A 55,009-nucleotide genomic window follows, 5' to 3' on the forward strand; every position below is an offset into this window, starting at 1 on the left:
AGTCTAGGGTACTTCTCTTTGCTGCCTCCGCCTGCCTCGCCCCCCCCGCCGCCGACGCCGCAAGGCTGTTCGAGCCGTTCTTCACCACCCGCCGGGCGCAGGGCGGGACGGGGCTAGGCCTTTCCATCGCCCGCTCGCTGCTGGCCGCCAACGGCGGGACGATCGAGCTGGCGGAGAGCGACCACGGCGCCCGGTTCGTCGCGATCCTGCCGCCGGCGGCCTGAGCGTCTGCACAAAATCTCCACGACTTGCGCAGGCGCGGCTGCATCTGGCCCCGCGATGCTCGGCTCGCATCACGGAGGAGGATCGAGATGGTCGAGCACGGCTATGAGGTGGTGATCGAACAGGGGGGCGAACGCTGGAGCTGGAGCCTGCGCGCCGACGGGGTGGTGGCCGCCAGCGGCCCGGCGGAGAGCGAGCAGACGGCCGAACGCTCCGGTGCCTTCGCCGCGGCGGCGCTGTCGGCCCTGGCCCGCATCCGCCGCCGCGACCTGGCCCAGGCGGCTGCGCGATAGGCGGCAGGGCGCGCCGCAAAATAGCCTAGCTTGCGCTGGACGAGGTTCGCCGAACCGGAGATTCCAGCCATGAAGCTGCTGACCGCCTTGAGCCTGAGCGCCGCGCTGCTGGCGAGCGCCGCGTCCGCCCAGACGCCCATCGCGCCGCGCGCCAAGGTCGAGGCGCTGGCCGCGGCGATCGACGCGCAGTTCTACGATCCGGCCCGGGCGGGCAAGATCGCCGGCGAGCTGCGGGCCGAGGCCAAGAAGGGGACCTACGACAAGCTGACCGATCCGCGCGACTTCGCCGCGGCGATGACCGAGCGGCTGCGGCCGCAGGACGGCCACTTCGCCGTCAACTGGACGCCGCCGGCGCCGGAAGGCGCAGCCGCCGCGCGCGGCCCCAGCGGTCCGCCGCCGTTCCTGTCGCGGCGCGGCGGCTACGGCTTCGTGGCGGTCAGGGTGCTGCCGGGCAATCTCGGCTACATCGACCTGCGCGGCTTCGCCGATTTCACGCCCGATGGCGACCAGGCTGCGCGACAGGCGGCGGATGCGGCCCTGGCGCTGGTCGCCGGGACCGACGCGCTGATCTTCGACCTGCGCGACAACGGCGGCGGCTCGCCGGCCATGGTCGGCTACCTGATCGGCCATTTCGTCCCGGACGGGGCCAAAATTTACAACACCTTCAAGACCCGCGGCGAACCTGACAGCGACGAGGCGCCGAGCGTGCCGATCGCCGGCCAGCGCCGGCTGGACGTCCCGCTCTATGTGCTGACCAGCGGGCGCACGGCCTCCGCCGCCGAGAGCTTCGCCTACACCCTGCAGGCGGCAGGGCGGGCGACGGTGGTCGGCGAGGCCTCGGCCGGCGGGGCCAATCCCGGCGGCGGCGCGTCGCTGGGCGATGGGCTTTCGGTGTTCATCTCGTCGGGCACGCCGATCAATCCGATCACCGGCAAGAACTGGGAGGGGACCGGCGTGACGCCGGACGCGGCGGTTCCGGCGGCGCAGGCGCTTGATCGGGCTCAGCAATTGGCGCTGACCAAGCTGGCCGCCGCGCCGCTCGGCGAGCCGGTGCTGACCGAGAACCGCTGGGCCTTGGAAGCGCTGTCGCCGCCGCCGACCATCGCGGCGCAGACGCTGGCCCGCTACGAGGGCGCCTATGGTCCCTACCAGGCCAAGGTCGTGGGCGGGCGGCTGCAGCTGAGCGTCGGTCGGCGGCCGCCGAGCGTGCTGGTCCCGCTCGACGACAAGGGCCTGTTCCATGTCGAAGGCGCGCCTTCGCGGCGCATCCGGTTCGACGATGCGGCGCTGGTCTTCCTGTCCCCGGACGGGTCGCAGACGCGGCAACAGCGCCACGGCGCCGTAACGGGAGCAAGCTAGGACAGCGTTCGGCGGTTGTCAGGCCGCGCTGCGGCTCTATAGGTTGGCGCCCTTTCAGTCCAAGTGGGCCCTTAGGGGCCAAGAGGAAACGCCGCGCCTATGAGCGACGCCGAGAAACGCACCTTCACCGACGAGGAAGCGCTGAGCTTCCACAAGCACCCGACCCCCGGGAAGATCGCCATTGCGCCGACCAAGCCGATGGCCACCCAGCGGGACCTGTCGCTTGCCTATTCGCCGGGCGTGGCCGTACCGGTGCTCAAGATCGCGGAAGATCCCGAGACCGCCTACGACTACACCTCCAAGGGCAACCTGGTGGCGGTGATCTCGAACGGCACCGCGATCCTCGGGCTCGGCAATCTCGGCGCCCTGGCCTCGAAGCCGGTGATGGAGGGCAAGAGCGTTCTCTTCAAGCGCTTCGCCGACGTCGACTCCATCGACATCGAAGTCAGCGCCACCGATCCCGACGAGATCATCACGGTGGTCAAGAACATCGGCGTGACCTTCGGCGGCATCAATCTCGAGGACATCAAGGCCCCCGAGTGCTTCCGCATCGAGACCGAGCTGCAGGAACTGCTCGACATCCCGGTGTTCCACGACGACCAGCACGGCACCGCGATCATCTCGGCCGCCGGCCTGATCAACGCCTGCGCCATCACCGGCCGTGACATCTCGAAGATCAAGGTGGTGCTGAACGGCGCCGGCGCGGCCGGCATCGCCACCCTCGACCTCATCAAGGCCATGGGCGTGTCGCCGGAGAACGCGATCGCCTGCGACTCCAAGGGCGTGATCTACCGCGGCCGCCCGAACGACATGAACCAATGGAAGAGCGCCCACGCGACCGAGACCGACGCGCGCACGCTCTCCGAAGCGCTGGTCGGCGCCGACGTGTTCATCGGCCTGTCGGTCAAGGGCGCGCTGACCCAGGACATGATCAAGGCGATGGCCCCCAAGCCGATCATCTTCGCCATGGCCAACCCGGATCCGGAGATCACCCCAGAGGAAGTCTACGCCGTCCGTTCCGACGCCATCGTCGCCACCGGCCGCTCGGACTATCCCAACCAGGTCAACAACGTCCTGGGCTTCCCCTACATCTTCCGCGGCGCGATGGACGTGCGCGCCCGCCGCGTGAACATGGAGATGAAGATCGCCTGCGCCCGCGCCCTGGCCGAACTGGCCCGCGAGGACGTGCCCGACGAGGTGGCCGCCGCCTATCACGGCACTCAGCTGAAGTTCGGGCCGCAGTACATCATCCCGACCCCGTTCGATCCGCGGCTGCTGGCCTACATCCCGCCGTTCGTCGCCCAGGCGGCGATGGACACCGGCGTGGCGCGCAAGCCGATCGACGACATGGACGCCTATCGGGACTCGCTGGCCCAGCGCCTCGACCCGACCGCGGCCTTCCTGCAGAAGCTGCAGGGCGCGGTGTTGAAGGCCCCGAACAAGCGCATCGTCTTCGCCGAGGGCGAGGAGCCGACGGTGATCCGCGCGGCGCACGCGTTCGAGGCCGCGGGCCTGGGCCACGCGATCCTGGTCGGCCGCGACGAGCTGGTGAAGGAAAACATGATCGAGGTCGGGCTGGACCCGGCCGAGACCAAGCTCGAGATCATCAACGCCCGCGTCTCGCGGCATAATCCTGAGTTCGTGGACTTCCTCTACGAGCGGCTGTCGCGCCAGGGCTACCTGAAGCGCGACGTTCAGCGGCTGATCAACCAGGACCGCAACTCGTTCGCCGCCTCGATGGTGGCGCTGGGCTACGCCGACGGCATGGTCACTGGCGTGACCCGCTCCTACGACCAGGTGCTGGAAGAGGTGCTGCGGGTGATCGATCCGGCCCCGGACGGGCGGATCATGGGCATGAGCGTCGTGCTGGCCAAGGGCCACACCCTGTTCATCGCCGACACCAACGTCACCGAGATGCCGGAAGCCGAGGAGCTGGTGGAGATCGCCTGCGAGGCGGCCCGGACGGTGAAGAGCCTCGGCTATGTGCCGCGGGTGGCCTTCATGTCCTACTCGACCTTCGGCAATCCGATGGGCGTGCGCTCCGAGAAGGTCCGCGACGCGGTGTCGATCCTCGACATGATGGACGTCGACTTCGAATACGAAGGCGAAATGCCGCCGGAGCTGGCGCTCGACCCCAGCAAGCGGGTCAACTATCCGTTCATGCGCCTGACCGGCCCGGCCAACGTGCTGATCATGCCGGCCATCCACTCGGCGGCGATCTCGACCCAGCTGGTGCAGTCGCTCGGCGGCGCCACGGTGATCGGGCCGCTGCTGCTGGGCCTGTCGAAGTCGGTGCAGATCGCCCCGCTCTCGGCCTCGGTCTCCCGCGTTCTGCAGATGGCGACCCTGGCCGCCTACGAACAAGACGCCGTCGAGGCGCAAGCGTGAGCCTCGCGCTCAACACGTTGAACTAACCAGCCGTCCGCTCCTCGGGGTGCGGGCGGCTTGGCCGTCCCACCCCGAAGCAAAAGGAGCGCAGGCCCATGACCGGTCTCAGCATCGGCATCGATTTCGGCACGACCAACACGGTCGTCGCGCTCGCAGGGGCCGACGGGCCGGCGCATCTGGTCAAGTTTCTGGCCCCCGATTCTCTTGGCTTGTCCGGCGCGGGACGCGCCGGCGGGGAAGTCTTCGCCTTCCGCTCGGCGTTGTCGTTCTACGCGCCGCCGGACCTGCCCAACGACCGCGAGGTCGAGGCCGGGCCGTGGGCCATCGAGGCCTATGTGGAGGATCCGCTTGAGACGCGGTTCATCCAGTCGTTCAAGAGCTTCGCGGCCTCGGAGAGCTTCACCGAGACCCAGATCATCGGCCGCCGCTACCAGTTCGAGGACCTGCTCTCCGCCTTCCTGCTGAAGCTGCGCGAGCACGCCGGCGAGGACCTGGCGGCGTTGCCCAAGCGGGTGATCGTCGGACGGCCGGTCACCTTCGCCGGCGGCGCGCCGAACGAGGAGCTGGCGCTGACCCGCTACGAGACCGCGTTCCGGCGGCTGGGCTTCGAGGAGATCCTCTATTCGTACGAGCCGGTCGGGGCGGCGTTCTTCTTCGCGCGCGAACTGCAGCAGGACGCCACCGTGCTGGTCGGCGACTTCGGCGGCGGCACCAGCGACTTCTCGATCATCCGCTTCACCCGCGAGAACGGCGAGATCCGCTCGACGCCGATGGGCCGGGCCGGGGTCGGCGTGGCCGGCGACGCCTTCGACTACCGGATCATCGACAACCTGGTCTCGCCGGAGCTGGGCAAGGGTTCGAGCTACAAGTCGTTCGGCAAGATCCTGCCGGTGCCGAACCGTTACTATTCGACCTTCGCGCGCTGGGACCAGCTGGCGCTGATGCGCGCCAGCCGCGACATGCGCGAGATCCGCAAGCTGGTGCGCGAGGCGGTCGAGCCCGAGAAGATCGAGCGCCTGGTCGAGGTGCTGGACGAGAACTACGGCTACCGGCTCTACCGCTCGGTGTCGGCTTTGAAGGAGGCGCTGTCCTCGCAGGAGACAGCCCAGTTCCAGTTCGCGGCCGGCAGCATCGACATCGGCCGCCCGGTCGAGCGGGCCGAGTTCGAGGACTGGATCGCGCCGGAACTGCACCTGATCGAGGACGCGGTCGACCGGGCGATGAGCGACGCGGGCCTCAACGCCGGCGGCGTCGACCGGGTGTTCCTGACCGGCGGCTCGTCGCTGGTGCCGGCGGTGCGGGACATCTTCTATCGCCGCTTCGATGCGGCGAAGATCGAGAGCGGGTCGGAGCTGGAGTCGATCGCCTCCGGCTTGGCGCTGATGGGCCGCGAGCGCGACCTGACGAAGTGGGCGCGGGGGGCGTAATCCCAAATTCCCTCTCCCCCAAGGGGAGAGAAACCCGTGCCGGTTTCCCGCGCCTTACTTCCGCAGGTTCACCGCGTCGAGGTCGATGTCCTTGGCCGGGACGAGTTCGAGGTTCGGGCGGCGTTGCTTGAGGCCGGTCTCGAAGGCCTTGGCGTCGCCCGCGACAATGACGCTGACGGTGTCGGGCGCGAGGTTCTTGGCCGCGAAGTCCTGGACCTGTCCGGCGGTGACCGCCTCGACCTTGCCGGTGTAGGCGGCGACTTCGCTGAGCGGCAGATCGTAGAGGGCGAGGTTGCCGAGAATGCCGGCCAGGCCGTCGGTTGTGGCCAGCTCGCGGCCGAAGCCGCCGACCAGCACCGACTTGCGGGCTTTGAGTTCGTCGGCGCTCGTGGGCGCGTCGGCCAGGCGCTTGAGCTCGGCCAGCATCAGGTCGAGCACCTGCGGTGCGGACTCGTTCTTGGTCTGGGCGCTGGCGCGGAACAGGCCGGTGGTGCGCATCGCCGAGAGCCGCGAATTGGCGCCGTAGGAGAGGCCGCGCTTGATGCGGATCTCCTGGTTGAGGCGAGCGGAATAGCCGCCGCCGAGCACCGAGTTGGCGACCACGCCGGGATAGTAGGCCGGGTCGCCGCGCGAGATCGCCGCCTTGGCCACGGTGACCGCCGCCTGGCCGGTGCCGGGCAAGTCGATGGCGACCGCGCGGGGCGCGGCCTTGGCGGCGACGTCGGCGCGGGCGGGCGCGGCGCCGGCCGGCGCCTTCCAGTCGCCGAACGCGCCCTCGGCCAGCTTGAAGCCTTGCTCGGGGGTGATGTCGCCGGTCAGCACCAGGATGGCGTTGTCGGGCCGGAAGTACTGGCCGTGCAGTTTGGCGAGGTCCTCGGTCTTGAGCCGGGTCAGCGAGGCCGGGGTGCCGGAGGCGACGTGGCCGAAGCTGGTGCCCGAGAAGATCACCGGCGAGGCGGCGAAGCCGGCCAGCTGGCCCGGCGACTGGTAGGCGACCGACAGGCCGTCGAGCGCCTGGACGCGTTGGCGCTCGAGCTCCTCGGCCGCGAAGGCCGGGTTCTTCACGACGTCGGCCATGATCGCCATGGCGGCGGGCAGCTTCTCGGGCATCACGTTGAGGCTGACGGACGAGGACTCCTGACCGCCGCCGGACGACAGCACCGCGCCCAGCGCCTCTGTCTGGCTGGCGATCTCCTGGGCGCCCCGGGTCTTGGTGCCCTCGGTCAGCATGCCGGCGGTCATGCCCATGGCGCCGGCCAGTCCTTGCGGATCGGCCCAGGCGCCGGCCCGCACGGTCAGGTCGGCCGAGACCAGCGGCAGGTCGGAGGACTTGGCGACGATGACCCGCAGGCCGTTGGCCATGGTCTTCTCGGCCGGCTTGGGCAGCACCGGTTCGACCGCGGCGGCGACCGGCGGCGGGGCCTGGCGCTGGCCCTCCGGAGCGAGGGTGACGATCGGGCCCGTGTACTTGGCCGAGGCGACGACCGGCGGCTTGGGCGCGGCGTCCGTCTCGCCGGCGGGGCGAGCGCCTTCGGGCTGGTAGAGGATGGTCATGCGGCCGGCATCGGTCAGGTATTTTTGGGCCACGCGCTGCACGTCGGCGGCGGTGACGGCCTGGAGTTCGGCCAGCTCGCGGTTGGCCAGGGCGGCGTCGCCGGCGGTGCGCAGGGCGTAGCCGAGGGCGAAGGCGCGGCCGTCGATCGTCTCGCGCTCGCGCAGCTTGCCGGCGATCAGCTCGTTCTTGGCCTCGGCGAGTTCGGCGTCGGTGACGGGAGCGTCGCGCAGCTTGGCGACCTCGGCGAGCAGCGCCTTCTGGCCGTCGTCGATCGACTTGCCGCCCGAGAGGATGGCGCCCAGCATCACCAGGCCGGGCTGCTCGGGCAGCGAGGCGTCGGAGAACACCTCGGTGGCGACCTGCTCGTCGTAGACCAGGCTGTTGTAGAGCCGCGAGGACTTGCCGCTGGAGAGGATGGCGTCGAGCACGCTGAGCGCCGGGGCGTCGGGGCTGGCGGCGTCGGGGGCATGCCAGGTCATCAGGATCGCCGGCAGCGGCACGTTGGGGCCATAGCCCTTGAAGACGCCCGGCGCGGTGCGCGGCGGCTCGACGGCGGTGACCCGCTTGATCGGGGCGGCGGGGGTCTTCAGGGATCCGAAGTACTTGTCGACCCAGGCGTCGAGCTGCGCCTGATCGAAGTTGCCGACCACGATCAGGGCGGCGTTGTCCGGGCGGTAGTAGGCGGCGTGGAAGGCGCGCACGTCGTCGATGGTGGCGGCGTCCAACTCCTCGATCGAACCGATGCCGGGGCGCTTGTAGGGGTGCGTCTGGTAGCTGGCCTGCGGCACATAGAGATAGAACAGCCGGCCGTAGGGCTGGCTCAGCACCGACTGGCGCAGCTCCTCCTTCACGACGTCGCGCTCGGACTTGAAGGTCGCCTCGTCGACGACCAGCGAGCCGAGACGCTGGGCCTCGACCCACAAGAGCCGCTGCAGGTGATTGGCCGGGACGACCTCGTAGTAGTTGGTGAAGTCATCGTAGGTGGAGGCGTTGTTGAAGCCGCCGACGTCCTCGGTCATGCGGTCGATGGTTTCCGACGGCATGTCGCGCGTGGCCTTGAACATCATGTGTTCGAAGAGGTGCGCGAAGCCGGAGCGGCCGACCGGATCGTCCTTAGAGCCGACCCCGTACCAGACCTGGACCGTCACGTTGGGCGTGGTGCGGTCGACCGAGGAGAACACCTTCATGCCGTTGGGAAGCGTGCGCTCCTTGTAGGCGATCGGCGGGACGGTGTCGGCCGCCGCGGCGGGAAGGGCGAGGCCCAGGCAGAGGGTGAGCGCGAGGGCGGCGTGACGAAGCATACGGACTTCCCGATTGGCGAGCGCCGACCCTAGCACTCGCCCCGGACTTGGGAAGCTTACGGGATTGTCATCATCCACCGCTCACCCCGGCGAAAGCCGGGGCCCAAGCTGGATTTCAGCTTGTGAGACGGTGGGGCCGCTTGGGTCCCGGCTTTCGCCGGGATGACCGGGCTTTGAGCGGCGCCTACTCGGCCAGCTTGACCAGCATCTTGCCGGAGTTCTTGCCTTCCATCAGGCCGATGAGGGCGTTCGGGGCGTTGGCGATGCCGTCGAGGATGGTCTCCTGGTACTTGACCTTGCCCTCCTTCAGCCAGCCGGCCATGTCGCGCTGGAAGTCGCTGTAGAGGTGCATGAAATCGGTGCCGACGAAGCCGCGCAGCATCACCCGCGAGTAGATGATGTTCGACAGGTTCGAGACGCTGGAGTGGCCCGAATTGTAGCCCGAGATGAAGCCGCAGACCGGGATCCGGCCGAGCGTGTTGATCCGGCGCAGGGCGGCCTCGAGATGGTCGCCGCCGACATTGTCGAAATAGACGTCGATGCCCTTGGGCGTCGCCTCTTCGAGCGCCTTCTTGATCGGGGTTTCCTTGTAGTTGATCACCGCGTCGAGCCCGACTTCGTCCTTCAGCCAGGCGGCCTTGTCGGCCGCGCCGGTCGAGCCGACCACGTAGCAGCCCTTTATCTTGGCGATCTGGGCGGCGACCGAGCCGACCGCGCCGGCGGCGGTGGAGACGAACACCTGCTCGCCGTCCTTCAGGGCGCCGATGTGCAGCAGGCCGCCATAGGCGGTGAAGCCGGTCATGCCCAGCGCGTGCATGTGGACGGTGAGCGAGAGGTCGGGGTCGGCGGCCAGCTTGGTCAGGCCCTTGCCGTCCGAGGTGAAGAACTCGCGGAAGCCGTTGCGATTGGAGACCAGGTCGCCGACCGCGAAGTCAGGGTTCTTGGACTGCACGATGCGGCCCAGCGCGCCGCCCATCATGGCGACGTTCAGGTCCTGGCCGGCGGTCAGCCGCGGACGCATGGCCGGGTCGACCGACATGTAGAGGTTTTCGACCAGCACCTCGCCGTCGGCGGCGTCGGGAACCTGCGTCTCGATCAGGGCGAAGTCGCCCGGGGCGGGCATGCCGTTCGGACGGGCGACGAGGTGGATTTCACGGCTCTTGGGCATATGGCCTCCCTGTGTCTTGAAATGCGCCGGCCCTGAATGCGGATGGGCCGAGGGGAAGTTGTCGCCTGTCGAACGCCGTAAGGCCAGGGCCTTCAAACAAATGTTCGAGATCAGTCCGCGGGCAGCGCATCGCCCCAGTCGAGCCGGCGGGCGACCGAGAAGGCGACCTTGTCGCGCTTGGCCGCGAAGCGCAGCTCGGCGGTCCCTTGCGGCGTGCAGAGCTTGAGCTCGATGCCCGGCTTGCCGACGCGTGGCGGGGCCAGCACGCGGGGCGTCGGCGGTCTGGCGGCGACGCCGGGGCGGGCGGCCAGCAGGTAGATGAACTTCTCGTCCTCGAACGGGGTCTCGGCGCCCTTGGCCAGCCGGTGGTCGCGCGAGCGGGCCAGGCGCTGGCTGAAGTGGCACCAGTCGGGGGCGGTCAGGGGACAGGGCGCCTGATGCGGGCAGGGGGCGAGGATCGCCGCGCCGGCCTCGATCAGCGTCGCGCGGGCGGCGAGGATGCGCGCGTAGCCGGCCGGCGTGCCGGGCTCGACGATCGCCAGGACGCCCTGGGTCGAGGTCCAGAGCGCGGCGATGGTCGCGGCCTGCCTGGCCTCGGGGATCTCAGCCAGGGCGTAGCTGGCGACCACGAGATCGGCGCTGGGCCAGTCGCCCGGGGCGGTGAGGTCGGCGCGGATCCGCTCGGCGTCTTTCAGCGGCGCCGGCGCGTCGGCGGCGAGGGTGGCGGCGATGTCGAGGAAGGCGCGGTTGGAGTCGAGCAGGCTGGCGCGGGCGACCTGCGGCCAGGTCTCCAGCGCCGCCCAGCCGGCCCCGCCGGGACCGGCGCCGGCGTCGAGCAGGCTGGTCGGGGCGAAATCGGGCGCGCGCAGGGTCAGCTCTTCGAACACGCGGCCGCAAGCGGCGTAGGTGGCCGGCAGCCGGGTCAGCACATAGGCCGTGGCGTCGGCCTGGCTGGCGACCACCGCGGCCGACCCGCCGCCGGCGCGGTAGCGGGCCGAGATCGCGCCGGCCCGCTGCGCCATGTCCTTGCGCGAGACGCCCTCCATCAGGCGGTCGGCGGCGAGGCGGAGTTGGGGCGGCAGGTCGAAGGACATGGGAGGGGATTAGCCGCCTCCTTCACAGACTGTCATCCCGGAAAGCGCGCAGCGCTTGTCCGGGACCCATGAACACCAGATGGGGCAGGCGGTGGCGGGGCCGCGCCGAAGCTCGCCGACGCGGCGCGAACGGGTCCCGGTCTTGCTTCGCAAACCGGGATGACACTTGAAACGAGCTCCCGGGGAGAAGGAGTCTACTTCCCTCGCGCCATCACCTCGGCGCGGAGGGCGGCGAGGGCGTCGGGGATGTCGCGGCGCAGGGCCATGCGGGCGATGGGGGCGGGGATGGCGAACGGGGTCGAGGCGCGGCTCTCGTAGAGCACGCGGGTGCGCGCCCCGCCGTTCAGCGGCACCAGCCGCCACTCTCCGTTCAGCACCTGCAGCTGGCCGCCTTCGCGGTAGAAGCGGATGCGGTGCGGGGGGTCGTATTCGGAGCGGAACACGCTGCGCACCGGCGGCAGCAAGCCCGCGCGACTGACATGTTCGCGCACGTCCCAGCGCCCGGCCGGGTCGCGCTCGAGGATGCGGCAGCTCTTCAGCCGCTTGACCATGCGCGGGGCGAGGTCGCAGTCGACGACGACCTTCCAAACCGCCTCGGCCGGGGCGTCGATGTCGACGCTGCCGCGGATCAGCCCCGAGGCCCCGCCGGGATCGGCGAGCACCTCGACGCGGATGCCGTCGTGGCTCGGGCCGGCGTCAGCCCAAGCCGGCCCAGGTCCGACCAGGACCAAGGCGACGGCAAGGGCGGCAAGCGCCCGCATGGCGTTCCCTCACAGCGCAGCTTCTCCCCGTGAGGGGTTAACGCCTCAGGAGCCGTGACGGTTCTTGACCAGGTCGTCGACTACCGCCGGGTCGGCGAGCGTGGTGGTGTCGCCGAGGTTGGAGAGGTCGTTCTCGGCGATCTTGCGCAGGATGCGGCGCATGATCTTGCCCGAACGGGTCTTGGGCAGGCCCGGCGCGAACTGCACGACGTCCGGCGCGGCGAAGGGGCCGATTTCTCGGCGGACCCAGCCCTTGAGCTCGGCCTGCAGGATGTCGGTCGGCGCGACGTCGGCCTTCAAGGTCACGAAGCAGTAGACCCCCTGGCCCTTGACGTCGTGCGGATAGCCGACGACTGCGGCCTCGGCCACGTGCTCGTTGCCGACCAGGGCGCTCTCGATCTCGGCGGTGCCCAGGCGGTGGCCCGAGACGTTGATCACATCGTCGACCCGGCCGGTGATCCAGTAGTAGCCGTCCTCGTCGCGCCGGCAGCCGTCGCCGGTGAAGTACTTGCCGGCATAGGTCGAGAAGTAGGTGTCGAAGAAGCGCTGGTGGTCGCCATAGACCGTGCGCATCTGGCCGGGCCAGCTGTCGGTGATGCAGAGGTTGCCGGAGGTCGCGCCCTCGAGCACGCCGCCCTCGGCGTCGACCAGCTGGAACTTCACGCCCGGCAGCGGCTTGGCGCAGGAGCCCGGCTTGGCCGCATGGGCGCCGGGCAGCGGCGAGGCCAGGCAGGCGCCGGTCTCGGTCTGCCAGTAGGTGTCGACGATCGGGCAACGGCCCTCGCCGACCACGCGGTGGTACCAGAGCCAGGCTTCGGGATTGATCGGCTCGCCGACCGTGCCGAGCAGGCGCAGCGACTTGCGCGAGGTCTTGGTGACTGGTTCGTCGCCGTCGCGCATCAGGGCGCGGATGGCGGTGGGGGCGGTGTAGAAGATCTCGACCTTGTGCTTGTCGATCACCTCCCAGAAGCGGGAATTGGTCGGGTAGTTCGGCACGCCCTCGAACACCAGCGACGTCGCGCCGTTGGCCAGTGGGCCATAGACGACGTAGCTGTGGCCGGTGACCCAACCCACGTCGGCCGTGCACCAGAAGACCTCGCCGGGGCGATAGTCGAACACCAGATCGTGGGTGTGCGCCGCCCAGGTCAGATAGCCGCCGGTGGTGTGCAGCACGCCCTTGGGCTTACCTGTCGAGCCGGAGGTGTAGAGGATGAACAGCGGGTCTTCCGCGTTCATCGGCTCGGGCTCGCAGGTGTCGGCGACGTCCTTCTTGAGGTCGCCGAAATAGGCGTCGCGGCCGTCGGTCATTGGCACGTCGGCGCCCGTGCGGCGCACGACGATGACGTCCTTGACCTGCGGGCAGGAGGCCAGCGCCTCGTCGACGTTGCGCTTCAGCGGCACGGTCTTGCCGCCGCGCAGGCCCTCGTCCGCGGTGATGACGATGCGGCTGTCGCAGTCCTGGATGCGGCCGGCGATCGAGTCCGGCGAGAAGCCGCCGAAGATCACCGAATGCACCGCGCCGATGCGGGCGCAGGCCAACATGGCGACGGCGGCCTGCGGGATCATCGGCAGGTAGATGGTGACGCGGTCGCCCTTCTTGACGCCCTTGGCCTTGAGCACGTTGGCCATGCGGCAGGTTTCGGCCAGCAGCTCGCGATAGGTGAGGGTCGTGGTCTCGCCGCCGTCGCCTTCCCAGATGATCGCGACCTGATCGCCGCGCGCAGCGATGTGGCGGTCCAGGCAGTTGACCGAGACGTTCAGCTCGCCGTCGGCGTACCAGCGGATGCGGAAGTCGTCCTTGTTGAAGGAGACGTCCTTCACCTGGGTGAACGGCTTGCTCCAGTCCAGGCGTCCGGCGACCTTGGTCCAGTAGCCGATCGGATCGGCCTCGACCTGGGCCACGGCGGCCTCGTAGCCGGCTGCGTCCATGTGCGTCCGCTCGGCCCAGGCCTTCGGAACCGGAAAGACTTCGCCTTCACTCACGCCGCGCACTCCCTGTTTCACGCTTTGCCGGGGAGTTATGCGGAGTGAGGCCGCGGGCGCAACCGCCCAGGGGGTGAAGTTTCGAGTTTCGCGGCCCTGCGGCCGCGGCGCGGGTTGCCGCAGATGGGCGGATCGGCGAATGGTCGAGCCTTCCCCCCAACAACCGGAGCGGCCCAAGACCGATGCGCCTTCCCATTGCCCTTGTGATCGCCGCGCTCAGCGCCCTTCCCGCCGCGGCGGCCGACGCCGACGGCGCCCGCTGGTGGTCGCACGTCGAGACCCTGGCCGGGCCGCAGTTCGAGGGCCGGCTGACCGGGACGCCGGGTTATGACAAGGCGGCGGCCTATGCGGCTGGTCAGTTCAAGGCGTTCGGGCTGAAGCCGGCGGGGACCGACGGCTATCTGCAGTCGATGAAGTTCACTGTGCAGCGGGTGCTGACCGAGGGCTCCAGCGCCGCGCTGGTGGTCGATGGGCGAGAGCAGCCGCTGCGGGTCGGGCCCGACCTGCTGCTGGGCGCACGCATTCCCCAGCCCAAGGCGATCCAGGCCCCGCTGGTGTTCATCGGCTACGGCCTGCACCTGCCGGAGGTCGGCTATGACGACTTCGCCGGCCAGGACCTGAAGGGCAAGATCGCGGTCTATGTGAATGGCGGGCCCGGCGACATCTCGGCGGCGCTGAAGGCGCATTCGCGCGGCTCGGAGACCTGGCGCGCGGCCAAGGCGGCCGGCGCGGTGGGGCTGATCGCGCTGCCGACGCCGAAGTCGATGGACGTGCCGTGGACGCGACAGATGGCCAGCGCCGGCCAGCCGGGCATGTACCCGGCCGACGAGGACCTGCGCGACGTGACCGGCGAGGCGTTCTCTGCCAGCTTCAACCCCGCCGAGGCCGAGAAGCTGTTCGCCAAGTCCGGGCATACGTTCGCCGAGGTGCTGGCCCTGGCCGACGCGGCCAAGCCGATCAAGGGCTTTGCGCTGAACATGGACCTGAAGGCGCAGGTCGCCACCCAGGTCGGCCAGGTGTCGTCGGCCAACGTCGTCGCCAAGCTGCCGGGGTCCGATCCGAAGCTGAAGGCCGAGAACATCGTCGTCACCGCCCACCTGGACCATCTGGGCCCGAACACCAGCGGCGTCGGCGCGACGTACTACGCCGGGGCGCTGGACAACGCCGCCGGGGTCGCCTCGGTGCTGGAGATCGCCCGCGAAATGTCGGCGGCGAAGACGGCGCCGAAGCGCTCGGTGCTCTTCGTGCTGGTGACCGGCGAGGAGAAGGGGCTGCTGGGCTCGAAGTACTTCGCCGGCAAGCCGAGCGTGCCGCCGGCCTCGGTCGTCGCCAACCTCAACATGGACATGGCGCTGCCGCTCTGGAAATTCGACTCGGTGCTGATCTACGGCATCGACGAGAGCACGATGGGCGACACCGCCAAGGCGGCGGCCAGGGCCGCGAACCTGGAGGTGGTCGCCGACCCCTATCCGGACCGCAACTCGTTCATTCGCTCGGACCAGTACAGCTTCATCCGCGCGGGCATCCCGGCGCTGTCGTTCAAGTTCGGCTTCAAGGCGGACACCGACCGGGCGGCGATCGAGAAGACCTGGCGGGCGGAGCGCTACCACGCGCTGGCCGACGACCTCGCCCAGCCGGTCGAGAAGGCCGAGGCGGTGAAGTTCGACGCCTTCCTGGGTCAGCTGATCACCGACATCGCCAATGCGCCGGCGACGCCGAAGTGGAAGGACGACAGCTTCTTCAAGCGGTTCGCGAAGTAGGCTGACGAGAAGAAATGCTCCCCCGCTGGGGGAGCTGTCAGCGAAGCTGACTGAGGGGGACTTCGACACTTCTGCTTTGAGAGCAGTCCCCCTCCGTCTCGATGCTGCGCATCGATCCACCTCCCCCAGCGGGGGAGGATCTGGCTCTAGCGCCCCTCCATCTGCTCCAGCATGCGTTCCAGCGTCGCCAGTTCGTCGGCCTCGCCGGCCGGCTTGTCCCAGCGGATGCGGCTGATGCGCGGGAAGCGCATGGCGACGCCGGACTTGTGGCGGGTGGAGCGCTGCAGGCCTTCGAAGGCGACCTCGAACACCAGGCCATGGCGGACGTCGGCGCGGACGGCGCGGACCGGGCCGTAGCGGTCGACCGTGTGGTCGCGGACGTACTTGTCGATCTCCTTCAGCTCCTCGTCGGTGAAGCCGAAATAGGCCTTGCCGACCGGGGTCAGCACGCGCGAGCCGTCGACCGCCTGCGTCCAGACCCCGAAGGTGTAGTCGGAGTAGAAACTGGAGCGCTTGCCGTGACCGCGCTGGGCGTACATCAGCACCGCGTCGATCAGCAACGGGTCGCGCTTCCACTTGAACCACGGACCTTTCGGTCGGCCGGCTTCGTAGACGCTGTCCCAGCGCTTGAGCATCAGGCCCTCAGCCAGGGTCGGGTCGCCGGGCGGCGGCTGGCGACGCAGGGCCGCCAGCTCCTCCCAGGTCGCGAACGGCTGGATCGGCGAGAGGTCGATGCGGCGGGTGTTCAGGGCGCCGACGAAAGCCTCCAGGCGCGCGCGGCGCTGGGCGAACGGCAGGGGCCGGACATCCTCGCCGCCGTCGGCCAGCAGATCGTAGGCGCGGACCCCGGCCGGGAACTCGGCCAGCATCTTGTCGGTGACGCTCTTGCGGTTCAGCCGCTGCTGCAGGTCGGCGAAACTGGCCATGCCGCCTTCGCGCAGGACCAGCAGCTCGCCGTCCAGCGCGCCCTCGAAGTCCAGCGCCGCGATCACGTCCGGGAAGGTGCGCGAGATGTCGTCGCCGGTGCGGGTGTAGAGCCGGCGCACGCCGCCCTCGCTGACCGCCTGCACGCGGATGCCGTCCCACTTCCACTCGGCGGCGTAGTCGTCCGGGTCGAGCTTGCCGAAGTCGACCGCCTCGTCGATCGCCTGGGCCAGCATGACCGGCCGGAAGCGGCCCGGGGCGTCGGCGGTGGGGCGGTCCGAGCGGCCCTCCAGCCAGGCGAACAGGTCGTCGTAGGGCGGGGCGAGCGCGTGCCAGACCTCCTCGACCTCGGAGACCTCGACCGGGCCTAGGGCCGCGACCGCGGTCTTGGCAAGGCGGGCCGAAACGCCGATCCGCAGGCCGCCGGTCATCAGTTTGAGCAACGCCCAGCGGCCGGTGGCGTCGAGGGCGTCGAGCCAGCTCTCGATCAGCCTCTGGACCTCGGTGCGGCTGGCGCCGCGCAGGGCGTCGACCACCTCCGACAGCTCCGGCTCGCGATTGGCGCCGGGTCGGGCCGGCCAGACCAGGGCGACGGTCTCGGCCAGGTCGCCGACATAATCGTAGGACCAGCCGAACAGCACCGGGTCCATCCGCGCCTCGACCGCCTTGCGGATGAAGGTCGGCTTGGCGGCGTCGAAGGCGAGGTCGCCGGTCAGGGCGGCGAGCGCCCAACCCCGGTCGGGATCGGGCGCGTTGGCGAAGTGGTCGCGCAGCAGGACGAGCTTGGCGTTCCGCGAGGCGGTCAGCGACAGGCGGTCGAGGAGCTCGGCGAAAGCGCGCATGCGATCAGCTTAACGCGCGACGCCGAGCTTGGCCTCAGGCGGCGGTGGGCTTGCGGACGAGCCGCCGGACTTGCCGTCGCCGCCAGATCAGCGCGCCGCCGCCGACGATCAACGCCCAGGGGGCGATCCACGCCAGCACCGTGATCATGCCGGCCAGGGTGGCGACCAGGATGCCGAGCACGCCGGCCGCCGCCTCGGCCAACGGCGCGAACACGCCCTGCGGCGCCAGCACACCGGCCGACTGGTAGGTCAGCTTGAGCTCGGACATCGCCACCCGGCCGCGCATCACCGCCAGCTCCGAGCGGGTGGCGTCGAGCCGGCCCTGGACCTCGGCCAACTCACGCTCGAGGTCGAGCAGTTCGGAAAGCTTGCCCGGCCGCGTGGCCAGATGCTGCTGTAGCCGGTCGCGCAGGGTGGTCATGGCCCGGATCGAGGCCTCGGTGTCGACGATCTGCCGGGACAGGTCTTCGGAGGAGACGTTGGAGTCGGCGACGCGGCCGCCGGCCGCCTCGGCCTGGGCGGCCAGGCCGCCGCGGAACTTCGTCAGCCAGTCCGGCGCGGCGCGCAGGGTCAGCTGGCCGGCGATCTGGTCGTCGCCGGCCTCACGCACCGAGGAGCCCACGACCTGGCAGACAGCCGGCCCGGCGCGCTGGCAGTCGGCTTCGTGCTCGCCGACCATCTTGCGGATGGCGCGGGCTGGGGCGGCGATGGAATAGGCGTAGCTGTAGGCGACCTGGGGCAGGGTGACCGGCGCCCGGTCGGCTACGGCGTCGGACGCCTTGGCTTCGGCGGCGGGCGAGCTGGCGACCGCCTCAGCAGCGACGCTGTCGGAGGCGACCTCCTGCGGTCGTCCGCAGGCGGACAGCGCAAAGGCCAGGATAAGGCTGGAGGCAAGCAGACGACGCATCGGTTTCTCTCCCAAAGCGCCCCCGCCGAAGCCGACGGTAACAGGTTCGTGATCGCCGGCAATGGCGATTTTCAACTTTCCGTGATCAGTCCTCGGTCTCGTCCTCGTAGCCGACCAGCGCCAGGGCGCGGGCTTTGATGTCGTGCAACTCCGCCCAGCGCATCAGCGCTTCTTCGCGGCCGTGGGTGATCCAGAGTTCGCTGGGGCGCAGCTCGTCGATCGTGGCGGTCAGCTCGTCCCAGTCGGCGTGGTCGGAGATCACCAGCGGCAGCTCGACGCCGCGCTGGCGGGCGCGGGCGCGGACCTGCATCCAGCCTGACGCGAAGGCCGTCACGGGGTCGGGGAAGCGGCGCGACCAACGGTCGGCCAGGGCGCCGGGCGGGGCGATGATGATCTGGCCGGCGAAGTCCTGCTTGGCGGTCGAGGTGGCCGGGGCCAGCGGCCCAAGCGGAACGCCGTGCCGCTCATAGAGATGGTTCAGCCGGTCGAGCGCGCCGTGGACATAGATGGTCTGCTCCCAGCCGGCCTCGCGCAGCAGGCGGATGATCCGCTGGGCCTTGCCGAGGGCGTAGGCGCCGACCATGTGGGCGCGCTCGGGGAACTGCTCGACCGAGCGCAGCAGCTTGGCGATCTCGTGGCTGTCGTCGGGGTGGCGGAACACCGGCAGGCCGAAGGTGGCCTCGGAGATGAACACGTCGCAGGGGATCGGCTCGAAGGGCGGACAGGTCGGGTCGCGGCGGCGCTTGTAGTCGCCGGACACCACCATGGTCAGGCCCTTCCAGGCGACGACCGCCTGGGCCGAGCCGAGCACGTGGCCGGCCGGGACCAGGGTCACGTCGACCCCGTCGCGGCTGACGCTCTGCCCATAGGGGACCGGCTGGACCGAGCCGGCGAAGTCTTCGCCATAGCGCTCGGCCATGATCGCCAGGGTTTCGGGCGTCGCGATCACCGTCCCGTGGCCGGCGCGGGCGTGGTCGGCGTGGCCGTGGGTGATCACCGCGCGCGCCACCGGCGCCACCGGATCGACGAAGAAGTCGCCGGGCGCGCAGTAGAGCCCCTCGGGCTTGGGGCACAGCAGGCTTTCGGGACGGATCATGCCTGGGGATATGGGCAAGGCGATTGCAAGGTGTCATCCCGGTTTCGGCTGCAAGCCGAAGACCGGGACCCATGAACACCTGATCGTGCAGGATGTTGCGCAGCCCGCGCCACCAGCCCTGGGCGGTGGCAACGGGTCCCGGACAAGCGCTGCGCGCTTTCCGGGATGACACCCTGCTGGCTGTGGAACATTACACAGTATTAATATTGTGAAATCGGGGTCATGACCAAGACTTAACGAGTATTCGTCGAAGTCGTTTCGTATACCTCCCTCATCGGGACGCGGACATCGCGGACCACATCAGACCAGAGGGACAAGACCATGCGCAACACCTACGCTTTCAACGGCTTCGCCAACCTCGTTCTCGCCGCCACCCCGCTGATGGCCATCGCCGTCGCGATCATCACCAAGGCCGCTGGCGTCGCTTAAGACGGCGGTTGCGAAGTTGACCCGCCGTCACGTTGACCGATAGGCGGAGGCGCCTCAAAGAACGGGGATGACGATTACCCCGGAGGCCCTTCGCGATGCGGCCCGGCACATGGTTGAGACCGTGCCGCAGGCCTCCGCCCTCGGCTTCAAGCTGATTTCCGTAGAGCCCCAGCGAGGCTCCATCTTCACCCCCTGGCGCGAAGAGCTGGTCGGCGATCCCGACACCGGCGTCATCGCGGGCGGGGTGATCACCGCGCTTCTCGATCATGTCTGCGGCCTGGCCGTGACCTCGCGATCGCTGGAAGGCGGCTTCCTCTCCACGGCGACCCTGGACCTGCGCATCGACTATATGCGTCCGGCCGCGCCGCGCGCCGACATCACCGCCAGCGCCCACTGCTACAAGCTGACCCGCAACATCGCCTTCGTGCGCGCCCACGCTTACGACGCCGATCCGGAAGACCCGATCGCCACGGCCCAGGCCGCCTTCATCCTGAAGCGCGCCGCGCCATGACCCAAGCCGCAGCCCAGCGCCTCGAAGAGTTCCTCGGCCGGGTGCCCTATGTCCGGTTCCTCGGCATGCGCGCCGAACTGGCCGGCGACGAGATGACCGCCATCCTGCCGTTCGCGCCGCACCTGATCGGCAACATGGTGCTGCCGGCCCTGCACGGCGGCGTGATCGGGGCGTTCATGGAGATGACCGCCCTGGCCCAGCTGTCGGTGATCGCGCCCAGCGCCAAGGTCCACAAGACCATCGATATCACCATCGAGTACCTGCGGCCCGGCAAGGCGATGACCATGTACGCCCGCGCCGACGTGCGGAAGGTCGGCCGCCAGATCGCCAACGTCCATGTCGAGGCCTGGCAGGAAGCGCGCGATAAGCCAGCCGCCGCGCTGCGTGGTCATTTCCTGCTGAGCGGAACCTGACAGAGATGCTCCCCCGCTGGGGGAGCTGTCAGCCGAATGGCTGACTGAGGGGGACTTGGGACTCAGCAGGCCCCCTCCGTCTCGCAGCTGCGCTGCGATCCACCTCCCCCAGCGGGGGAGGATCTGAATTCAACTAGGTCGCCGCCTCGTGGTCGTCCCGCCGGTTGCGGGCGGTGTGGATGGCGATGGCGATATCGACGACGGCCACGGCGGCGACCGCGCCGAACGCGACATAGGCGATCTTGCGGCGGGGATTGTCGCGGCCGATGGCTCGGCCGAGCGCGGCCAGGTCCATGAGGTCGCCGCCGGCCCGCATCCAGAACCACGGTCCCGGCGGCACCGGCGAGAGCAGGCCGGCGCCCGAGGCGATCTCGCGGGCGCCGAAGGCGCTCATCGCCTGGTCGTCGAACTTGAGGCCGAGGAACCGCGTCACCTGGCGCGGCGCGGCCACCGCGGCTACGCCGACCGCAAGGGAGAACAGGCCCAAGGCCCGCTTTGCGACCACCAGATTCATATGCGCCTCCATACCAGCCTAGGTAGGGAGGACGCGAAAGCGGCGCTTCAGTTCCCGGCGTCGGCCGGCCGCAGCGCCTTCTTCTCGGCGGCGATCTTGTCGAGTTCGGCCTGGGCGGCGGCGGTCGCGGCCGCATCGCCCCTGCGCTTGGCGACGATCAACTGGCCGGCCGCCTCCATCTCGCGGACGGGCAGCAGGTGCGAATCGTCGGCGCGCTTGAACGGCTTGGTCTGGATGCGCTCGAGCACCTTGCGCTGGCGCTCGGCCTCCGGGCCCTCGCCGGTCCCATAGCTGAACATGAAGGCGTCGATCTTGGCCTTCAGCGCCGGGTCGAGGTCCTTGCGGCGAACCATCGGGTCTTCCGGGATGGTCGGCGAGGTCCAGATCACGTCGACGCTGGCCATGGTCTTCTTGGCCAGGTCCGTGCCCAGCATCTCCATGCGCTCCATTGAGGCGGTGTTGTTCGTCGCCGCGTCCAGCAAGCCCTGGGCGACCGAGAACAGGTTGGCCTCGTGGTTGGCCGAGCGGACGGTCTTGAAACAGGCGTTGGGATCGATCCCCTTGGGCGCGAACAGATACGTCATCGGCGCCAGCGTGCCGGAGGTCGACTTGGCGTCGCCCATGCCGAAGTTCAGGGTGTGGTCGCACTTCAGCAGGCGATCCAGGGTGATCCCCGAACCCTTCTTGACGACGATCACCGCCTGGTAGCCGTCGGGGCCGTTCGGCTTGACCGTGCGGGCGAAGACCTCGCCGTTCGCGCGGCGCACGGCCTCCAGGCCGGAGTGGTTGGTGAACCAGCCGACATCGGTCTGCTTGAAGCGCATCGCCTCGATCAGCGAGGTGTAGTTGGTGCCGAAGAACGGCTTCACCGGCACGCCGACCGACTTCTCCATGTCGGCCAGGAACGGGCCCCAGTCGTCCATCTGGGTCTGGCGGCCCTCGGTGGACATGATCGAGAAGTTGATCACGTGCGGAGGCGCCTTGGCCTCGTCCTTCGGACTGCAGCCGGCCAGCGTGAGCGCGGCGGCCAGGGCGAGCGCGAGGCGGCGCGTGAGCATGCAAACTTCCCCCGAATGAGCGACTGGCCGGGCTTTTGCGCCGGTTCCGTGACAGCTCCACGACGAAGATGAGCGCAAAAGTCTGCTTGAGGCGAGCGCCTACTGGGGTTAGGCCGCGCAGATGTCAGACACCTCGATCCAGAACCACTCCCTGCGCGGCCTCTCAGGTCAGGCGCGCGAAGCGAAAAGCTGGCCCTTCGAACAGGCCCGCATTCTGCTGGATCGGACGCTCAAACTTCGCCTGTCGGACGCCGAGCGTGATCTGGCCGCCAGTCTGATCGCGCAGGGAAAGGCCGACGAAGCGGTGAGCACCTTCCCGGTGCTGGCCCAGCCGGTGGTGTTCCAATGCGGATTCGGGGCCTCGGGCCTGCCGCACATGGGCACGTTCGGGGAGGCCGCGCGGCCGACCATGGTGCGCACGGCGTTCCGCGCCCTGACCGAGGACGCCATCCCGACCAAGCTGATCGTCTTCTCCGACGACATGGACGGCCTGCGGAAGATCCCGGACAACGTGCCCAACCGCGAGATACTGGAAGAGGACCGCGACAAGCCGGTCTCGGCCGTGCGCGACCCGTTCGGCGAGTACGAGAGCTTCGCAGCCCACAACAACGCCCGCCTGCGCGCCTTCCTCGACGGCTTCGGCTTCGACTACGAGTTCATGTCGTCGACCCAGACCTACAAGTCGGGCCGCTTCGACGAGGTGCTGCTGAAGATCCTGGCGCGGTTCGACGCCGTTCAGGGCGTCATGCTGCCGACGCTCGGCGAGGAGCGTCGCGCCACCTATTCGCCGTTCCTGCCGGTCAGCCCGAAGTCGGGCCGGGTGCTGCAGGCGCCGACCCTCGAGCGCAACGTCGAAAAGGGCACGATCACCTTCGCCGACGAGGACGGGACGCTGACCGAGGTCCCGGTCACCGGGGGCCATGTGAAGCTGCAGTGGCGCCCCGACTGGGCGGCGCGCTGGTACGCCCTTGGCGTCGACTTCGAAGCCTCGGGCAAGGACCTGGTCGACTCGGTGCGGGTCTCGAACAAGCTGGTGAAGGTGCTGGGCGGCACGCCGCCGGAGGCCTTCCACTTCGAGCTGTTCATGGACGAGAACAACCAGAAGATCTCCAAGTCCAAGGGCAACGGTCTGACCATGGAGGAGTGGCTGCGCTACGGCGCGCCCGAAAGCCTCGCCTACTACATGTACCAGTCGCCGAAGTCGGCCAAGCGGCTCTATTTCGACGTCATTCCGAAGGCGACCGACGAGTACCTCCAGCAGCTGGAGGCGTTCAACAAGGCGCGCGCGGCTTCGAACGCGACGGCGATCGACAATCCGGCCTGGCACGTCCATCGCGGGGCGCCGCCAGAGAAGGGCTCGCCGCTGTCGTTCTCGCTGCTGCTGAACCTGGTGTCGGCCGCCGACGCCTCGACCAAGGACATCCTCTGGGGCTTCGTCAGCCGCTACATGCCCGGCGCCTCGGCGCAGACCGAGCCGATGCTCGACCGGCTGATCGGCTACGCGATCAACTACTACGAGGACTTCGTGAAGCCCTCGAAGAAGTTCCGCGCCCCCGACGACAAGGAGCGGGCGGCGATGGAGGACCTGCTGGCCCGCTTCAGGGCGCTGCCGGCCGACGCCGACGCCGAGACCATCCAGAACGAGGTGTTCGAGGTCGGCAAGAACGCCGGGTTCGAACCGCTGCGCGCCTGGTTCCAGGCGCTGTACGAAGTGCTGCTGGGCCAGAGCCAGGGGCCGCGCTTCGGCTCGTTCGCGGCGATCTTCGGCCTGGAGCGGACGATCGCCCTGATCGAGCAGGCGCTGGCCGGGGAACTGGCGGCGGCTTAGTCTAAAAGCCAAGTGTCATCCCGGAAGCCGCGCAGCGGCTGTCCGGGATCCATTATCGCCGCGGTTCGCGTTCCTGACCGAGCCGCGCCAAATTCTGCCCCATCCGGTGTTCATGGGCCCGGTCTTCGGCCTGGCGGCCGAAACCGGGATGACACCCTGTTAGCGCCCGCCGAAATCCCCGTCGCCGATCGGCATGCCGGGCGGGGTCTGGGGCTTCAGCTTCGGCTCCGACAGTTCGGCCAGCAGGCTCGGGTCGCCGAGCAGCGCGATCAGGCGTTGGCGATGGGCGCGGTCGGCCGGGTCGGCGCCGCCCTTGAGCCGGGCCGGCAGGGTGGCCAGCCGCGCGCTGATCGCCGCGCCGACCGCCGGCGAGACCTTGGGGTCGCGGGCGGCGTTGGCGAGGTTCAGCACCAGCCGGGTCTGCACCCGCCGGGAGATCTCGCCCAGGCGGCCGGGCGCCGGCGCGAACACCGCGTCGATCAGCCGGTCGAGCATTTCGCCGACGCCGAGCTGGCCCGGATCGCGCCGTTGCTGGTCGACCAGCCGCGCCATGCGGTCGGGGGCCAGCAGGTTGTCGAGGGTCAGGCCGGCGGCGACTTCGGCGGCGACCAGCGGATCGAACACCGGGCCGCCGGCGGTGGCGAACACCTCGATCACGTACTGACGGTCGGGGTCGCCGGACTGGGCCGAGGACAGCATCGTCGTCAGGGTCTCGGGCGTGTCGAGGTCCTTCGGGTCGAGGGTGGCGAGCAGGGCCGACAGCGCCGCACGCTGCTGGGCGGCCGGGACTGGCGGCGAGGTCTCGCGGCCGTCGCCGATCACCGCATAGGCGAAGTCGACGCCGCCGACGAGCTTGCTGGCGGCTTCCACCTGGTAGCGGTGCAGCAGGTAGATCGGGACGTACTTGCGCTTGAGATTGGCGACCGGCTCGCCGGGCTTCAGCGCGCCGAGGCCGAACTGGCTGAGCGCGACGCGGCGCACCTCCATCATGCGGACGAGCTCGGCGGCCGGATCGGGGCCGTCGTCCCACAGGCTGCCCCACGGTTGGGCGGTCCCTATCGGACGGGCGTCGATGTCGGTGACGTAGCGCTGGTCCTGGTCGACCGAGGCCTTGACCTTGCGCAGCGCCGGATCGCCGTCCTCGCCGTAGAGCCAGTCGACGGTGAACTTGTCCCAATCGCCGATGTCCACGCCGTAGGCGTCGGAGAGGTCGATGCGGCCGTCCCTCAGCAGCACCCGCGGGGCCGGATAGTCCATGACGCTGGCGCGGTCCTGGGTCGAGGCCGCGAAGTTGTGCGCGAAGCCGATCGAGTGGCCGACCTCGTGGGCCGAGAGCTGGCGCAGGCGGGCGAGCGACACCTGGATCGGGTCGTTGGGGCCGCCGGTTCCGTTGTGGTGCGCGCCGACCAGACCCTCGAAGATCAGCATGTCCTGGCGCACGCGCAGCGCGCCCAGCAGCACCGAGCCCTTGACGATCTCGCCGGTGCGCGGATCGACCACAGCCTGGCCGTAGGACCAACCCCGGGTGGCGCGGTCGACCCAGTTGATGACGTTGTAGCGGACGTCGAGCGGGTCGGCGCCTTCGGGCAGCACCCGGACCTGGAAGGCGTCGATGAAGCCGGCGGCGTCGAACGCCTGGTTCCACCAGGCGGCGCCCTCGACCAGGGCGCTGCGGATCGGCTCGGGCGCGGCGCGGTCGACATAGAAGACGATCGGCTTCTTCACCGGCGAACGGGCTGCGGCCGGGTTCGTCTTCTCCAGCCGGAAGCGGTTGGCGTAGCGCTGGACGATCTCGTCGCCGAGCGGGGCGGCGTAGTCGAGCACCATGGTCGAGAAGCCGCCGGTGCGCGGGTCGAAGACCCGCGGCTGGTAGCCGGGCTCGGGCAGCTTCACCAGGCTGTGGCGGACCTCGAAGGTGATCAGCTTGGGGTCGGGGGCGATGTTGCGCACCTCCGGCCCGGGGGTGTCGGAAGCGTAGGTCTGGCGGGCCTCGAACTCGAGGTTCTCGGGGAACACCTTCACGGCGTTCGGGTCAGCGAGCGAGAGATCGGGGACCAGCTTGTAGCCGGCCTCGCCGGCCTGCTTCAGCGCGTCGGCGACGCCGATGCCGTCGCGGGTCAGGAAACTTGCGATGTCGACCAGGATGCGTCCGTCGGGCGCGGTCTCGATGACCTCGCCGGCCCAGACGGTCGAGACCGAGAACGCCTCGCGGGCCGCGGCCTGTTCGGCGTCGGGGGCGCCGGCGGCGCGGAAGCGATGGTTTTCGAACTCGGCCACCACCTTCCTGCCGATACGGCGGAAGGCCAGCACCTGGGTGTCGCCGATCCGGGCGCGGTCGAGACCGACCGGGGCCGAGCCGAGGCCGGTCTTGAGCGCGGCGACATAGAGGAAGCGGCCGCTGACCCCTTGCGCGTCCTGCGCGGGCAGCGACAGCAGGATGCGGCCGCGGGCCTTGTCGACATAGACCGGCAGCAGCCCGTCCTGGCGAACCGCGCCGGCGGTCGCCGCGGCCGGCTTGTCGGCCGGGGCGGCGAAGGCGGAGGCCGAGAGCGCCAGACAGGCCGCGGCCGCGACCGTCGCCAACAAACCAGATCGAACCATGAAAACGCCCCCTTTGCGCGACCAACCTAGGGTCGTTCGATCCGGCCGGTCCAGGGTGCGCCTCAGCCGCGGGTGATCGTTGATCACCTTGACGTAAACGGAAGCACCGTCTTACGGTGTCAATCAATAGAAACGACAGCGTCCAGGGAGGGCGCCGCATGGCCACTGACCTTCGTCGGCCCAATCGCACCTTCACGATCCGGCAGCTTTGCCTGGAATTCAAATGCACCCCGCGCGCCCTGCGGTTCTACGAGGACAAGGGGCTGATCTCGCCGGCGCGGGACGGCATGAACCGGGTCTATTCCTACAAGGACCGGGCCCGGCTGCAGCTGATCCTGCGGGGCAAGCGGGTGGGGCTGGCGCTCTCCGAGATCGGCGAGATCCTCGACCTCTACGAATTGAATGATGGCGGGGCGGCGCAGAACGCCAAGTCGCTGGTCAAGTTCCGCGAGCGCATCGTCGAGCTGGAAGCCCAGCGCAACGACATCGAGCAGGCGATCGACGAGCTGCGCAAGGGCTGCGACGCGCTGGAGGAGCACCTGAAGGCCACCCGGCCCGACCTGCTGCCGCGGGCGGCCGACTACGACCAGGTGCTGCGCGAGCGGCTGGGCGATCTGGAACACGCCAAGTAAGCGCCGATCACGGTTCGCCGTGATCATGCAACCACGATAAACCTTCGGGGCTTTCGACGCGGTCGGGAGCCCTTTTCGCCGTCACCGGCCCGTCATTGGAGCGGACATGCCCTATCAGCCCCCCGTACGCGACCACCTGTTCCTGCTGCGCGACGTGCTGGAGATCGAGAAGTACGCGAACCTGCCGGGCTTCGCCGACGCCTCGATGGACGTGGTCACGCAGATCATCGAGGAGGCCGGCCGCTTCACGGGCGAGGTGCTGGCCCCGCTGAACAGCGTCGGCGACAAGCAGGGCTGCGTCTGGAGCGCCGATCACACGGTCAAGACCCCGGCCGGCTTCAAGGAGGCCTACGCCCAGCTGGTCGAAGGCGGCTGGCCGGCGCTGGGCGCCGAGCCGGCCTATGGCGGCCAGGGGCTGCCGCACGTGGTCAACCTGTCGTTCTCGGAGATGAGCTCGTCGGCCAACATGGCCTTCTCGATGTATCCGGGCCTGACCCACGGGGCCTATTCGGCGATCCTGAACGGCGGCTCGGACGCGCAGAAGGACCTCTATCTGCCGAAGCTGGCGAGCGGCCAGTGGGGCGGGACCATGAACCTGACCGAGCCGCACTGCGGCACGGACCTGGGGCTGCTGCGCACCAAGGCGGTCCCGCAGGGCGACGGCTCCTACAAGATCACGGGCGGGAAGATCTGGATCTCCGGCGGTGAGCACGACATGGCCGAGAACATCGTCCACCTGGTGCTGGCCCGGATCGAGGGCGCGCCGGAAGGCACCCGCGGCATCAGCCTGTTCATCGTGCCGAAGTTCATCCCCGACGCCGACGGCAAACCGGGCGCGCGCAACAGCGTCTATTGCGACGGCCTCGAAGAGAAGATGGGCATCCACGGCAACGCCACCTGCGTGATCCGTCACGAGGAGTCGGTCGGCTGGCTGGTCGGCGAGGAGAACAAGGGCCTCTCGCTGATGTTCGTGATGATGAACGAGGCGCGGATCGGGGTCGGGCTGCAGGGCGTGGCCCAGGCCGAGGCGGCCTATCAGGCGGCCGCGACCTTCGCCAAGGAGCGCCTGCAGGGCCGCTCGCTGACCGGGCCGAAGAACCCGGACGGCCCGGCCGATCCGATCATCGTCCACCCGGACGTGCGGCGGATGCTGATGGACTCCAAGGCGCTGATCGAAGGCGGCCGCGCCTTCCTGTTCTGGACCGCGCTGCAGGGCGACCTGGCCCACGCCAGCCCCGACGAGGCGGTGCGCCAGAAGGCCGGCGACTACATGGCGCTGATGACCCCGGTGGTGAAGGGCTTCCTGACCGACAAGGGGCTGCAGATCTGCTCCAACGCGGTGCAGGTGCATGGCGGCTCGGGCTTCACCGAGCACTTCCCGGTCAGCCAGTACATGCGCGACGTACGCATCGCGCTGATCTACGAGGGCACCAACGGCGTGCAGGCGCTGGACCTGGTCGGCCGCAAGCTGGCGGCCCAGGGCGGCCGGGCGGTGATGAGTTTCTTCGCCGACATCGACGCTTTCGTGGAGGCGAACGGCGACGACAAGGACCTGAAGCCGTTCACCGAGGGCCTGGCCAAGGCCAAGGGCGAGCTGCAGGACGCCACCATGTGGCTGATGCAGAACGGGCTGATGAACCCGGACAACGCCGGCGCAGCCTCGACCGACTACATGCACCTCTTCGGGCTGACGGCGCTGGCCTACATGTGGGCGCAGATCGCCAAGACCGTGCAAGGCAAGATCGCGGCTGGTGAGAGCGACCCGTTCTACGCCAACAAGCTGGTGGTCGGCCGCTACTACGTCGAGCGCATCCTGCCTGAGACGGGCGCGCACCTGATCAAGCTGAAGACCGGCTCGGAGCTGATGATGGCGCTGCCGGCGGAGGCGTTCTGATGGCCGCCTACACGGCCGACGTCGCCTGGAGCCTGCGCGACGGCGAGGACTTCGCCAAAGGCCGCTACAGCCGCGGCCACGTGATCAGCTTCGACGGCGGGCTGATCGTGCCGGCCTCCGCCTCGCCGCATGTGGTCGGCAAGTGGGCGGTGGAAGAGGCGGTCGATCCCGAGGAGATGTTCGTCGCCGCGCTGTCGAACTGCCACATGCTGACCTTCCTGCATAAGGCGCGGCTGGCCGGGTTCGTGGTCACCTCCTATCGCGACCATGCGAGCGGGATCATGGAAGAGATCGCGCCCGGCAAGATGGCGGTGACCAAGGTGACCTTGTCGCCGCAGATCGAGTGGGAGGGGCCGGCGCCCGACGCCGAGCAGTTGGCCCACCTGCACCACGAGGCGCACGAGGAGTGCTTCATCGCCAATTCGGTGAAGACCGAGGTGACGGTGGCCTGACAACCGCTCATCCCGGCGAAGGCCGGGACCCAAGCGATGTCGCGGTCGAGCTAGTCCTGCAGGTCAGCTTGGGCCCCGGCCTTCGCCGGGGTGAGCGGATTTTGGACCAGCAACGCTTCCAACCGCGACGTCAGCGCCGCGGCGTCCTTCAGGTCGCACTCCCAGAGGGTTTCGACCCGCCAGCCGGCGGCGGTCAGTTCGGCGGCGGTGCGCTCATCGCGGGCGACGTTGCGGGCGACCTTGGCGGTCCAGTAGTCGCGGTTGGCCTTGGGCACTCGCGAGCCGCGCGGGCAGTCGTGGCCGTGCCAGAAGCAGCCGTGCACGAAGATCGCCAACCGACGGCCGGGCAGGACGATGTCCGGCGTGCCGGGCAGGTCCTTGCGGTTGAGGCGATAGCGCGCGCCCAGCGCGGTCAGCGCCTTGCGGACCTTGAGTTCGGGCGCGGTGTTCTTGCCCTTAACCCGGGCCATCACCGCCGAGCGCTTCTCGGGGGTGAAGACGTCGCTCATGGCCGCAAAGCCTTGGGCGTGCGGCCCAGGCGCAGCGTCCCGGTCAGCACCCTTGCCGCCATCTGGCGGCCGCCCGGCGCCTTGGACATCGGCGTGAAGAATACGTCGCGGACGAACGGGCCCAGCCAGCCGCCGGACTGGAACATCGGCGTCAGCCAGCGCGACATGAACTGGTAGAGCCCGGCGTGGCGGCGGCGCGAGGCCTGGAACCCGCGGACCGCGCGCGGGACCTCGTCGCCCAGCCGCTCGGCCAGCTCGACGGCGTCGATCAGGCCCATGTTGGCGCCCTGGCCGAGCTGTGGGCTGGTGCCGTGGGCGGCGTCGCCGATCAGCACGAAGGGGCCCTGCGACCAGCGGCCGACGCGCACGTCGCGATAGCTGGCGCGGGAGAACTGCGCCCGGTCCTGGAACTGCTCGATGATCGGGGCGGCCTGCGGCCACATCGTGATCGCCCGCTGGCGCCACACCTTCAGATCGCTGTTGAGAAATCCTTCCATCTGGGTCACCGGCAAGGACCAGAAGAAGCTGACCAGCTCGCCGCCGCCTTCCGGCCCGCGTCCGATCGGCAGCACGCCCATCATGGTCGAGGCGCGATCATAGCGCTGCGACAGCGATCCGGCGAAGGCGCCGGTCTCGTCGCGGGCGTTGGCCCAGACCGCGCCCCACGGATAGACCGGGGCCTTGGCGTTCGGCCGTAGTTGCGCGCGCAAGCGCGAGGCCGAGCCGTCGGCGACGACCACGAGGTCGAACGGGCCGTGGGTCTGGCCGGCGGTGTCGATCAGGGTCGCGGGGGAGCGGTGCTCGACGCGCGCCACGTCGACGCCGGTGCGCAGCTCGACCCCGGCGGCTTCCAGGCCGTCATGCAGGACGTCGAACAGCGTGGCGCGGTGCACGCCGACGCCGAACGCGTCCCGCCGCCAGTCGGCGTAGCGCATGTCCATGATCAGACGGCCGCGCAGGCTGCGGCCGTCCAGCCGCTCGACCCGCGCGCCGCGTTCGATCACCTGTTCGGCGAGGCCGAGTTGACGCAGCGCCGCCAAGCCCGAGGGCTGCAGCAGCAGCCCCGAGCCCAGCGGGCGCGGCTGCTGGAAGGCTTCCAGCAGCGCCACCGCATGACCCTTGCGCGCCAGGGCGCGGGGCGCCGCCCCGCCGGCGACGCCGCACCCGACAAACGCGAGCCCCCGGGGGTTCGAAACCTTCGAACAGCGCGGTGGAGAGGTAGCGCTCGGCGAAGCTGGGGATGATCGCCACGATCAGCTTGCCGGCGTACTCGTCGCGGGAGGCCAGGTCGAAGGCGGCGGTAAGCGCCGCGCCCGACGAGATCCCGACCGGCAGGCCCTCTTCCTTGGCCACGCGGCGGGCCATGGCGAAGCTGTCGTCGTTCGACACCTGGATGATCTCGTCGATCACGCCGCGGTCGAGGATCGCGGGCACGAAACCGGCGCCGATGCCCTGGATCTTGTGCGGGGCGGGCTGGCCGCCCGACAGCACGGGCGAGGCCTCGGGCTCCACCGCGACCATCTTCAGGCCGGGCTTGCGGGCCTTCAGCACCTGGCCGATGCCGGTGATGGTGCCGCCGGTGCCGACGCCGGAAATCACCGCATCGACCTTGCCGTCGGTGTCGTTCCAGATCTCCTCGGCGGTCGAGACCCGGTGGATCAGCGGATTGGCCTCGTTGTCGAACTGTTGGGGCATGACCGCCCCGGGGGTGGCCTCGACGATTTCCTTGGCGCGGGCGACGGCGCCGGCCATGCCGCGCTCGGCCGGGGTCAGTTCGAGCTTGGCGCCGAGGATCAGCAGCATCTTGCGACGCTCGATCGACATGCTCTCCGGCATGACCAGGGTGATCGGATAGCCCTTGGAGGCGGCGACGAAGGCCAGGGCGATGCCGGTGTTGCCGCTGGTCGGCTCGACGATCGAGCCGCCCGGCTTCAGTTTGCCGGTGGCTTCCAGCCACTCGATCATCGCCACGCCGATGCGGTCCTTGACCGAGGCCAGCGGGTTGAAGAATTCGAGCTTGGCGACGACTTCGCCCTTGGGCTTCAGCGCCTTGGTCAGGTTCGGCAGACGGACCAGCGGCGTGTCGCCGATCAGGTCGATGACGGAATCGAAGATCTTGCCGCGGCCGGAACGCTTGTAGCGGGCTGCGTCGTAGGTGGAGTCGGCCATAGCTCTCTCGTCGGTTTAGCTGTGCCGCCAACCTAAGCGCCCAGGGAAGATTTGGAAGCGCACTTCTTCTGTTTCGGCGCAGAGCCTGGCTATTCGGCGGCGACGGCCGCCCGCCGGTCGAGCAACGGTTCGAGGATCTGCTCGGCCAGCCAGCGGACGACCGGCGCCACGACGCCGTCGCCGACCACGTGCAGCGCGCCGGTCGCGGCCCGCGGCAAGGCGTAGCCGTCCGGCAGCCCCATCAGCCGGGCGCCTTCGCGCGGCGAGACCAGCCGGCTGCGGACCTGGCCGTCTTCGACGACCACCAGGGTCTGGCGCGAGGAGCCGCCGCGCGGAGTGCGCAGGCAGCCGGCCAGGCCGTCAAAGCGGACCTCGGCGCGCTGCACGCGTTGGCCGTGCTCGACCCGCATCCGCCGGAAGACGGCGCCGACCTGACGGGTTCCGGAGGCGCGCGCGGCCTCGATCTTGGCGCGGTGCTGCGGGGCCATCAGCGCGAGCAGCCGCTCGGTCTTGTCCGGGCCGTGCCAGGCGACGGCGTGGTCGGGCTCCAGCAGGGCGGCCAGATCGGTGTTGCGGGCGGCGGGCGCCGCGCCGCGCCACCAGATCCAGCGGCGGGCCAGATCCTCGGGCAGTCGGGCGTGGGCCTCGCGCACCGCGCGGGTGTGGAACGGGCTGTCGCCGACCAAGCCTGCCGCCGGGGGCTCGCGAGTGGCGATCACGAAGACCCGCGGACGCGACTGCGGCGTGAAGCGCGCGGCGTCGATCTCCAGCGCTCCGAAGGCGTAGCCTTGGCTCGCCAGCGCCCGGCAGAGGGCGGTGAAGTCGCCGCCGCCGTGCGAGGAGAGCAAGCCGCTGACGTTCTCGATGACCACGGCGCGGGGGGCGGCCTCACCCAGCGCCTCGATGAGCCGCCAGAAGCCGAAGAAGGCCGAGGAACGCCCGCCCGCCAGGCCCGCGCGGGCTCCGGCGAGGCTGAAGTCCTGGCAGGGCGAGGAGGCCCAGGCGAGATCGGCGTGCGGCGGCAGGGCGGCGGGATCGATCGCCCAGACGTCGCCCTCGTGCAGATGCTCGCCCGCGTCGGCGAAGTTGGCGCGGTAGGTTGCGGCCTTCAGCGGATCGAAGTCGTTGGCGAAGGCGCAGGCCCAATTCTGGCCCAGGCCGATGCGGGCCATGCCGCCGCCAGCGAAAAACTCGTAGAAGTGGAGAGGCCGACTCATCTGCAGGGAAGTCTAACCGCCATGCGCACGGACGCCATCATACGACGCGCCCTCATCGCCGCAGTCGCCGTCCTGGCGCTGAGCGGCTGCCAGCGGCAGGGCGGCGACGACGCGCGCATCGACGAGCCGCCGCCTGAGAACCCCTTCGCCGGGGATATCGACGCGACCGGCACGCGCCCGCCGTGGTCGCTGACGATCCGCGCCGACAAGCTGACCCTGAATGTGGACGGACGCGCGCCCGTGGTGGTCGGCAATCCCGGCGTGCTCGACGAGGACGTCCGCGCGGTCTGGTCGACGACCGTGGACGGCCAGGCGCTGATCGTCACTCTGCTGGACGAGGGGCGATGCCGGGACGGAACTTCCAACCTGCTTTATCCGTATGTGGCCATGGTCACGTACGGCGAAACGACTCTGCAGGGCTGCGCTTCGCGCCTGCGGGGCCGAGCGGCCGACCAATAGCGAAGAGGAGCTTCACCATGCGCGCCGTTCTCCTGGCCCTCGCCGCCGTCGCCCTGACCGCCTGCCAGCCACAGGCGCCCGACGGCTCCGTCGCCCAGCCGCCGGCCGATGCGCCGGCGCCGGTCGCTCCCGCCCCAGCTCCGGCTCCCGCCGCGACGCTGCCCGCCGCCTTCCAGGGCGATCTCGACGCGCACGGGACCGAGCCGTTCTGGGGCGTGAAAATCCGCGAGGGCCAGATCGAGTTCTCGACCCCCGACTCCAACATCGCGTTCCCGAACAAGGGCGCGGTGGCGGCGGACGGTGCGGTGGTCTGGGAGAACGCCGACGGCCCGCGGCCGATCAAGATCACGCTGCGCGAGCAGGCCGGCTGCTCGGACGGCATGTCGGACCTCAAGTACCCGCTGGCCGCCGAGGTCGCGCTGGGCGGCACGACCTACAAGGGCTGCGCCGCGAAGACCGCGGAAAGACCGCGCGAAGGTCAGTAGCAGGGACTCCGCAGCCCGGCCGAACCGGGCTGCGGCTCGCCGTCAGGCGGTCGGGAAGCCCTTGTCACGCAGGTACGCCTTCACGTCGACGTCGCGGCCCATCAGGGTGTGGTAGGCGATCGCCGGATCGATCGAGTTGCCGACGCTCATGACGTTGTCGTGCAGCTTCTTGGCCATGGCCTTGTCGTACATGCCGCCCGGCGAGCTCTTGAACGCGTCGACGACGTCGAGCGCCAGGGTCTCCGACCACAGGTAGCTGTAGTAGCCGGCCGAGTAGCCGTCCGAGGCGAAAACGTGCCCGAACTGCGGGGTGCGGTGGCGCATGACCACTTCGTGCGGCATGCCGAGCTTGGCCAGCTCGTCGCGCTCGAAGGCGTCGGGGTCGATGTCGGCGCCGCCGGCCAGGTGCAGCTTCATGTCGATCAGCGCCGAGGACAGGTACTCGGTGACGTCGAAGCCCTGGCGGAAGGTCTGGGCCTTCTCGCGCTTGTCGACCAGCGCCTGCGGGATCGGCGCGCCGGTCTTGTAGTGCAGCGCGAACTTGGACAGCACCTGCTTGGTCGGCAGCCAGTGCTCGTTGATCTGGCTGGGAAACTCGACGTAGTCGCGCGGCACCGCGGTGCCGGCCAGCGAGGGGTAGTTCACGTCGGAGTTCAGGCCGTGAATGGCGTGGCCGAACTCGTGGAACATGGTCTCGGCGTCGTCCCAGGAGATCAGCACGGGCTCGCCGGGCGCGCCCTTCACGAAGTTGGAGTTGTTCGAGACGATCGTGGTGATCGGCTTGTCGAACTTCTCCTGGCGGCGATAGGCGTTCATCCAGGCGCCCGAGCGCTTGCCGGTCCGCGCATAGGGGTCGAAGTACCAGAGGCCGATGTGCTGGCCGGCCTTCTTCACCTCCCAGACGCGGATGTCGGGGTGGGCGACGGGGACGTCGGTAATCTGCACGAACTCGAAGCCGTAGACCTCGCCGGCCGCCCAGAACATGCCCTCGCGCAGCTTCTCGAGCTGCATGTACGGCTTGAGCTCGTTCATATCGAGGTCGTAGCGGGCGGCGCGGACCTTCTCGGCGTAGAAGCGATAGTCCCAGGGCTCGATCTTGATCCCGGCCCGCTCCTTGTCGGCGATCGCCTGCATCTCGGCGACCTCTTCCTTGACCCGGGCGATGGCCGAGGGCCAGACGCGGGTCATCAGCTCCATGGCCGCTTCCGGAGTCTTGGCCATGGCGTTTTCCAGCCGCCAGTGGGCGTGCGTCGCATAGCCGAGCAGCTGGGCGCGCTCGAAGCGCAGCTTCAGGATCTTCTTGATGTTGGCGTTGTTGTCCTTGGCGTCGCCGTTGTCGCCGCGGCTGTAGTAGGTGCGCCAGACCTTCTCGCGCAGATCGCGGCGGTTGGAGTAGGTCAGGAACGGATCCATCGACGAGCGGGTGTTGAGGATCGCCCATTCGCCCTTCTTGCCGCGCTCCTCGGCGGCCGCGGCGGCGGCGGCGCGGACGTCGTCGGGCAGGCCGGCCAACTCGCTCTCGGTGCGCAGGTAGAGGACGTAGTCGGTCTCGTCGGCCAGCAGGTTCTGGCTGAAGCTGGTGAACAGGGCGGCCAGCTCCTGATTGATCTGGGCCACGCGCTTCTTGTCGGCGGGCGACAGCTTGGCCCCCGCGCGCACGAAGCGGTTCCAGTAGACCCAGGTCAGGCGCTGCTGCTCGGGGGTCAGCTTGGCGCGGTCGTTGTAGACGGCCTCGATGCGCGCGAAGAGCTTCTCGTTCTGCAGGGTCTCGTCGCTATGGGCGGCGAGCTTGGGGTTCAGCACCTTTTCCTGCGCGCGCAGCTCCGGGGTCGACAGGGTCGACGACCAGACGCCGCCGAACATGCCGACCCGGTTGATCAGGTCGCCGGAACGCTCCAGCGCCGCGATGGTGTTGTCGAAGTCGGCCGGCGCGGGGTGGTTCGCGATCGCGTCGATCTCGCTGCGCTCGGTCTTCATCGCCAGGTCGTAGGCGGCCGGGAAGTCGGCGACGGCGACCTTGTCGAAGGCGGGGACGCCGCCGAACGGGCCGGTCCATGCGGCGGTCAGGGCGCCGGTCGCCGCGGCGCCTTGCGCGAAGGCCGCAGCAGGCAGGGCCGAGGCGGCGGCGAGCGCGCCGGAGGCGGCAAGGAACGTGCGCCGTTTCATGAGGACTCCAGGATGAATTGGTCGGAAGGCGGCGACCTTAAGGTCAAGCCGCACCGGCGTCACATGACAGGGTCGTAATGTGACGTCAGGCCGCGTCGAGGACAGCCTGGATCTCCAGGGCGACGGACGCGCCCTCGCGGCTGACCGCCACCGCCGACTCGTAGGGCCGGCCGCAGGCGTTGAGCACCAGGGCGACCACCTGGATGGCGTGCTCGGGGCTGGAAAGGCCCATCAAGATGTCGCGCTGGACCATGCGGCTGGCGCCGAACACCAGGGTGCGGACAGCGGCCGGGTCCATGTCGCGGAACTCGCCGCGCGACACGCCCTCGTAGAACATCAGGTCGAGATTGGCCTCGAGCACCGGGGTGCGCTCCAGCCGCGAGCCGTCGAGGCGGGCGGTCATCCAGCCCCAGGCCGGGTCGCGGTTGACCGACAGGATGTAGCTGTGCAGGCGGGTGGCCAGGCGCAGCGACACCGACATGCTGGCCGGCAGTCGGGCGTCGAGCACCGCGGTCATCGCCGCGATGATCTTGCGGCTCACCGCCCGCAGCAGGTCCTCGGCGGTCGGGAAGTAGTTGTAGAACGTGCCGCGGGAGACGTCGGCCGCGGCCACGAAGTCCTCGATCGAGCAGGCGTCGGGGCCTTTCTCTCCGATGACCGCGATGGCGGCCTCAAGCAGGCGCTCGCGCGTTTGCGCCTTGCGCTGCTCGGCCGCCGCGGCCCGGGCCTCAAGATTGACCCGCATGGGACGCCGGGGAGTCAGGCGGCCTCGGGCAGGTACTGGCGCACCGCATTGGCGGCGGCGAGCGACAGGGGATCGCTCTGGCGTTCGAGCACGTCGATCTCGTGTTCCAGGGCGGCGGTGATTTCGCGGTGCGCGAGCGGAGAGAGCTCGAGCAGGGCGCGGGTGGTCGCGCGCGACAGGGCGAGCGCGGTGGCGAGGTCGACCTCGACCCCGATCTGCCAGGTCGGCGAGGGGGTGTCGGGGGAGGCGGGGGCGCGGGCGGGGAGGGCCATGGCTGCTAGGTTTTCGGGTCCAGGTTGGCGGGCGACGCTGGGGAAAAAGGAATACGCGCGGCCGGCCTGCGTCTCGGGCCGTCCGCTGGGTTTACACACCACACTGCAACGCTTGATTTGACAGATATGTCAGCCTGACAGGGTTGTCAATTTGAAATCTCGGAGTTCGGTGAACGCCCGCATGGACGGCCGCCGCGGGCCCGGTTACATCCAGGGGCATGGCCATTGGCGTCTTCGATTCCGGCGTGGGCGGGCTCTCCGTGCACCGCGCGCTCGTGCAGCGGCTGCCGCAGGCCGACTTCATCTATCTGGGCGACCAGGCCAACGCGCCGTACGGCGGGCGAACCGGCGAGGAAATCGTCGAGCTGACGCGGGCCGGCTGCGAGCAGCTGTTCGAGCTGGGCTGCGATCTGGTCGTGCTGGCGTGCAACACCGCCTCGGCGATCGCCTTGCGGCGGCTGCAGCAGACATGGCTGCCGGGCTACCGCAAGGCGCTGGGCCGGCCGGTCAACATCCTCGGCATCATCGTCCCGACGATCGAGGCGGCCACCGGCGTTCCGTGGGAGCACGAGGCCGAGCGCCGCGGCGACAAGGTCGAGAAGCTCGACATCCTGGCGGTGTTCTGCACGCCGGCCACCGCCCGCTCGCGGGTCTACGAGATCGAGATCGACAAGCGCCGCCAGGACGTGGCGGTGTTCGCCGAGCCCTGCCCCGAGCTGGCGCGGATGATCGAGAACGGGGCCGGGGCCGTGGAGCTGGCCCAGGCCGTCGAGGCGCACGTGGCGGCGGTGACGACCCGCGTCGGCCGCGCCCCGGACCGGGCGATCCTCGGCTGCACCCACTACGAGATCATCGCCGATATCTTCCGCACGGCGCTGAAGCCCGGCACGCCGCTGATCCACCAGCCGCAGGCGACCGCCGACGCGCTGGAGGCGTACATCGCCAAGCATCCCGAGTACCGCACCGGCGAGAGCGCCGGGCGGCGGTTCATCACCACCGGCGAGCCCGGCGCGCAGAACTTGCTGGTTGAGACCTTCTGGGGAGGGCCGCTAAGCTTCGAGAAGGCTTAGGGAGGCCCAAGATCATGAAAGTGCTGGGAATTACCGCCGCGCTGCTGCTGCTGGCGGCCGGACCCGTGCGCGCCGAGGTCGCCGACAGCGGCCCGGCCGGATTCCAGGTGCGCCACGTCGCCCTCGTCGCCGCGTCGCCCGCCAAGGTGCGCGCGGCGGCGCTGGACATCGGCAAGTGGTGGAACAGCAGCCACAGCTATTCGGGCGACGCCAAGAACCTGTCGATCGATGCGTCGGGCTGCTTCTGCGAGAAGCTGCCCGACGGCTTCGTACGCCACATGACCCTGGTCTATTCTGCGCCCGACGCCGTGCGGCTGGCCGGGGCGCTGGGGCCGCTGGCGACCACCGGGGCGAGCGGGCATCTGGGCCTGGCGTTCGGCAAGACCAGCGATCCGAACAAGACGCAGCTGACCCTGACCTACGACGTGGGCGGCTACGCCAGGGGCGGACTGGCCCAGACCTGGGCCGCGCCCGTCGACGGGGTGCTCGGCGAGCAGGTCGCACGGCTCAAGACCTACGTCGAGACCGGCAAGCCGCAGTGACGAGTTGCTCCCCTTTCGGGAGAGCGCTTGGTCAGCCCCGCGCCGCCTGGGTCAGCACGGCGTCGAGTCGGGCGCCCGGTTCGTAGAGGCGTAGACTCGGCGACAGCGCCGCGCCGGCGCTCTGCTGGGCGTCGGCCATCGGCGCGCCGATGCGGGTCTCGATCGGGATCACCCCGCTCCAGGCGCTCGCGTCCTCGTCGGCCGCGATGCGGTTGACGCCGCCGTCGCGCTGCTTGGCGCTGGCTTCCTCGATGGTCATTTCGACCAGGCCGATCTGCAGGATCTCGTTGTCGGTCGCCGGACGCAGCTCGGCCGAGCGCTCGGGATAGAGCCGGTCGATGAACGCCTCCATCGCCGCCCGGCGAGCGGCCAGCCCCTCGATCAGCCGGGCGCGACCGAAGGCCATCACCGAGCGGTAGTTCATCGAATGGGCGATGCCGGAGCGGGCCAGCACCAGGCCGTCGATCTGGCTGACCGTGACGCAGACCGGCAGGCCGCCGGCCTGCGCTTTCAGCATCCGGCTGGCGGCCGAGCCGTGCCAGTAGAGCTTGCGGCCCTCGCGCCAGTAGGTGGTCGGGGTGACGAACGGTTGGCCGTCGATGACGTAGCCGACGTGGCAGAGCAGCCCGGCGTCGAGGATGGCGAACACCGCGTCCTCGTCATAGGCGGCGCGATCGGGCTTGCGCCGGGCCCGCGAGCGCGGGGTCTGGATGAAGCTGCTCATGCGACGGCTCTCCTCTCGGCTCTCGATCTAGCGCGACGGCGGACTGTCGTGGCGATCCAGTATCAGCTATTTGTTCAGACCACTTCCGGGCGGAGCGCGTCGAATGAGCTGGGCCGACATCTATCCGTGGCGGGGACCGCAGGCCGGCGAGCCGGTGATCCGGCAGATCTACGACCAGGTGCGTGGAGCCATTGTGCAGAGCGCGCTGAAGCCCGGCGAACGGCTGCCGTCGAGCCGCGACTTCGCCCGCCGCCTGGGCGTGGCGCGGGCCTCGGTGGTGGCGGCCTACGACCTGCTGCTGGCCGAGGGCTATGCGGTCGGGCGGCCGGGCTCGGGCACCTATGTCTCGGGCGATCTCTCCGGGGTGGCCGAGCTGAAGCCGGCGGCGCCCGCCGCGCACCAGCCGTCCCTGCTGCCCCCGCGGGTCCGCGAACTGGACGAGGCGGCGCTGCCGACGCCGCAGCCCGAGCAGCGACTGTTCACCACCGGGCGCACCCTGCTGGACGCCCGTGCGCAGGACGCCTGGTCGCGCTCGACCCGGCGCGCGCTGCGCCACCTCGACCCGGTCCACTTCGGCTATTCAGACCCGCGCGGCGACCTGGCCCTGCGCGCAGCGATCAGCGACTACCTGCGCGCCGCACGCGGAGTGATCTGCGAGCCCGACCAGGTGATAGTCACCGCCGGCGCCCAGCACGCCGTCGACATCGCAGCCCGGGTGCTGCTGAAGGACGGCGACCGCGTCTGGATGGAGGACCCCGGCTATCCGGCCACCCGCCACGCCCTCGCGGCAATGGGGGCCGACATCTTTCACACACCGATCGACCGGCACGGGATCGTGGTCGCGGCCGGGGTCGAGGTGGCGCCCGATGCGCGCGTCGCCTTCGTCACCCCCTCGCACCAGTATCCGCTCGGCATGACGCTCTCGATGGGCCGGCGGATGGAGCTGTTGGCCTGGGCGCGGGCGGCCGGCGCCTGGATCGTCGAGGACGACTACGCCTCGGAGTTCCGCTATTCCGGCCCGCCGCTGGAGTCGCTGCAGGGCCTCGATGGCGGCGAGCGGGTGATCTATGTCGGCACCCTCAACAAGGCGCTCTTTCCGGGTCTGCGCATGGGCTACATGGTGGCCCCGAAGCCGCTGGCGACGGCCCTGGCCAACGCCCGCCAACTGATGGACCGCCAGCCGCCGACCCTGACCCAGGCGATCGTGCTGGATTTCTTCCGCGAGGGGCATTTCGCCGCCCACATCCGCCGCCGCCGGCTGGCCTACAAGGCCCAGCGCGACGCGCTGGCCAGCGCTCTGGAGGAGCAGCTGGGCCACCTGCTGGAGGTCGACGTTCCCGACCAGGGCATGACCCTGATCGCCTATCTGAGGGGGAATGGCTCGGATCTCGAGATCGAGGCGGCGGCCGCGGCCGGCGGGGTCAGCGTGCGCGCGATCAGCCGGCTCTATCGCCAGGCGCCGCCGCGCCAGGGCCTGATGCTAGGCTTCTCGGGTTTCCCCGAGCGGATGATGGCCCCGGGCGTCACGCGGCTGGCGCGGGCGCTGAGCTAGGCCTTTTTCGCCTTCCGCGCCTTGCGGGCGGCGACCGTCGCGGCGTTTTCGGCGAGCCGTTCGGTGACCAGCTGGCGGACCAGATCGTCAGGGATCGGCCGGTCCGGCGTGAAGCGGATCGTGCCGGTGCTGGTGCTGAAATCCTTCAGCGCCTCGGCATGCGCCGCGATCAGGGCCGGATGTAAAGCGTAGAGCGCGCAGTGGGCCTTGGCGGCGGCGAACGCCACCAGCATGCCGTCCTGCTTGAAGGTGGGGATCTGGTAGCTGATCAGTTCCTCCGCGTCCGGCGCGGCCGAGCGGATGACTTCGCGCAGGTGCTGCAGCGCCTGCCGCTGGTCTTGCGGCACGCGGGCCAGGTAGGCGTCGATGGTGGCGGGCTTCTCGGCCATGGCGTGCTTCCCGTGTGAGCGACGGCGGATCGTTCCAGAATGACGATCCTGGCGCGAGCTCGCCGACAGGCCGAAGGCAATAATCAGCGGAAGATGTTCAGCGCCGCGTACTGCAGCAGCATGATGGTCTTGGCGTCGGCGATCTCGCCGCGCTCGATCATCGCCATGGCCTCGTCGAACGGCAGTTCCAGGACCCCGATCTCTTCGCCCTCGCTCTCGAGCCCGCCGCCGTCGCCGACCCGCATGGCGGCGTCGTACGCGGCGACGAAGAAGTGCAGCTTCTCGGTCACCGAGCCGGGGCTCATGAAGCACTCGAAGATCTTGCGGATCTCGCCCAGCCGGTAGCCGGTCTCCTCCTCGACCTCGGCGCGGATGCGCTCCTCGGGCGAAGCGTCGTCGAGCAGGCCCGCGGCCGCCTCGATCAGCAGGTCGTCATGGCCGTTCACATAGGCCGGATAGCGGAACTGCCGGGTCAGGACGATGGTGCGCGCCGCCAGGTTGTAGGGCAGCAGCGCCGCGCCGTTGCCGCGGTCGTAGGTCTCTCGGCTCTGGGTCTGCCAGCTGCCGTCGGCGCGCCGCCAATCGAAGGTCGTGGCCTTGAGCACGTACCAGTTGTCGGACAGCAGGCGCACGTCGCGCACCCGGATACGGTCTGACACGGACATGGCGCGGGCCTCCTGGCTGGAGGCGGCATTCGGAAACGATTCCGCCCGCCTGGCTATGGGCCGGGCGGGCGGAAAGGACGTCCGTCGATGCGGGTCGGCGTCAGGCGGCCGAGGCGGCCTCGGCGGCGACCACGCGGCTGACCGCGTTGACCACCGCGCCGATGCGCAGCGCGGCCTGGATCGAGGTGTTCGGCATGCCGTGCTTCTTCAGCTCGGACTCGTGCGCGTCCAGGCACATGCCGCAGCCGTTGATGGCCGAGACCGCGGTGGACCACAGCTCGAAGTCGACCTTGTCGACGCCCGGATTGGCCAGGATGTTCATCCGCAGCTTGGCCGGCAGGGTCTTGTATTCGGGGTTCGTGAGCAGGTGCAGCGAGCGATAGTAGACGTTGTTCATGCCCATGATCGCCGCGGCGGCCTTGGCCGCGGTCGCTGCTTCAGCCGAGAGGCCGGCCGCGGCGGCGGCGGCGTCGACCGCCTTGATGACCGCCGGCGTGCCCACCGCATGGGCCGAGGCGACGAAGGCGCCCCACTTCTGCTGGTCGGTGAGCAGGGTCTCGTTGGCCAGGCTCGACAGGTTGAGGCTGAGGTCCTTGGCGTAGGCGGGCAGCGTCTCGCGCAGGGCGTCGAGCGACATGGCGTTCTCCATACTTCAGGCGTGCAAGTGCGTCCGCCAGTCTCGGCGACGCTTACGCCAGGATAAAGGGGAAAGAGGCGTCCGGGCCGTGCGGGGAGGAGCAGCGGCCCGGACTTTGACGGCGTTCGGGCAGGTCGCGTGACCCGCCCGTCCGCTGGAGGCGCTTAGGCCGCCAGGGTCTCGCCGCCGACCGCGCGGTTGCACGGGCAGAGTTCGTCGGTTTGCAGCGCGTCGAGGACGCGCAGGGTGTCGGCCGGCGCGCGGCCCACGTTCAGGTTGGTCACGTAGACGTGCTGCACGACGTTGTGCGGGTCGACCACGTAGGTGGCGCGCAGGGCCACGCCTTCCTCTTCGTTCAGAACGCCGAGGGCGCGGGCGAACTTGCCGCTGTTGTCGGCGAAGTTCCAGATCGGCAGGCTGTTCAGGTCCGGGTGCTCACGACGCCAGCCGAGCTTGGAGTGCTCGTTGTCGGTCGAGCCGCCGAGGACGACGGTGTCGCGCTCTTCGAACTGCGAGTTCAGACGAGCGAACTCGGCGATTTCGGTCGGGCAAACGAAGGTGAAGTCCTTCGGATAGAAGAAGATGACCTTCCACTTGCCGGGGAACGATTCGTTGGTGACGGTCTCGAAGGCGCTTTCGCCGTTTTCTTCGTGACGGTTGAACTTCGGCTTCACGCCGACGACCTTGAATTCCGGAAGCTTTTCACCAACGCCGAGCATCGATCTCTCCAAATGATTTGAACTGGTCGGCCGAAGCCGTGCCGCTGAGATAGTGCTGCAGTGCACAAAAGGCCAATCGATAGTTTCTGGCTTTCGGATAGATATTTCCTATCTTGGGCCTATGAGCCTCCCGACCCTGCGACAGCTCCAGTACCTCAAGCTTTTGGCCGAGCATGGCTCCTTCGGGCGCGCCGCCGAGGCCGCCCACGTCACCCAGCCCACGCTCTCGGCCGGGGTGCAGGAACTGGAGAAGATCCTCGGCGGGCCGGTCGTCGATCGCGCGCGCTCGGGCGTGATCCTGACCGCGGTCGGCGAGGTGGCGCTGGGCAGGGCGACCACCATCCTCAACGAGGCCGAGGAGCTGGTGCAATCGGCCCGCAACGCCGGCCAGCCGCTGACCGGCCGCTTCCGGCTGGGGGTGATCCCGACCGTCGCGCCGTTCCTGCTGCCGCGGGCGTTGCCGCTGCTGCGCACCCGCTTCCCCAAACTGCGGCTCTATCTGCGCGAGGACCTGACCCATCGGCTGATCGCCCTATTGAAGGCCGGCCAGCTGGACGCGGCGCTGATCGCCTTGCCCTACGATATGAGCGGCCTGGCCCACGCCCACGTCTCCGACGACGAACTGCTGGCCGCCCTGCCGCGCAGCCACCCGCTGGCCAGCCAGGCGGCGGCCCCGCCCTCGGCCCTGGAGAGCGACGACCTGATCCTGCTTGAGGACGGCCACTGTCTGCGCGACCACGCCCTGGCCGCCTGCGGACTGCGGCCGCCGCGGGCGACGGGTGAGGAGGAGGCCTTCGCCGCGACCTCGCTTCCGACCCTGGTGCAGATGGTCGGCTCCGGACTGGGCGTGACCTTCCTGCCGGCGATGGCGGTGGCCGCGGGCCTGACCGAGGCGGCGGACGTGGCGGTCATGCCGCTCGAGGCCGACCATCCCAGCCGCGAGATCGTCGTCGCCTGGCGGTCCGGTTCCAGCCGGGCGGCCGAAGGGCGGCTGCTGGCCGAGACCCTGCGCACCTGACGATCTAAAAACATCTTAGATATATCTTGAATTCCGATCCGCCTTCGATATATCTGCGATTACGACATATCTAAATAGGATCGAAAATGCATCGACATCACAATTGGAAGGCTCATCGCGAGCACCGGGGCCGCGGCCCCTTCGGCGGCGGCGGTTTCGGCCGCGGCGGCGAACACTGGGGCGGCCGCGGTCGTCATGGCGGCGGGCCGCGCATCGGCCGGCTGCTTGAGCACGGCGACCTGCGCTTCGTCATTCTGGCGCTGCTCAAGGACAAGCCGAGCCACGGCTACGAACTGATCCGCGCGCTCGAGGAGCGCACCGGCGGGTCCTATCGCCCGAGCCCCGGGGTGATTTATCCGACCCTCAGCCTGCTGGAAGACGAGGGCTTCGCCCGCCCGACCGGCGCCGAGGGCGGCCGCAAGGCCTTCGAGATCACCGAGGCCGGTCTGGAAGCGCTGGAGCGGAACAAGCCGGCCGTGGACGCCGTTTTCGCTCGGCTGGACGAGGCCGCTGAATCCTCGCCGCGCTCGTCGCCGCGCGTGGCCCGGGCCATGCAGAACCTGGCCATGGCCCTGCGGGTCAAGCTGTCGGGCGACCGGCCGACCGACGCCCAGCTGGACGCCATCGTCGCGGCCATCGACGACGCCGTCGCCAAGATCGAGAAGGCCTAGAAGATGGAGGCCGTCATGAAATCGAGCGCCACCGTTCCGACCGCCCACGCCGGCCGCTACATGGTGCAGCTCTGCAAGCACTTCGGCCACAAGGTCCCGGCCGAGTGGAACGACCACGAGGGCAAGATCACCTTCGAGATGGGCGAGGCGGCGCTTCGGGCCGCCCCCGAAACCCTGATGATGGTGGCCCGCGCGGGCGATCCCGACAGCCTGGCCCGGTTGGAAAAGGTCATGGACAGCCACCTCAAGCGCTTCGCCTTCCGCGAGCCGGACATGGCCGTGGAATGGCGGCGCGGGGCGTGAGCTGAGGCCGCAAGATGCTCCCCCGCTGGGGGAGCTGTCAGCCGGCGGCTGACTGAGGGGGACTTTGCCTCAATCTCGTTGAGAGCAGTCCCCCTCCGTCGCGCTTCGCGCGCCACCTCCCCCAAAAGGGGAGGATCTAAAGACTACTGCAGCTTCAGCGCCGCCTTCACCGCCCGCCAGTCGACCAGCTTGAAGTTCTGGCGCGCGCGCGGACCGGTGGTCTCGCCGTCGGTGTCGGCGTCGTCCTGCACCACGATCAGGCCTTCCGGAAATGCTCCGACCGGGCCGCCCAGCGCGGCGATCCCGTCGGTGCCGGTGACGGCGTCGACGCCATTGCCCGGAACCACCGAGAAGCGGCCGGCATAGGCCGGTTCGGCTCCGTCGACCCGCCACACCGCAAAGGCGCTGTCGCCCTGGCTGGAGGCGAGCAGATAGGTCTTGCCGGCGTCGCGCAGCAGGCTCAGGCCCTCGACGTCCGGCTTGAGGATGTCGCTGGGCGCCGGCGCGAAATGGCTGCGCGCCCCGCCGGTGGCGGGATCGAGGCTGTAGCGCCAGATCCCCTTGGCCTCTTCGGCGACGTAGAGCACGCCGGCGGCGTCGTCGACGACGCAACCTTCCGACTGCGAGCCGACCGCGAAGGTCCGGGTCAGCGTCACCGCCGGCTTGCCGGCCTGGTCGTTGACCGTGAACTGGGCGACGTCGCCGTCCTTGCCGACCATCACCGCGATCGTCTCGCCGCCGGCCTTGCCCATGCAGAAGCCGTAGGGCTCGCTGACCTTGACCGGCGCGCGGCCCCACGGCGTCACCTTCAGGCTGTCGGGGTCGAGCAGGTAGAAGGCGATCGACCCGCGGCGATCGCTGGCGCCGACCAGCACCTGGGACTTGCCGTTCACGACGAACTCGCCGCGCAGGTCGACATTGTTCAGCGGCCCCTCGGGCAGATACTGCAGGTCCTTGCCGGCGAGGTCGTAAACGTAGAGCCCGGCCTTCTTGTCGGTGCCGAGGATCACGCCGCGCGAGGGATCGCGCGGATCGGCCCAGATTTCCGGGTCGTCGGCGGCGTCGCGCGCGGTGGTGCCGACCGCCGCGGTCTCGCCCGCCGCGGTCACCGGAGTCCCGGTTCCCAGGGTCATGCCGGCGGAGTCGGAGACGCTCTCGGGGTCGATGGCGGCGCATCCCACGCTAAGGGATGAAATTGCGACGAGTGTCACAAAACTGAAAATATTCTGCTTAGAAACCGTCACTAGCCCCGCTCCGCGTGCAAGATATATCCCCTGCGCTGCAAATCATGCTGCGCGGGGTCGGTCAACCGCCTCGCCTGTCGGGGGACCCCATGACGCGACTTTCTCTACTCGCCTGCGCGGCGATGGCTCCGCTTGCGCTCGCCACGCCCGCCCTGGCCGATGACGCGGCCGACGCCACGCCGGTTTCGGAACTGATCGTCACCGGCGAGATCGCCTTCCGCGACCGCACCGAGACGGTCGCGCCGGCCCTGTCCTACGGGCTGGAGTACTTCCAGCGCTTCGAGCCGCTGACCGCCGGCGACGCCATGAAGCGCGTGCCCAGCGTCGCCTTCCTGTCCGACATCCTGGAAAGCGACGGCGCGCGGCTGCGCGGCCTCGATCCCGGCTACACCCAGATCCTGATTAATGGCGAGCGGGTGCCCGGCGCGGGCCTCGACCGTTCGTTCTTCGTCGACCGCATCCCGGCCGAACTGATCGAGCGCATCGAAGTGGTGCGTTCGGCCAGCGCCAACCGCAGCGGCGACGCCGTGGCCGGCGCCCTGAACATCGTGCTGCGCGACGCCCAGACCCTCGACGGCGGCTATCTGCGCGCCGGCGCGATCCTGCTTGACGACGGCCGGGTGCGTGAGACCCTCGGCGGGGTGTGGTCGGGCCAGGCGGGTCCCGGCCGACTGCTGGTCGGCGCCAGTGTCCAGGGCCGCCGCAACCCGAAGATCAAGCAGAGCTGGCGCTATGACGAGCCGGGCGGCACGCTCGACAACATCGAGCTGCAGACCGACACCCGCAACGGCACCGACTATTCGTTCAACGCCGCCTACGAGGTTCCGGTGGCGGGCGGCGACCTGGAGCTCTCGGGCCTGTTCGTGCGCACCGATCGAGTCGCCGACGAGGATTCGCTGGAATACGTCGCCGGCCGCGTGCGCCCGGCCGACCTCTCGGTCAGCAACGACAACAATGTCGACATCACCACCGACAACTGGTCGCTGAACGGCAAGTTCACGCGCGACATGTTCGGCGGCAAGACCCGCTTCAAGGCCGGCTACGCGATCTTCGACGACCAGCAGGACGAGGTCGAGGAGGAGTACGAGTACCTCCGCGACTCCAACCCCTATCCCGACGACGACCGCTTCACCGGCGACCTCACCAAGTCGCGGCTGAAGGACAAAGAACTGTCGCTGGCGGTCGAACACGAGCGCGACCTGGGCTTCGCGACGGTCGAGTTCGGCGTGCAGTTCGTCGACAAGAACCGCGACACCGACATCGTCACCGACCGCAACCGGGTGACGATCCCCAATCCGCCGGCCGCACGTCCGACCCTGCCGGGGGAGTACGGGCCGTTCCTGCCGGTCCCCGGCGGGGTCAACAAGATCGAGGAAACCCGGATCGATCCCTACCTTATGTTCTCGGGCGGCCAGGACGCGCTCAAGTGGGAGGCGGGCCTGCGCTACGAGACCACCAGCAGCAAGATCACCGACGAGACCGCGCCTGCCGCCGACCGCACGGTGGACAAGGACTACCAGTTCCTGCTGCCCTCGGCGCATATCCGCTACAGCCTGTCGGAAGACGGCCGGATCAACGCCTCGGTGGCGCGCACCGTGCGCCGGCCGGGCTTTGGCCAGATCTCTCCGGCCGTGCTGCTGGCCGAGATGGGCGACAACGACTTCGTCGGCAATCCGGACCTGAAGCCCGAGACCGCCTGGGGCCTCGACCTCGGCTATGAGCGCCGGCTCGGGACCCGCGGCGTCGCCGGGGTGAACCTGTTCTACCGCAAGGTCTCGGACCTGATCGAAGTCGCCAACACCGGCATTGAGGGCAGCGAGGGCGAGGACACCTTCCTGCTCACCGCCCGCAACGCCGGCGACGGGTCGGTCTGGGGCGTCGAGCTCGACCTCTCGACCCCGCTGACCATGTTCGGCATGGAGCACACCGGGGTGTTCCTCAACTACTCCTGGCTCGACAGCGACATCGACGACGACTTCGGATCGCGCCGGTTCAACGACCAGTCGAAGTACGTGTTCAACGTCGGCTTCATCCAGGACCTCCCGACCTGGGGCGCGGCGTTCGGGGCCACCTATCGCAAGCAGGGCGACGCCTTCGGCCGCATCGTCGGCGAGGAGGTCACCACCAGCTACGGGGCGGACCTCGAGGTGTTCGTCGAGAAGCGCTTCGGCGACAGCTTCGTGCTGCGTCTGACCGGCTCGAACCTGCTGGACGCAAAGAAGGACGAGGTCTTCAACAAGTTCACCACTCTCGAGGACCAGCTCAACCGCGACTTCGACGAGTACGAGGTCGAGACCGAGAAGGCCGGGCCGGTGTTCCAGCTGGTCGGCCGCTACGCGTTCTAGCGCGGCGATGCTCCCTCGTTGGGGGAGCTGTCGGCCGACCGGCTGACTGAGGGGGACTTTGACTTTTCTATCTCGAAGAACGGTCCCCCTCCGTCTCGGCGCTTCGCGCCGATCCACCTCCCCACGAGGGGAGGATCTAGCGTCTCAATCCATCAGCTTCTGGGCCAGGTACACATAGTGCCGGGCCCAGCGCTTGGCGTTCATCTCCGGGTCGGCGTCGTTCGAGTGCCCGCCGAAGGTGTTCTCGAAATAGAGGTAGGGGTAGCCCAGCGCCTCCATCTTCGCCGCGAACTTGCGCGCGTGGCCGGGGTGCACACGGTCGTCGCGCGTGTTCGTGGTGATGTAGGGCTCAGGGTATTTCTGGCCGGGCTTTAGGTTCAGATAGCCGTCGTACTTGGCGATGAAGGCGTAGTCCTCGGCCACGTCCGGATCGCCGTACTCGCCGATCCACGAGGCCCCGGCCGAGAGCTTGTGGTAGCGCAGCATGTCGACCAGCGGGCTCTCGACGACGACGGCGTTCCAGAGTTCCGGATGCTGGGTCAGCGAGACGGTGGTCAGCACCCCGCCGTTCGAGCGGCCGTAGATGCCGAGTCGGCGGGGCGAGGTGATCTTGCGCGCCTCCAGGTCGCGGGCGACCGCGGCGAAATCGTCGAAGGCCAGTTGGCGCTTTTCGCGCAGCACGGACTGGTGCCAGGCCGGGCCGAACTCGCCGCCGCCGCGGATGTTGGCGATCACATAGGCGCCGCCTCGCTCCAGCCAGATCTTGCCCATCTCGGGGATGTAGATCGGCGGCTTGGCGACCTCGAAGCCGCCGTAGCCGTACATGATGGTCGGGATCGACCCGTCCAGCTTGGCGGCCTTCGGGCGGACCACGAAGTAGGGGATCTTGGTCCCGTCGGACGAGGTCGCCCAGAACTGGTCGACCTGGTCCTTGCTGGCGTCGAAACGGGCCGGCAGCGACTTCAGCTTCTGCGCCTTGCCGGTGGCGCCGTCGGCCAGCCACAGGCTGGATGGGGTCAGGAAGCCCTCCGCCCCGACGAACAGCTGGTCGTCATTGCCCGAGGTGGAGATGATCGACAGCGTCTCGCCCTTGGGCAGGGCCAGGCGCCGCGCGGTCCACTTGCCGTTCTTCAGGTCATAGACGTCGACCGCGCCCTTGACGTCCTCCAGCAGCTCGACCGCCAGCAGGCCCTTGGTGTCGGTGACGGTCTGGATCGCCTGGCGCGGGCCCGGCTGGAAGACCAGCTCCGGCTTGGCGGCCACGTTCTTGGGGTCATAGGCGATCAGCGCCCCATTGCCGAAGCCGTTCCAGGCCTCCTGCAGGGTGAAGATCATCCGTCCGTCGACATAGGCCTGGAACTGGGCCTTCTTCGGCAGCGGGACCGGGGTCAGGCGGCCATCGAAATAGAGCGAGTAGTCGGACTCGAAGAAGGTCAGGCCGCGCTGGATCAGCACGCCGTCGGTCTTGCCGCCCTCGCCGCGCAGCACGCTGGCGTTGGCCCAGACGTCGGTCTTCTCGCCGCGGAAGATCTCGATCGCTTCGCCGCTGCGCTTGAGGATCTTGACGACGTTGGCGTAGCCCGAGGCGGTGACCTCGCCTGGCGTCCATTCGCGCCAGGCGACCAGGGTGTCGCGGTCGATCCACTCGGCGCCCTGCTTGCCCTCGGGCGAGCGGAAGCCGCCCTCGACGAAGGTCTTGGAGACGGTGTCGTACTCGCGCAGTTCGACCGCGTCGCCGCCGCCGTTCGACAGCCGCACCAGGCAGAGCGTCTCGTCCGGCTTCAGGCAGGTCGCGCCCTTCCAGAACCAGTTGCGGCCCTCGTCCTTGGCCAGCCTGTCGATGTCCAGCACCACGTCCCAGGCCGGGGCGGCGGTGCGATACGAGGCCAGGCTCGCATGGCGCCAGACCCCGTGGGTGTTGGTCGCGTCCTGCCAGAAGTTGTCGACCCCGCCGGCCCGGAAGTCGGGCTTCGGAATGCGGTCGGTGGCGGTGAAGATCGCGCGGCCTTCGCCAAGGAAGGTCTGGTAACGGGCGTCGCCCTCCAGCCGCGCCAGGGTCTTGGCGTTCTGGGCCTCGACCCAGGCCATGGCGCGGGGGCTGTCGATGTCTTCGAGCCAGATGAACGGGTCGGCGGGCGCGGTCTGAGCCAAGGCCGCCGGAGCGGTAAGAAGAGCGCCTGCGAGCGCCGCTGTAACAACTTTCATGGCCGTTACGCATAACGGCCAAGCCGGAACCTGTCTCGTGCAAGGTGATCACGGGCCGTTTCTCGCCTATATAGCCCCGGCCATGAGCCGTCCGTTCTTGAAGATGAACGGGCTCGGCAACGACTTCGTCGTGGTCGAGGCCCGCACCGCCCCCTTCGCGCCCACTGCGGCGGAGGTGCGCGCGATCGCCGATCGCCAGTCCGGCGTCGGCTGCGATCAGCTGGTTTCTATAGAGCCGTCGGCGAAAGCTGACGCTCGCGTGCGGTTCTGGAACGCCGACGGCGACGAGGTCGGGGCCTGCGGCAACGCCAGCCGCTGCGTCGGCTGGCTGCTGATGGAGGCCACCGGCGCCGACCAGGCGGTGATCGAGACCCAGGGCGGACTGCTGACCGCGACCCGCGCCGGCGACAAGATCGTCAGCGTCGACATGGGCGAGCCGGGCCTCGACTGGCGGCAGATCCCGCTGGAAGAGGAGATGGACACCCGCGGCATAGAGCTGCAGGTCGGCCCGATCGACGACCCGATCCTGCACACGCCCGGCTGCGTCTCGATGGGCAATCCGCACGTGGTGTTCTTCGTGCCGGACGTGGAGACCGCGCCGGTGGTGCAGGTCGGCCCGATGATCGAGCATCACCGGCTGTTCCCCGAGGGGGTCAATGTCGGCTTCGCCCAGATCGTCGCCCGCGACCGCATCCGCCTGAAGGTCTGGGAACGCGGCGCCGGCCTGACCAAGGCTTGCGGCACCGGCGCCTGCGCGGCGCTGGTCGCCTCGTTCCGCCGCGGCTTGGTCGACCGCAAGGCGACGCTGGTGCTGGACGGCGGCGAATTGGTCATCGAGTGGCGCGAGAACGACGGCCATGTGATCATGACCGGGCCCGCCCAGGTCGATTTCACCGGAACCCTGCCGTGAGCCACGACCACGACGCCCTCCAGGATTTCGAGCTGACGCCGCACACCGCGCGCGCCGACGCCGGCGGCGTCGACATCGTCACCTTCGGCTGCCGCCTGAACGCCTATGAGAGCGAAGTCATCCGCGCGCGCGCCGCCGAAGACGGGTTGGAAAACGCCATCGTCTTCAACACCTGCGCGGTGACCAACGAGGCTGTGCGCCAGGCGCGCCAGGCGATCCGCAAGGCGCGGCGCGAGAACCCTGACGCCAAGCTGATCGTCACCGGCTGCGCGGCCCAGATCGATCCGGCCGCCTTCGCAGCGATGGCCGAGGTCGACCTCGTGCTCGGCAACGCCGAAAAGTCCCAGGCCGGCGCCTATGCCGACCGGATCCCCGAGGGCAAGGTCCGCGTCAACGACATCATGAGCGTGCGCGAGACCGCCGGTCACCTGATCGACGGGCTGAAGGACCGCGCCCGCGCCTATGTCGAGGTCCAGAACGGCTGCGATCACCGCTGCACCTTCTGCATCATTCCCTATGGCCGCGGAAACTCGCGCTCGGCCCCGGCCGGCGAGGTGGTCGAACAGGTCCGCAAGCTGGCCGCCCAGGGCTATCAGGAAGTGGTGTTGACCGGCGTCGACGTGACCAGCTGGGGCGCCGACCTGCCGGGCCAGCCGACGCTGGGCCAGCTTGTGGCGCGGATCCTGAAGCTGGTCCCGGATCTGCCGCGGTTGCGGCTGTCGTCGATCGACGCCGCAGAGATCGATCCGGATCTCATGCGCGTGCTGGCGGAAGATCGCCGGCTTATGCCCTACCTGCACCTGTCGCTGCAGGCCGGCGACGACATGATCCTCAAGCGCATGAAGCGCCGGCACAATCGCACCGACGCCCTGAAGCTGGTCGCCGACGTGCGCGCCGTGCGCCCCGACATCGCCTTCGGCGCCGACCTGATCGCCGGCTTCCCGACCGAGACCGACGAGATGTTCGAGAACACTCTGGCGCTGGTCGAGCAGGCGCAGCTCTCGTTCCTGCACGTCTTTCCGTTCAGCCCGCGCCCCGGCACCCCCGCGGCGCGGATGCCGCAGCTGCAGCGGCCGGTGATCAAGGCCCGCGCCGCACGCTTGCGCGCGGCCGGCGAGGCGGCGCTGGTCCGCCACCTGGATCGCCAGGTCGGCCGCACCCTGCTGGGCCTGGTCGAACGCCCGGGCGTGGCGCGGGCCGAGGACTTCACCGAGATCGCCTTCGAAGGCGAGGCGGCGGTCGGCTCGGTGGCGGCGCTCGCCGTCCACGGCCACGACGGCGGCAAGGCGCTGGCCCGAGTGCAGACCTTGCAGGCGGCGGAATAGCTCAGGCGCCGGGCGGGCTTCCGCGACCTGGAAACGCCGGCAGCGTCCAGCCGTAGCGGATCGCCCCGGCCCGCACCGCGAAGGCCGCGGCGAAGCCGAGCAGGCCGGTCCAGATGTCGCGAAGGCCCAGCGCGTCCAGCACCACGTAGATCGCCGCCCCGATCAACGCGCAGCTGACATAGAGCTCGCGCCGCAGCAGCACCGACGGTTCGTTGGCCAGGACGTCGCGGATGATGCCGCCGAAGCAGGCGGTCAGCACTCCCATCACCAGGGCCGAGAACGGCGGCGCGCCGAGCGACAGCGCCTTGGCGGCGCCGACCACGCTGTAGGCCGCCATGCCCAGGGCGTCGAACCACAGCAGCACCTTCAGCCGCGCGCTGCCGGTGCCGAACACCCAGACCGCCAGCGCGGCGGCGACACAGACGATCATGTAGTCGGGCCGTCCGACCCAGAACACCGGGGCGTCGAGCAGCAGGTCGCGCAGGGTGCCGCCGCCGACCCCGGTGACCGCGGCGAAGAAGGCGAAGGTGACGATGTCGTGCTTGCGCTGGGCGGCGGCCAGCGCCCCGGTGGCGCCGAAGACGGCGACGGCGGCGTAGTCGAACCAGGCGAAGGCGGTGGCGAGCGCGTCCATGCCTGCATCCTCTATCGCGCAACCCTTTGACGAGCTAGAAGCGGCCCATGACCGAACCGAAGAAGGGCTGGTTCCAACGTCTGACCGCCGGGCTGTCTCGCTCGTCGAAACAGATGACGGAACAGGTGGTCTCCACCTTCACCAAGCAGCCGCTGGACCAAGCCAAGCTCGACGAGCTGGAAGAGATGCTGATCGAGGCCGATCTCGGCCCGCATTCGGCTGCGCGCATCACCCAGCGCTTCGCCGAGGAGAAGTTCGGCAAGAGCGTCGACGAGCAGGAAATCAAGGAAGCCCTGGCCGAAGCCATCGGCGCCGAGCTGGAAAGCCGCGAGGGCGAGTTCACGCCGCTGAACGGCGCGCGGCCCTATGTGGTGATGTTCATCGGCGTCAACGGCTCGGGCAAGACCACGACCCTCGGCAAGATCGCCGCCGACCTGGTCGGCCGCGGGGCCAAGGTGCTGGTCGTCGCCGGCGATACCTTCCGCGCCGCGGCGGTCGAGCAGCTGAAGGTCTGGGCCGAGCGCGCGGGCGCCGACTTCATGTCGCGGCCCACCGGCTCGGACGCGGCGGGCCTGGCCTTCGACGCGGTCGAGCGGGCCAAGGCCGAGGGTTATGACGTGGT

At 69.4% G+C, this 55,009-nt stretch carries 50 protein-coding genes and 1 pseudogene (2 of these 51 cut by a window edge); 25 read left to right on the forward strand and 26 right to left on the reverse strand.

The genetic code is table 11. The features are described from left to right. The 6 genes from AC1Q87_RS11840 to AC1Q87_RS11865 form a co-directional block, all read left to right on the forward strand. Positions 1-117, forward strand: partial view of a histidine kinase dimerization/phospho-acceptor domain-containing protein gene (locus AC1Q87_RS11840; protein WP_492609283.1) — the 3' portion only. The gene continues 1,041 nt to the left of window position 1, outside the view; only the last 117 of its 1,158 coding nucleotides appear in the window; its start codon lies beyond the left edge, outside the window; its stop codon occupies positions 115-117. After that, a complete protein-coding gene (locus tag AC1Q87_RS11845) occupies positions 66-224 on the forward strand; it encodes an ATP-binding protein (RefSeq protein WP_492609284.1) in 159 nt (52 codons plus the stop codon). The genes AC1Q87_RS11840 and AC1Q87_RS11845 overlap by 52 nt, the downstream gene beginning before the upstream one ends. A gap of 87 nt (positions 225-311) precedes the next feature. Then, complete coding sequence (locus AC1Q87_RS11850; RefSeq protein WP_492609127.1) at positions 312-515, forward strand: hypothetical protein; 204 nt, start codon at positions 312-314, stop codon at positions 513-515. 69 nt (positions 516-584) lie between these two features. Continuing rightward, positions 585-1,874 carry a S41 family peptidase gene (locus AC1Q87_RS11855; protein ID WP_492609128.1) on the forward strand — a complete coding sequence of 430 codons (1,290 nt, stop codon included), beginning with the start codon at positions 585-587 and terminating at the stop codon, positions 1,872-1,874. 99 nt (positions 1,875-1,973) lie between these two features. Further along, entirely contained in the window at positions 1,974-4,262 is a 2,289-nt protein-coding gene (locus AC1Q87_RS11860; protein ID WP_492609129.1) for an NADP-dependent malic enzyme, read from the forward strand. 95 nt (positions 4,263-4,357) lie between these two features. Continuing rightward, positions 4,358-5,689: an Hsp70 family protein gene (locus AC1Q87_RS11865; protein WP_492609130.1), complete on the forward strand. Its 1,332-nt coding sequence runs from the start codon at positions 4,358-4,360 to the stop codon at positions 5,687-5,689. Positions 5,690-5,743: 54 nt separating this feature from the next. Here the strand turns inward: AC1Q87_RS11865 and AC1Q87_RS11870 are convergent, their stop codons facing one another. From AC1Q87_RS11870 to acs, 5 genes are all read right to left on the reverse strand, one after another. Next, positions 5,744-8,545 (reverse strand): M16 family metallopeptidase, encoded by a 2,802-nt coding sequence (locus AC1Q87_RS11870; RefSeq protein ID WP_492609131.1) that lies wholly within the window; start codon positions 8,543-8,545, stop codon positions 5,744-5,746. A 184-nt stretch (positions 8,546-8,729) separates the two neighbouring features. Beyond that, complete coding sequence (locus AC1Q87_RS11875) at positions 8,730-9,713, reverse strand: NADP-dependent oxidoreductase (RefSeq protein ID WP_492609132.1); 984 nt, start codon at positions 9,711-9,713, stop codon at positions 8,730-8,732. Between the two features lie 110 nt (positions 9,714-9,823). Further along, complete coding sequence (locus tag AC1Q87_RS11880; RefSeq protein WP_492609133.1) at positions 9,824-10,807, reverse strand: small ribosomal subunit Rsm22 family protein; 984 nt, start codon at positions 10,805-10,807, stop codon at positions 9,824-9,826. Between the two features lie 194 nt (positions 10,808-11,001). Next, on the reverse strand, positions 11,002-11,568 hold the full coding sequence (locus tag AC1Q87_RS11885) for an SRPBCC family protein (RefSeq protein ID WP_492609134.1): 567 nt from the start codon (positions 11,566-11,568) through the stop codon (positions 11,002-11,004). A gap of 45 nt (positions 11,569-11,613) precedes the next feature. After that, positions 11,614-13,551 (reverse strand): acetate--CoA ligase, encoded by a 1,938-nt coding sequence (acs, locus tag AC1Q87_RS11890; RefSeq protein ID WP_492609135.1) that lies wholly within the window; start codon positions 13,549-13,551, stop codon positions 11,614-11,616. Between the two features lie 182 nt (positions 13,552-13,733). Between acs and AC1Q87_RS11895 the strand changes: the two genes are divergently transcribed. Continuing rightward, positions 13,734-15,311 carry a M28 family metallopeptidase gene (locus AC1Q87_RS11895; RefSeq protein ID WP_492609136.1) on the forward strand — a complete coding sequence of 526 codons (1,578 nt, stop codon included), beginning with the start codon at positions 13,734-13,736 and terminating at the stop codon, positions 15,309-15,311. A 146-nt stretch (positions 15,312-15,457) separates the two neighbouring features. Here the strand turns inward: AC1Q87_RS11895 and AC1Q87_RS11900 are convergent, their stop codons facing one another. The 3 genes from AC1Q87_RS11900 to AC1Q87_RS11910 form a co-directional block, all read right to left on the reverse strand. Then, positions 15,458-17,077 carry a cisplatin damage response ATP-dependent DNA ligase gene (locus AC1Q87_RS11900; protein WP_492609137.1) on the reverse strand — a complete coding sequence of 540 codons (1,620 nt, stop codon included), beginning with the start codon at positions 17,075-17,077 and terminating at the stop codon, positions 15,458-15,460. A 34-nt stretch (positions 17,078-17,111) separates the two neighbouring features. Continuing rightward, a complete protein-coding gene (locus AC1Q87_RS11905) occupies positions 17,112-17,984 on the reverse strand; it encodes a DUF4349 domain-containing protein (RefSeq protein ID WP_492609138.1) in 873 nt (290 codons plus the stop codon). Between the two features lie 85 nt (positions 17,985-18,069). Continuing rightward, positions 18,070-19,080, reverse strand: coding sequence for a ligase-associated DNA damage response exonuclease (locus AC1Q87_RS11910; RefSeq protein WP_492609139.1), 1,011 nt, complete (start codon positions 19,078-19,080; stop codon positions 18,070-18,072). 496 nt (positions 19,081-19,576) lie between these two features. On the opposite strand from AC1Q87_RS11910, the gene AC1Q87_RS11915 reads away from it, so the two are divergent. Next, the gene (locus AC1Q87_RS11915) at positions 19,577-20,020 is read left to right on the forward strand and encodes a PaaI family thioesterase (protein ID WP_492609140.1); all 444 of its coding nucleotides are present in this window, start codon (positions 19,577-19,579) and stop codon (positions 20,018-20,020) included. Then, the gene (locus AC1Q87_RS11920) at positions 20,017-20,433 is read left to right on the forward strand and encodes a PaaI family thioesterase (RefSeq protein WP_492609141.1); all 417 of its coding nucleotides are present in this window, start codon (positions 20,017-20,019) and stop codon (positions 20,431-20,433) included. The genes AC1Q87_RS11915 and AC1Q87_RS11920 overlap by 4 nt, the downstream gene beginning before the upstream one ends. Before the next feature lie 133 nt (positions 20,434-20,566). On the opposite strand, the gene AC1Q87_RS11925 is transcribed toward AC1Q87_RS11920, so the two are convergent. Continuing rightward, complete coding sequence (locus AC1Q87_RS11925; protein WP_492609142.1) at positions 20,567-20,947, reverse strand: hypothetical protein; 381 nt, start codon at positions 20,945-20,947, stop codon at positions 20,567-20,569. Between the two features lie 47 nt (positions 20,948-20,994). Continuing rightward, the gene (gene phnD / locus AC1Q87_RS11930; protein WP_492609143.1) at positions 20,995-22,005 is read right to left on the reverse strand and encodes a phosphate/phosphite/phosphonate ABC transporter substrate-binding protein; all 1,011 of its coding nucleotides are present in this window, start codon (positions 22,003-22,005) and stop codon (positions 20,995-20,997) included. 121 nt (positions 22,006-22,126) lie between these two features. On the opposite strand from phnD, the gene AC1Q87_RS11935 reads away from it, so the two are divergent. Then, positions 22,127-23,833: a lysine--tRNA ligase gene (locus tag AC1Q87_RS11935; RefSeq protein ID WP_492609144.1), complete on the forward strand. Its 1,707-nt coding sequence runs from the start codon at positions 22,127-22,129 to the stop codon at positions 23,831-23,833. 159 nt (positions 23,834-23,992) lie between these two features. Here AC1Q87_RS11935 and AC1Q87_RS11940 read toward each other — a convergent pair whose 3' ends face one another. Beyond that, entirely contained in the window at positions 23,993-26,434 is a 2,442-nt protein-coding gene (locus AC1Q87_RS11940; protein WP_492609145.1) for a zinc-dependent metalloprotease, read from the reverse strand. A gap of 158 nt (positions 26,435-26,592) precedes the next feature. Between AC1Q87_RS11940 and AC1Q87_RS11945 the strand changes: the two genes are divergently transcribed. From AC1Q87_RS11945 to AC1Q87_RS11955, 3 genes are all read left to right on the forward strand, one after another. Next, positions 26,593-27,066 carry a MerR family transcriptional regulator gene (locus tag AC1Q87_RS11945; protein ID WP_436059625.1) on the forward strand — a complete coding sequence of 158 codons (474 nt, stop codon included), beginning with the start codon at positions 26,593-26,595 and terminating at the stop codon, positions 27,064-27,066. Between the two features lie 106 nt (positions 27,067-27,172). Continuing rightward, positions 27,173-28,960 carry an acyl-CoA dehydrogenase C-terminal domain-containing protein gene (locus AC1Q87_RS11950; RefSeq protein WP_492609146.1) on the forward strand — a complete coding sequence of 596 codons (1,788 nt, stop codon included), beginning with the start codon at positions 27,173-27,175 and terminating at the stop codon, positions 28,958-28,960. Beyond that, positions 28,960-29,412 (forward strand): OsmC family protein, encoded by a 453-nt coding sequence (locus AC1Q87_RS11955; RefSeq protein WP_492609147.1) that lies wholly within the window; start codon positions 28,960-28,962, stop codon positions 29,410-29,412. The genes AC1Q87_RS11950 and AC1Q87_RS11955 overlap by 1 nt, the downstream gene beginning before the upstream one ends. A 50-nt stretch (positions 29,413-29,462) precedes the next feature. Here AC1Q87_RS11955 and AC1Q87_RS11960 read toward each other — a convergent pair whose 3' ends face one another. From AC1Q87_RS11960 to AC1Q87_RS11975, 4 genes and pseudogenes are all read right to left on the reverse strand, one after another. Further along, the gene (locus AC1Q87_RS11960; RefSeq protein ID WP_492609148.1) at positions 29,463-29,921 is read right to left on the reverse strand and encodes a very short patch repair endonuclease; all 459 of its coding nucleotides are present in this window, start codon (positions 29,919-29,921) and stop codon (positions 29,463-29,465) included. Next, on the reverse strand, positions 29,918-31,030 hold the full coding sequence (locus tag AC1Q87_RS11965) for an FAD-dependent oxidoreductase (RefSeq protein ID WP_492609149.1): 1,113 nt from the start codon (positions 31,028-31,030) through the stop codon (positions 29,918-29,920). Before AC1Q87_RS11965 ends, AC1Q87_RS11960 begins: the two co-directional genes overlap by 4 nt. Positions 31,031-31,115: 85 nt before the next feature. After that, positions 31,116-32,090, reverse strand: a pseudogene (gene cysK, locus AC1Q87_RS11970) (cysteine synthase A); the annotation flags it as partial. An 89-nt stretch (positions 32,091-32,179) separates the two neighbouring features. Continuing rightward, the gene (locus AC1Q87_RS11975) at positions 32,180-33,307 is read right to left on the reverse strand and encodes a DNA cytosine methyltransferase (RefSeq protein ID WP_492609150.1); all 1,128 of its coding nucleotides are present in this window, start codon (positions 33,305-33,307) and stop codon (positions 32,180-32,182) included. Positions 33,308-33,328: 21 nt separating this feature from the next. Here AC1Q87_RS11975 and AC1Q87_RS11980 point away from each other — a divergent pair, with 21 nt between their 5' ends. Both AC1Q87_RS11980 and AC1Q87_RS11985 read left to right on the forward strand, forming a co-directional pair. Then, positions 33,329-33,766, forward strand: coding sequence for a hypothetical protein (locus tag AC1Q87_RS11980; RefSeq protein WP_492609151.1), 438 nt, complete (start codon positions 33,329-33,331; stop codon positions 33,764-33,766). 17 nt (positions 33,767-33,783) lie between these two features. Beyond that, positions 33,784-34,251: a COG3650 family protein gene (locus tag AC1Q87_RS11985; protein WP_492609152.1), complete on the forward strand. Its 468-nt coding sequence runs from the start codon at positions 33,784-33,786 to the stop codon at positions 34,249-34,251. A 42-nt stretch (positions 34,252-34,293) separates the two neighbouring features. On the opposite strand, the gene AC1Q87_RS11990 is transcribed toward AC1Q87_RS11985, so the two are convergent. From AC1Q87_RS11990 to AC1Q87_RS12000, 3 genes are all read right to left on the reverse strand, one after another. Beyond that, positions 34,294-36,417, reverse strand: coding sequence for a M3 family metallopeptidase (locus AC1Q87_RS11990; protein WP_492609153.1), 2,124 nt, complete (start codon positions 36,415-36,417; stop codon positions 34,294-34,296). An 85-nt stretch (positions 36,418-36,502) separates the two neighbouring features. Continuing rightward, on the reverse strand, positions 36,503-37,162 hold the full coding sequence (locus AC1Q87_RS11995) for a TetR/AcrR family transcriptional regulator (RefSeq protein WP_492609154.1): 660 nt from the start codon (positions 37,160-37,162) through the stop codon (positions 36,503-36,505). Between the two features lie 14 nt (positions 37,163-37,176). Then, positions 37,177-37,434, reverse strand: coding sequence for a hypothetical protein (locus AC1Q87_RS12000; protein ID WP_492609155.1), 258 nt, complete (start codon positions 37,432-37,434; stop codon positions 37,177-37,179). 218 nt (positions 37,435-37,652) lie between these two features. Between AC1Q87_RS12000 and AC1Q87_RS12005 the strand changes: the two genes are divergently transcribed. Continuing rightward, positions 37,653-38,504 carry a glutamate racemase gene (locus AC1Q87_RS12005; RefSeq protein WP_492609156.1) on the forward strand — a complete coding sequence of 284 codons (852 nt, stop codon included), beginning with the start codon at positions 37,653-37,655 and terminating at the stop codon, positions 38,502-38,504. A gap of 14 nt (positions 38,505-38,518) precedes the next feature. After that, a complete protein-coding gene (locus AC1Q87_RS12010) occupies positions 38,519-39,046 on the forward strand; it encodes an ATPase (RefSeq protein ID WP_492609157.1) in 528 nt (175 codons plus the stop codon). Positions 39,047-39,077: 31 nt separating this feature from the next. Here the strand turns inward: AC1Q87_RS12010 and AC1Q87_RS12015 are convergent, their stop codons facing one another. After that, complete coding sequence (locus AC1Q87_RS12015; protein WP_492609158.1) at positions 39,078-39,770, reverse strand: pyridoxamine 5'-phosphate oxidase family protein; 693 nt, start codon at positions 39,768-39,770, stop codon at positions 39,078-39,080. A gap of 103 nt (positions 39,771-39,873) precedes the next feature. Between AC1Q87_RS12015 and pdxR the strand changes: the two genes are divergently transcribed. Then, a complete protein-coding gene (gene pdxR / locus AC1Q87_RS12020) occupies positions 39,874-41,322 on the forward strand; it encodes a MocR-like pyridoxine biosynthesis transcription factor PdxR (protein ID WP_492609159.1) in 1,449 nt (482 codons plus the stop codon). Here the strand turns inward: pdxR and AC1Q87_RS12025 are convergent. The 4 genes from AC1Q87_RS12025 to AC1Q87_RS12040 form a co-directional block, all read right to left on the reverse strand. Further along, complete coding sequence (locus tag AC1Q87_RS12025) at positions 41,319-41,711, reverse strand: iron chaperone (protein ID WP_492609160.1); 393 nt, start codon at positions 41,709-41,711, stop codon at positions 41,319-41,321. The two genes, pdxR and AC1Q87_RS12025, sit on opposite strands and share 4 nt — an antisense overlap. Positions 41,712-41,794: 83 nt before the next feature. Then, positions 41,795-42,376: a GDP-mannose pyrophosphatase gene (locus AC1Q87_RS12030; RefSeq protein ID WP_492609161.1), complete on the reverse strand. Its 582-nt coding sequence runs from the start codon at positions 42,374-42,376 to the stop codon at positions 41,795-41,797. Positions 42,377-42,476: 100 nt separating this feature from the next. Further along, positions 42,477-43,013: an alkylhydroperoxidase, AhpD family gene (gene ahpD / locus AC1Q87_RS12035; RefSeq protein WP_492609162.1), complete on the reverse strand. Its 537-nt coding sequence runs from the start codon at positions 43,011-43,013 to the stop codon at positions 42,477-42,479. 164 nt (positions 43,014-43,177) lie between these two features. Beyond that, complete coding sequence (locus AC1Q87_RS12040) at positions 43,178-43,732, reverse strand: peroxiredoxin (RefSeq protein ID WP_056026880.1); 555 nt, start codon at positions 43,730-43,732, stop codon at positions 43,178-43,180. 121 nt (positions 43,733-43,853) lie between these two features. On the opposite strand from AC1Q87_RS12040, the gene AC1Q87_RS12045 reads away from it, so the two are divergent. The 3 genes from AC1Q87_RS12045 (at position 43,854) to AC1Q87_RS12055 (ending at position 45,724) form a co-directional block, all read left to right on the forward strand. Continuing rightward, the gene (locus AC1Q87_RS12045; RefSeq protein WP_492609163.1) at positions 43,854-44,750 is read left to right on the forward strand and encodes a hydrogen peroxide-inducible genes activator; all 897 of its coding nucleotides are present in this window, start codon (positions 43,854-43,856) and stop codon (positions 44,748-44,750) included. Between the two features lie 86 nt (positions 44,751-44,836). After that, positions 44,837-45,421 carry a PadR family transcriptional regulator gene (locus AC1Q87_RS12050; protein WP_492609164.1) on the forward strand — a complete coding sequence of 195 codons (585 nt, stop codon included), beginning with the start codon at positions 44,837-44,839 and terminating at the stop codon, positions 45,419-45,421. Between the two features lie 15 nt (positions 45,422-45,436). Next, positions 45,437-45,724, forward strand: coding sequence for a DUF2218 domain-containing protein (locus AC1Q87_RS12055; protein WP_492609165.1), 288 nt, complete (start codon positions 45,437-45,439; stop codon positions 45,722-45,724). Positions 45,725-45,867: 143 nt separating this feature from the next. Here the strand turns inward: AC1Q87_RS12055 and AC1Q87_RS12060 are convergent, their stop codons facing one another. Continuing rightward, positions 45,868-46,905: a phytase gene (locus AC1Q87_RS12060; protein WP_492609166.1), complete on the reverse strand. Its 1,038-nt coding sequence runs from the start codon at positions 46,903-46,905 to the stop codon at positions 45,868-45,870. 152 nt (positions 46,906-47,057) lie between these two features. On the opposite strand from AC1Q87_RS12060, the gene AC1Q87_RS12065 reads away from it, so the two are divergent. Continuing rightward, positions 47,058-49,313: a TonB-dependent receptor plug domain-containing protein gene (locus AC1Q87_RS12065; RefSeq protein WP_492609167.1), complete on the forward strand. Its 2,256-nt coding sequence runs from the start codon at positions 47,058-47,060 to the stop codon at positions 49,311-49,313. 144 nt (positions 49,314-49,457) lie between these two features. Here the strand turns inward: AC1Q87_RS12065 and AC1Q87_RS12070 are convergent, their stop codons facing one another. After that, entirely contained in the window at positions 49,458-51,464 is a 2,007-nt protein-coding gene (locus AC1Q87_RS12070; protein WP_492609168.1) for a prolyl oligopeptidase family serine peptidase, read from the reverse strand. A gap of 136 nt (positions 51,465-51,600) precedes the next feature. Between AC1Q87_RS12070 and dapF the strand changes: the two genes are divergently transcribed. Together dapF and mtaB are read left to right on the forward strand one after the other, a co-directional pair. Further along, complete coding sequence (gene dapF / locus AC1Q87_RS12075) at positions 51,601-52,428, forward strand: diaminopimelate epimerase (RefSeq protein ID WP_492609169.1); 828 nt, start codon at positions 51,601-51,603, stop codon at positions 52,426-52,428. Between the two features lie 32 nt (positions 52,429-52,460). Beyond that, entirely contained in the window at positions 52,461-53,753 is a 1,293-nt protein-coding gene (mtaB, locus tag AC1Q87_RS12080) for a tRNA (N(6)-L-threonylcarbamoyladenosine(37)-C(2))-methylthiotransferase MtaB (RefSeq protein ID WP_492609285.1), read from the forward strand. A 1-nt stretch (position 53,754) separates the two neighbouring features. On the opposite strand, the gene AC1Q87_RS12085 is transcribed toward mtaB, so the two are convergent. Next, positions 53,755-54,387, reverse strand: coding sequence for a trimeric intracellular cation channel family protein (locus AC1Q87_RS12085; protein WP_492609170.1), 633 nt, complete (start codon positions 54,385-54,387; stop codon positions 53,755-53,757). Positions 54,388-54,434: 47 nt separating this feature from the next. On the opposite strand from AC1Q87_RS12085, the gene ftsY reads away from it, so the two are divergent. Then, on the forward strand, positions 54,435-55,009 hold the 5' portion of the coding sequence (ftsY, locus tag AC1Q87_RS12090) for a signal recognition particle-docking protein FtsY (RefSeq protein WP_492609171.1). Its footprint extends 361 nt past the window's final position; only the first 575 of its 936 coding nucleotides appear in the window; its start codon is at positions 54,435-54,437; the stop codon falls past the right edge of the window.

The sequence above is a fragment of the Phenylobacterium sp. GW823-FHT02A09 genome (genome assembly GCF_058797775.1).

Excerpts from the sequence above, each read along its gene's own strand:
- AC1Q87_RS11850 (WP_492609127.1), top strand. The coding sequence starts at position 312 with ATGGTCGAGCACGGCTATGAGGTGGTGATCGAACAGGGGGGCGAACGC.
- AC1Q87_RS11855 (WP_492609128.1), top strand. The coding sequence starts at position 585 with ATGAAGCTGCTGACCGCCTTGAGCCTGAGCGCCGCGCTGCTGGCGAGC.
- AC1Q87_RS11860 (WP_492609129.1), top strand. The coding sequence starts at position 1,974 with ATGAGCGACGCCGAGAAACGCACCTTCACCGACGAGGAAGCGCTGAGC.
- AC1Q87_RS11865 (WP_492609130.1), top strand. The coding sequence starts at position 4,358 with ATGACCGGTCTCAGCATCGGCATCGATTTCGGCACGACCAACACGGTC.
- AC1Q87_RS11870 (WP_492609131.1), bottom strand. The coding sequence starts at position 8,545 with ATGCTTCGTCACGCCGCCCTCGCGCTCACCCTCTGCCTGGGCCTCGCC.
- AC1Q87_RS11875 (WP_492609132.1), bottom strand. The coding sequence starts at position 9,713 with ATGCCCAAGAGCCGTGAAATCCACCTCGTCGCCCGTCCGAACGGCATG.
- AC1Q87_RS11880 (WP_492609133.1), bottom strand. The coding sequence starts at position 10,807 with ATGTCCTTCGACCTGCCGCCCCAACTCCGCCTCGCCGCCGACCGCCTG.
- AC1Q87_RS11885 (WP_492609134.1), bottom strand. The coding sequence starts at position 11,568 with ATGCGGGCGCTTGCCGCCCTTGCCGTCGCCTTGGTCCTGGTCGGACCT.
- AC1Q87_RS11895 (WP_492609136.1), top strand. The coding sequence starts at position 13,734 with ATGCGCCTTCCCATTGCCCTTGTGATCGCCGCGCTCAGCGCCCTTCCC.
- AC1Q87_RS11900 (WP_492609137.1), bottom strand. The coding sequence starts at position 17,077 with ATGCGCGCTTTCGCCGAGCTCCTCGACCGCCTGTCGCTGACCGCCTCG.
- AC1Q87_RS11905 (WP_492609138.1), bottom strand. The coding sequence starts at position 17,984 with ATGCGTCGTCTGCTTGCCTCCAGCCTTATCCTGGCCTTTGCGCTGTCC.
- AC1Q87_RS11910 (WP_492609139.1), bottom strand. The coding sequence starts at position 19,080 with ATGATCCGTCCCGAAAGCCTGCTGTGCCCCAAGCCCGAGGGGCTCTAC.
- AC1Q87_RS11915 (WP_492609140.1), top strand. The coding sequence starts at position 19,577 with ATGACGATTACCCCGGAGGCCCTTCGCGATGCGGCCCGGCACATGGTT.
- AC1Q87_RS11920 (WP_492609141.1), top strand. The coding sequence starts at position 20,017 with ATGACCCAAGCCGCAGCCCAGCGCCTCGAAGAGTTCCTCGGCCGGGTG.
- AC1Q87_RS11925 (WP_492609142.1), bottom strand. The coding sequence starts at position 20,947 with ATGAATCTGGTGGTCGCAAAGCGGGCCTTGGGCCTGTTCTCCCTTGCG.
- phnD (WP_492609143.1), bottom strand. The coding sequence starts at position 22,005 with ATGCTCACGCGCCGCCTCGCGCTCGCCCTGGCCGCCGCGCTCACGCTG.
- AC1Q87_RS11935 (WP_492609144.1), top strand. The coding sequence starts at position 22,127 with ATGTCAGACACCTCGATCCAGAACCACTCCCTGCGCGGCCTCTCAGGT.
- AC1Q87_RS11940 (WP_492609145.1), bottom strand. The coding sequence starts at position 26,434 with ATGGTTCGATCTGGTTTGTTGGCGACGGTCGCGGCCGCGGCCTGTCTG.
- AC1Q87_RS11945 (WP_436059625.1), top strand. The coding sequence starts at position 26,593 with ATGGCCACTGACCTTCGTCGGCCCAATCGCACCTTCACGATCCGGCAG.
- AC1Q87_RS11950 (WP_492609146.1), top strand. The coding sequence starts at position 27,173 with ATGCCCTATCAGCCCCCCGTACGCGACCACCTGTTCCTGCTGCGCGAC.
- AC1Q87_RS11955 (WP_492609147.1), top strand. The coding sequence starts at position 28,960 with ATGGCCGCCTACACGGCCGACGTCGCCTGGAGCCTGCGCGACGGCGAG.
- AC1Q87_RS11960 (WP_492609148.1), bottom strand. The coding sequence starts at position 29,921 with ATGAGCGACGTCTTCACCCCCGAGAAGCGCTCGGCGGTGATGGCCCGG.
- AC1Q87_RS11975 (WP_492609150.1), bottom strand. The coding sequence starts at position 33,307 with ATGAGTCGGCCTCTCCACTTCTACGAGTTTTTCGCTGGCGGCGGCATG.
- AC1Q87_RS11980 (WP_492609151.1), top strand. The coding sequence starts at position 33,329 with ATGCGCACGGACGCCATCATACGACGCGCCCTCATCGCCGCAGTCGCC.
- AC1Q87_RS11985 (WP_492609152.1), top strand. The coding sequence starts at position 33,784 with ATGCGCGCCGTTCTCCTGGCCCTCGCCGCCGTCGCCCTGACCGCCTGC.
- AC1Q87_RS11990 (WP_492609153.1), bottom strand. The coding sequence starts at position 36,417 with ATGAAACGGCGCACGTTCCTTGCCGCCTCCGGCGCGCTCGCCGCCGCC.
- AC1Q87_RS11995 (WP_492609154.1), bottom strand. The coding sequence starts at position 37,162 with ATGCGGGTCAATCTTGAGGCCCGGGCCGCGGCGGCCGAGCAGCGCAAG.
- AC1Q87_RS12000 (WP_492609155.1), bottom strand. The coding sequence starts at position 37,434 with ATGGCCCTCCCCGCCCGCGCCCCCGCCTCCCCCGACACCCCCTCGCCG.
- AC1Q87_RS12005 (WP_492609156.1), top strand. The coding sequence starts at position 37,653 with ATGGCCATTGGCGTCTTCGATTCCGGCGTGGGCGGGCTCTCCGTGCAC.
- AC1Q87_RS12010 (WP_492609157.1), top strand. The coding sequence starts at position 38,519 with ATGAAAGTGCTGGGAATTACCGCCGCGCTGCTGCTGCTGGCGGCCGGA.
- AC1Q87_RS12015 (WP_492609158.1), bottom strand. The coding sequence starts at position 39,770 with ATGAGCAGCTTCATCCAGACCCCGCGCTCGCGGGCCCGGCGCAAGCCC.
- pdxR (WP_492609159.1), top strand. The coding sequence starts at position 39,874 with ATGAGCTGGGCCGACATCTATCCGTGGCGGGGACCGCAGGCCGGCGAG.
- AC1Q87_RS12025 (WP_492609160.1), bottom strand. The coding sequence starts at position 41,711 with ATGGCCGAGAAGCCCGCCACCATCGACGCCTACCTGGCCCGCGTGCCG.
- AC1Q87_RS12030 (WP_492609161.1), bottom strand. The coding sequence starts at position 42,376 with ATGTCCGTGTCAGACCGTATCCGGGTGCGCGACGTGCGCCTGCTGTCC.
- ahpD (WP_492609162.1), bottom strand. The coding sequence starts at position 43,013 with ATGTCGCTCGACGCCCTGCGCGAGACGCTGCCCGCCTACGCCAAGGAC.
- AC1Q87_RS12040 (WP_056026880.1), bottom strand. The coding sequence starts at position 43,732 with ATGCTCGGCGTTGGTGAAAAGCTTCCGGAATTCAAGGTCGTCGGCGTG.
- AC1Q87_RS12045 (WP_492609163.1), top strand. The coding sequence starts at position 43,854 with ATGAGCCTCCCGACCCTGCGACAGCTCCAGTACCTCAAGCTTTTGGCC.
- AC1Q87_RS12050 (WP_492609164.1), top strand. The coding sequence starts at position 44,837 with ATGCATCGACATCACAATTGGAAGGCTCATCGCGAGCACCGGGGCCGC.
- AC1Q87_RS12055 (WP_492609165.1), top strand. The coding sequence starts at position 45,437 with ATGAAATCGAGCGCCACCGTTCCGACCGCCCACGCCGGCCGCTACATG.
- AC1Q87_RS12065 (WP_492609167.1), top strand. The coding sequence starts at position 47,058 with ATGACGCGACTTTCTCTACTCGCCTGCGCGGCGATGGCTCCGCTTGCG.
- dapF (WP_492609169.1), top strand. The coding sequence starts at position 51,601 with ATGAGCCGTCCGTTCTTGAAGATGAACGGGCTCGGCAACGACTTCGTC.
- AC1Q87_RS12085 (WP_492609170.1), bottom strand. The coding sequence starts at position 54,387 with ATGGACGCGCTCGCCACCGCCTTCGCCTGGTTCGACTACGCCGCCGTC.